This is a genomic window from Streptomyces sp. NPDC030840 (genome assembly GCF_055572015.1).
Genome location: NZ_JBVIEE010000012.1, coordinates 221,456 through 273,099 on the forward strand (window position 1 = coordinate 221,456; position 51,644 = coordinate 273,099).

The following is a 51,644-nucleotide window of genomic DNA, read 5'->3' on the forward strand; positions in this document are numbered from 1 at the left end:
AGCGCAAGCCGCTGCCGCGACCAGGGCCAACAGCGCCAACGGCCCCAGCCCGGCACGGCGCAGACGACCAGGACCGCAGGAAGGCAGCTCTCAGAGGGCGGTAAGTGACGTGCTGCCCGTTGCGCGCTTGCAGTTGGGGCTGTCGGGTTGGTGGTGGCCTCTTCGGGTGGCTATGGCGGTGGCTGGGTGAAAAACCCCTGCTTGGGCTCGGTCAGGATTCCGCGTTCGACCAGCCGCTTGAGCTTCAGCCGGACGTTGTTGACGTTGCTGGGCGCGATCTCCAGATCCATCGCCTCGCAGACCGCCCGTGCCCGCAGCGGGGCATCGGCCGCGGCGAACACTGCCATGATCTGCCGGTAGGCCGGATGGTCCGGCAGCTTCGCGGCCGACGGCGTCGGCGGCGACGGATCAGGCAGCACCAGCAGGGTCTTGCGGGTGATGCGGACCTCCTCGGCTACCGGTCGAACTCCTCCAATTGCGCGGTGAGTTCCGCGATGCGTCCCCGGGTGGCCTCGGCCTGCGCGGCGATCTCGCGCTCTTGCTCCTCCAGGTGCGCCAGCACCGCTCCCGAGGTCAGCTCGCTGCCGCTCATGCGCCGCGCCAGATGGGGGTGGAGGTCGCGGTCAGCATCCGGGCCATCCGGTCGCTTATGGCCCAGTACACCCTCGACTCGGCGGAGGCAGGCCGGTGCTCGTAGTCCCGTACCAGCCTGCGGTGCAGCATCATGATGCCGTTCACCTGCTCCACCACCCACCTCTTGGGGCGACGCCACCCCCCGGATTCTCCCACGGCCCGCACTACTCAGACTCGTACTAACGAACTGATCGAGGATGCTGTGACAGAACCTCAGCACCGTCCCGACGAACTCGGCGACCGCTACGACCTGCGCATCAAGGGCGACATCCAAGGCCAGTTGGTCCTTGGGCGGAACAACGAAGTGGTGATGGGCGGCCCCGCCAACGTAGTCGACCTCCCCCGCCTGACGAGGTTCGCCGAGGCCATCGCCGAAGCGCTGCCTGTGCTTGACCTGGACGCTGGCCAACAGCGCGTGGTCCGTCAACTGGCTGCCGCGGTCCTCAGGGAAGCGGGGGAGGACCAACCTGATCACTCACGGCTGCGTGAAATGGGCCGCACCCTGCGCACCGTGTTGGAAGGCGCTGCGGCCGGCGCGCTTACCTCGGGGATCCTCACCATGTGGAGCCCGTAAGGGTGAGCAAGCCTCACCGGCTCAGTCCATTGGAAGGCCCAGTTGGAAAACTTCATGCGCGTGGCCGTCTCTTTCAAACCTTGCCGGTCAAGCCCGCGTCGTCCGGTGCCGAGCGTCGCAAGGCGGAGAGGCTTCCGCGTACCGGATGTACTCGGGAGCCTCGACAACGCTGGGGGCACCTCCCGTGCCCGGGCGGCGCGGGTCAGGCGAGATCCGGAAGAGACGGCCTAACCGCCGGGACGCGCCACCCGCCCCGGCTCCGCCTCCACGGCCCGCACGGCCGCCCGCTCCGGGGGTGCGGCGGCCCCCCTGCGATCACCCTTCATGACACCGAGCAGGCCGAAGTACAGCGCCGTCGAGGCAGCGACCGCCCCGGCGAGGTGCGGCGATAACCAGAAGAAGAATCCCTGAGCTGCCGCGATTACCGCGATTCCGATCCCGACCATCCTGCGGACGTTCCGACCGCTCCGAAGTCGCCGGGTCCGCACGGACCAACGCATCCGACCGTCTCTCCTTTTCAACCAACACCCAGCGGTGGAGAGGGAGGGAGCGGACTCCGGATTCCGCTCTTTCCCTCTTCCACAGGGTGGAGCCGCGAAGAGCCGCCCGACAAGCAGCCCTGTGTACACAGCCGAGCGCACCGCCCTCTTGACCGCGCGGGCGCGGAGCGCCAGAGGGCGTGAGAAATGTCCGCACACGACGCACCCTGGGATGTGCCTTGAGCGAAGACCTGGAACCCGGGCTCGGAATCCGCGAAGCACGCCGGCTCCTGCCGACGCTGGTGAGCGAGGTGGAGTCGGACGGCAGACCGGTACGCCTCACCCGGCACGGCCGTCACGTTGCGTCCCTCGTCGGCGCCGAGGACGCCGCCCGGCTGGCGCTGGCCGCGGTCCCTCCGCTGGAGGTGCCCGGCGATGTGGTCACGGCTACCAGGATCATCGAAGCGCTGCTGCCCGGCGGGGACGCCCCTGCTCGCACTGGAGGCATGGGCCCGCTCCTATGGCACAGCCTTCGCCGCGCACCCCGGGGCGGTGCCCCTGCTCGCGACGGCCCCGCTGGCCGAGCCCTTCATGCACGCGATGTACGAGAAGGTCGCCGAGCTCCTGCTGGCCGCCGGATTCACCACCAGTCAGGTCATATCCATGATCACCGCACTGGAGAGTTTCATCGTCGGCTCGGCCCTCGACCTCGTCGCGCCGCCCGTGATGGTTTCCGACGTGCCCCGGGAGACCGCCCCCTACCTCAGCGCCGTACTCGACGACATCCCCACCGACCACCGCCGGGCCGAGCTCGCGTTCGACACCGGCCTCCGCGCCCTGCTCATCGGCTTCCGGGAGCTCCTGCCCCGGTGACCGGAGCGAACCGACACACCTGCCACCGACACAAGGAGTCCGTCTTGACCGCGTCGTTTCACGTCCTGACCACCGGTTATGCCGACGAGCGGGTGGCCGGCACCGTCACCCTGCTCGTCGACGGCGAGACCGCCGCGATAGTCGACCCCGGGATGGTCGCGGACCGCCGGCTCATCCTGGACCCGCTCGCGCATCGCGGGCTCGCTCCCGAAGACGTCACCGATGTGATCTTCAGTCACCACCACCCGGACCACACGCTGAACGCGGCACTGTTCTCCGAGGCTCGCTTCCACGACCACATGGCCATCTACCGGGACGACGTCTGGGAGGACCGCGACGCCGACGGATACCGGCTCTCCCCGTCGATCACCCTCATGACGACCCCCGGCCACACGACGGAGGACGTCAGCACCCTGGTCAGCGCCGACGAGGGCCTGGTGGTCCTGACCCATCTGTGGTGGACCGCCGAGGGACCGGCCGACGACCCCTTCGCCCCCGACCGCGAGCAGTTGCGGGCAGCCAGGGAGAAGGTCCTGGCCCTCGGCCCGGCCCTGATCGTGCCGGGTCACGGGGCGCCCTTCGTACCGTCGTCGTCCACGCCCGTCTGACGAGGTGCCCGCGTCGTCCCTGCCCGTCTGGGAGGTCGTTTTCTCCCGATGTTTTATCCCTGAATTGCTGTTTGATCCCGGGGTGTCGGGTCGTGCCAGGAGATGGTGGCTTCGCCGGTGAGGCGGCGGGCCATCCGGTCGGTCATGGCGAGGTGGATCATGGCTTCGGAGCGGGCGGGGAGGGTTGCGTAGTCGCGTGAGGCGGCGGTGGAACATCAGCCAGCCGTAGGTCCGCTCTACCGTCCAACGCTTCGGCAGCGGAGTGAATCCTCTGGTCCTGGGCGTGCGTTGGACGATTTCCATGTCGATACTGAGCCGGGCGGCGTGCTCGACGAGGTGCTGGCGGTAGCCGCCGTCCACCCAGACTTTGCGGATGGTGGGGTGAGCGGCGGCGACCTGGTCGGCAAGGTGGGTGCCGGCGACGGAGTCCTGCACGCTCGCGGCCGTGACCAGTACGGCGAGCAGCAGCCCGAGGGTGTCGGTGACGATGCTCCGCTTGCGGCCCACGATCTTCTTCGCCGCATCGGCGCCCTGCCCGGCGGCCGGGACGCTGGTGGAGGTCTTGACGCTCTGCGCGTCGATCACGCATGCCGACGGCTCCGCTCCCTTGCCCTCCTGCTGCCGTAACAGCCTGCGCAGCACGCCGGTGAGCTGGGCGAACACGCCGTCCTGCTGCCACTTGGCGAAGGTAGCCGTATACGGTCTCCCAGGGCGGAAAGTCATGTGGCAGGTAGCGCGGCTGAACGCCGGTGCGGTCCACGTAGAGGATCGCGTTCATGATCTCGCGCAGATCGTGCTCGGGCGGGCGTCCGATGTTCAGCGCATGCCCGCGCCGCTCGGCCCGCCAAGCGCTCAGCACCGGCTCCATCAACTCCCAGCGGGCATCGGACAGATCACTCGGATACGGATGACGTTCGGCCATGACCTGGACGTACCGCCGGGCAGGGGCGTGCGCCCAGGCGCGCAGTGCGACCAGCAGAAGCACGCTCTACCGACGTCTTGGGATGAGACAGGCGCAAGCTGCATTCCGCCTCAGCGGTCCCCCCGGCCGCGACCAGCAAAGCGGCGTTGGAGTGGGTGCGGCGGAGGGCCGCGCACTTTTGGACGTAGACGGAAGTCATGCGCTCGTGGACGAAAGACGAATGCCCGGCGGTCGGCGGTCTCTCTAGTGTCGACCGGACCGATGACGACCCGGACCGCTGAACCACCAACGGAGAGGATTCTCATGCCCGCACTGTCCGCCCCTGCCGCACTGCCGCGGTTTCGGCACCGCTGGGCCGCCGTGGCGGGCCTGCTGGTGCTGTCCCCGATCAGCGCGGAGTACCTCATCGGCTACGGCGAAAGCACTGGTCGGCCGCTGGAACTGCTGGCGGGCCTGCTCATCCTCGCACCGCTCTACGGAACCGTCGCGGTGCTCATCCGCGAGATCACTCGGCGCACCGGCCACGGCTGGCCGACGATCCTGCTGTTGAGCGCGGCCTTCGGGGTGCTCCAGGCCGGCTTGATCGACCAGACCCTGTTCGACAATGAGGTCGACGCCGATGGTCCCGACTGGGCGACCCAGGCGCTGGTCACCCTCATCCCGGGCCTGGGGGTCGATGCGGCGAGCCTGCTGAACTACGTCGGGGGGCATATGATCTGGAGTTTCGCCGCTCCGATCGCGGTGGTCGAATCCTGTGCCCCGCCATCGCGAACCTGCGGTGGCTGGGCCCGGTCGGAGTCGGCGTCATGGTGGTGCTGTGGGCGCTGAGCGCCGCACTGATCTACAACGACACGGCAACGGACTCCACCGCGGGTCCGGCGCAGCTGATCGGCGCCGCAGTGGTCGCCATCGCCCTGATCGCCGCCGCGTTCACCGTCCGGCCTGCGAGGACCCAGTCGTCTGCGAAGGCGCCATCGTGGTGGCTGGTCGGCGGTGTCACAGGGGTCGCATGGTGTGCCAGTCAGCTGTTGCCGGCGACCTGGACGGGGGTGACGGTGAACGTCGTCGCGATGGTCGCACTCGGCTGGCTGCTGCTGCGCTGGTCGCGCCGCCGGGGCTGGGGCCGTCGACACGTACTGGCCGCCGCGGGCAGTGCTCTTGTCGTCCGTGCCGGGTTGTCCTTCCTGGTCGAACCGCTCGGCGACAACGTGGATTACACGGTGAAGTACGCGGTCAACGCCGCGATGCTCGGTGGAGTCGCCGCCCTTCTCCTCATGGCCGCCCACCGTCTGCGTCGACAGGAGCCGAGCGCATGCTGACCGTCCGCGGCATCTCCTACCTGGTCGGCGAGGCAAGCACTGATGACGTGCGGCGGGACATGGAGGTCATCGCCCGGGACCTGCACTGCACCACGGTGATGCTCATCGGGGACGGGAAGCGGTTGATCGATACCGCCCGCACCGCCCTCCAGTCCGGTCTCGGCGTGTACATCCGGCCCCACGTTCCCGAGCTGCCTCAGCCGAAGCTGTTGGAACACCTGGACGCCGTCGCCGAGGTGGCCGAGGAACTTCGCCGGGAACACCCGGACCGGGTGACGCTCCTGGTGGGCAGCGAGTTCTCCCACACCGCGCCGGGCATCGTTCCCGGACCTCGGTCGTTCTTGCGCCTGAAGCTCATCCTGCGTTTCCGCCGCCTGCTGCGGCGCAGGATCGACCGGCGGCTCCACAGGCTGCTCACCATCGCCGTAACCACCGCGCGGCGCCGCTTCAGCGGGCCCGTCACCTACTCCGCGGGCGGGTGGGAACACGTCGACTGGTCGCTGTTCGACCTGGTCGGCGTCAGTCTCTACCGCTCCCGCCGCAACCACACCACCTACACAGACCGCCTGCGCAGCCTGGTTCGCGACCACGACAAGCCCGTGGTCATCACCGAGTTCGGGTGCGGTGCCTTCACCGGAGCCGACCAGCGGGGAGCCGGCTCCTTCTGGATCGTCAACTGGTTCGCCGTGCCCCCGCGCATCCGCGGCGACCATCCCCGCGACGAGGCCGTCCAGGCCCGCTACCTCGGCAAACTCATCGACCAGTACGACGCGGAGGGCGTGCACGGCTGTTTCGTGTTCACCTTCGCCATGCCCGACTTCCCGCGTCACGACGATCCTCTTCTCGATCTGGACAAGGCCGGCTTCGGGGTCGTGGCGGTGACCGGCGACGGTGTACGCAGCCGCAAGGAGGCGTTCCACGAGGTCGCGCGGCGCTACGGCGACATGGCCGCGGAGGCATGACCGAATGAGATGAGCGGCCAGGCATCCAACACGCCGACTCGGCCTTCCAGAGCACAACTTGTCCGGAGTGGCTAGGCCTGGTCGCGGGCACCACCGGTGTGGGCGAGAGCACTGGGGGTCCGGCAGCCGACGATCGCCGGGGCCTCCCGGACGAGCTCTTCGTTGGTGAGCGCTTCCACCATGAACAGCGCGAAGTCCACACGGCGCGTCAGGTTGCTGGCCAGTACCGGGTCGCCCACGTGCCGGCTCCACACAGGCAGCCCCTGGCTTTCGCCCTCCTCCAGGGAGCTGCCGCGGACCACGGTCCACCGGGTGTCGCTGGCGAACACCCGGCGGCACGCCTCCACCTGGTCGTCGATCTCGACGGCGCGGACGAGCTTGCCCAGCGCGGCGGCGATCCGGACGCCGATGGTGAAGGTCCGCGAGTACGTGTCCTTGCCGTCGCGCGTGATGTGCCAGCCGCAGGAGAAGACCAGGCGCGCGCCCGGCTGTGCGTGGTCGAGTACCGCCTGTGCCGTGCCCGAGGCGTACTGCTGCACGCCCCAGGGGACCAGCACCGTCAGCACCCCGTCGCAGCCGTCGACCGCCCGCCGGATCACCCCCGGGTCGTTCGTGGGTCCGGGAACGACGGTCATCCGGCCTTCGAATGCGGCCAGCTTCGGCACGCTGCGCTCCCGGCAGACGCCGACCACCTCGTAGCCGCGTGCCAGCGCGTGCCGGACCATATACTGCCCGAGCTTTCCCGAAGCCCCGACGATGCAGATCTTCTTCAATCCATCCGTGCCCATGGTGCAGCTCCTTCGTCGGAATGCTGACCTTATGTTGTAAGGCAAGCTAGCCTTATGCTGTAAGGCAGTCAAGGGAAGCGAAAGGGAGGGGCGGATGCGCGAGGCAGGCAAGGGCCGGCGCGGGGGCTCGGCGCGTGCCCCGCTCAGTCGGGAGCGCGTGATCCGCACGGCGGTGACGGTGGCGGACGAGAAGGGGGCGGGCGCGCTCACCATGCGGGCCATCGCCGAACCGCTGGGCGTCGAGGCGATGTCGCTCTACCACCACGTCGCAGGCAGGGAGGACATTCTCGACGGCATGGTTGACGCGGTGTTCAACGAGATCGAGCTTCCGCCGCGCGATACCGACTGGAAGAGCGCGATGCGCCATCGCGCGACCTCCGCCCGTGCCGTCCTGCGGCGCCATCCGTGGGCCGTTGGCCTGATGGACTCCCGCTCCCGGCCCGGCCCGGCGACCCTGCGCCACCACGACGCCGTCATCGGAGCGTTGCGCGCCGGAGGATTCTCCGTCCCGATGGCCGCGCACGCCGTCTCGCTGATCGACAGCTACCTGTACGGCTTCGTGCTCCAGGAGCTGAGCCTGCCGTTCCGAGGTCCGGCGGAGTTGGACGAGGTCGCAGGCGCCATCCTGCACGACATGCCCGACGACACCTACCCCCATCTCACCGAACTGGCCACCGAGCACGTACTCAAGCCCGGCTATGACTACGCCGACGAGTTCACCTTCGGCCTCACCCTCATCCTCGATGCCCTCCACCCGGACGAGACCGCGAGTGCCCAGGGGCGGCCTTCGCCCACCTGACGTCGGTCGCCGCGGAGGAGATCTCGGTGAGTAACGACACCGTGGTCGTCGCGGCTAGGGCGGTCAGCCGGGAGTTGGAGCCGCTTGCCACGGCCGCCGTCACCAACTCCCACCCATCAGCGGCACAGCAGCGTTGACCGGCTCTCATTACTCACAGCGAAGATGTGACACAGCTTCTCACCCTTTTCTTTATGGTCTGAGTCGATTTCGTTCGGTGATGCTCTCTGGTCGTTTCACGGTCTTGCCCACGTCGTAGTGGGTGGCGGGCCGCCGGTTCTTCGAGCCAAGTGGCTTACCAGGGCCGGGGGGTGAGGGTTTCGGTGCACGGGCCGGGCAGTGCAGGTGCGGGCAGAGGTTCCGAAACCCCTGGCGGACTCGGGCCGGGGTGAGCCGGCCGGGCTCGGCGGGCTTCTCCCACGGCCGCCGCAAGTCGGCGGCGGCCTCGCGCAGGAGGCGGATCTGGGTGTGGGCGGCGATGATCAGCCAGGTGGGCAAGATCGTTCTCACGGTCGTTTAGGAACGAGCCGTTCCCCGACGCCTCCGGCGCCCGTCCGTGGGGCACCGGCTGCCATCGAGACGCCGACGCGGAGAGCTTGGGGCGCCTCTGGCGACCAAGGCGGTCGCGATGCTCGCCGCAGGAGATCCGCGCCGACCCGTGCGGTCGGCGCGGTCCGCCGCAGGAGATCGCCGAGACGGTCGCCCTTGCCGATGCCGGGGGGAAGGGCGACATCACCGGCCGGCACATCACCGTCTCCGGCGGTCCGGCGTCCTGACGGTGGAGCGGTCGGTCGCAAGGCGGCGCGCCGCTCATGTCACGCCCCCCGCCCTCCCGGCGCACGCCAGGTCGCCGCTGTCGCTGTGCGCGCCCGATCCTTCACCCGACCACCAAGCACGAGCGAGGTTCGATATGACGACAACTGCGACTTTCGGCTGGGGAAGCAGCCACCTCAACAAAACACCGGCGGGAGAGGTGAATCTCGACCCTTCCGAACAACTCGCCGTCCAGCAGACACTGGCACGCTACGCCTTCGCCCTCGACCACGGAGATCTGGTGACGTTGGCGGGCGTCCTGACCGAGGACGCCACCTGGACGGTCGCCGTCGCCGGCGAGGTCGAGCAGGGCCCCTTCGTCGGACGCGCGGCGATTCTCAACCTGGTGCGAGAGGCAACGGAAGCCCAAACCGAGCAGCGAAGGCACCTGATCAACATGGTCTTCCACCGTGCGGACGCCGACACGGCAGTGGTGTGGGCCTACCTGATGCTGACGTCGAACACAGGCGGGGCCTCGAAGGTGATCACTTCCGGCTTCTACACGTTCACGCTGCAGCACGCCGAAAGCGAGTGGCGCATCGCGAAGCTGTTCGTCGGTATGGACAACGCTGCGTGAAGCCCGGCGCCCGCGATCGCACGCGTGACGTCGGTCATCTCCACCCTCGAATCTTGGCATGGATGAGGTGACAGCTATCGCGCCTCGTCTCAGCGGACCGGATTCGCCAACAGTGTCTTGCAGCTGCCGGGGTCGAGCCGTTTCGCGTCGTAGTCACGGCCGTACCCGCTCATCGCTGGACCAGCCCTCCGGGCCCTCCGAAGCAGCGCCGCTCCGCCGACCTGATCGGCTACAGCGTCATGGGTTTTCTCGTTACTCCACAGCGTGGCCGATGAGTTTGTGGCTCCCGGCCGGTCCAAGCTCGTGACACCCTAGGAAAGGACACCGCCATGTCGGAGCTTCTCGTCGACTTCATCACCTCCCTCGACGGCCACGCATCGGGAGAGGGATGGCCCGGGTTCTGGGGCCTCGAGGGCCCGGAGTACCTCGCATGGCTCGGCGAGCAGCCCGAGGCCACCTACTTGATGGGAGCGAACACCTACCGCCTGATGTCGGGCTTCGCCGCAGGCGAGGTCCCGAGTGGCCAAGACGAGTTCAGGCCCGAGGAAGAGGCGTCCGTCGACGAGCTCACGCGAGCGTCCAAGGTGGTGTTCTCCTCTTCACTCCAGGAGCCACTGACGTGGGCCAACTCCACGCTCGTCCGCGACGACGCCGTCGAGGCGGTCCGCGCCATGAAGTCGAGTGGCTCGGGGCTCCTCAGCACGATCGGCAGCCTCAGCCTGTGCCGGTCCCTGCTACGAGCCGGGCTCGTCGACCGCTTCCGGGTCGTGATGTTCCCGGTGATCACCGGGGCCACGGGCGAAGAACGCATCTACGACGGCTATCCGGACGTTGCCCTCGAGATGATCGAGCACCGCACCTTCGACGGCCGCATCCAGCTGGTCGAGTACAAGCCCCGCGTGCTCGAGCACCCGCCGCTCGGCCTCCCTGCGTGACATAGCCCCGTCCGCGGCACCAAGCCCCGGCCTCTTCCCGCAGACTCCCGCCACTGCCAGATCCGTAGCAACCAGTGGCCGGAGCTCTGCCTACAGTGAATTCAAAGGAGCAATGCTCAAGACCTGTGGATCGGGCTCGGGAGGGGTGCCTCGCGGAACGCAGAGGGCGTACCTTCCCGAGTGATCGACTTCTGGTCATCGAATAGGCCCGCGTTGCAGCGCGGCCGCCTCGTCGCGGGAGCGGAGCGCCACCGTCGGCAGGTCCAGCTCGCCGGCTGCGCGGATCACCCGTACCGCGATCAATTGAATGCGGTACGAATGAATCGTTAATTGACACCTCCGGGGCAGATGCAAGTCAAACGGCGGGCATGCCCCAGGTGATCCCATTCCCGTCCAGGGCGACGATCCACGCGCGGAGACCCTTGTGTTCGGCAATGGCGCAAATTCGGCTTCAGCACGGCTTCACATCCCGACATGCTCTGGGTGCCCAGGCGCCAGCGCCGATCACCGGTCGAGCAGGCGTCGGTCATGGCGGTATGGGAGGAGTCTGCGCGGACTGAGGACTGTTGAATGAGCAAGGACATTCGGGTGTCGGGCCGGGGTGGGCCGCACCGAAGGTTCGGTGCTTGCAGCCACACCCTTTCCCCCGGTACTCCGCCGGAGCCGGTTATCAGGTCCCGGCCGCGGTCGGCAGACCGCAAAAGGTAGCGCTCCTTCGAGCGAACACCGGCAATTTCGGCCGGGAAGCACTGCGCACAGTTGCGAGATCGACATTCAACGCCCTATTTCAGGAGCAGGTCATGAAGAGAACGCACCATCGCACCGGGGCACTTCTGGCCACGGTGTGCGGTTTCACTCTGTGCCTCCCTGGCGTGGCCCGCGCGGCCGACGCACCGACGCCACATCTTTTCGCCACGACGCTGGTGAACAAGACCGGCACCACGATCACGGTCACCGCCGGAGTCGGCCGGGGCAACACGATCAGCGTCTGGCAGTCGGGCAGCAACATCAGAATCAGAGACACCGGAGACACGGTCGCACCGTCCGGCGACTGCACCGCCATCAGCACGACCGAAGTCGCCTGCAGGGCCGCCGACACGACCGAACTCGTGGTCAACGCCGGCGACCATGACGACACCGTCACCTCTTCGCTGGTGGCCCTCGGCGTCACCCTCATCGGCGGTGCCGGCAACGACAACCTCTACGGCGGATCCGCCAACGACACCCTCGAAGGCGACGAGGGATCCGACTTCCTTTCCGGCGGCGCAGGAAACGACACGCTGACCGGTGGAGCCGAGGCGGACAGGATCTTCGGCGGCTCCGGCAACGACTCCATCGAGGGGCGCGGCGGCTCGGACATCGTGGACGGCGGTGCCGACAACGACGTGATCTACGGCGGCAGCGGCAACGAGCAGATCGTCGCCGGCGCCGGCAACGACTACGCCGAGGGCGGCAATGGCCGGGACACCATCGACACCGTGGACAACGTCAGCGGCAACGACTACGTCGAAGGCGGCGCTGACGTGGACGACTGCCGCGCCGACTTGGGCGACAACGTAAGCGGATGCCCGTGACCAGCGTGAGTGAGCAGCACGCCAGTACCCGTACACGGCGAGACGACCCGAAAGGCGGGCACCGATGAGAACACGAGGTATCTGGACCACAGTGGTGGCGATCGGCGCACTCACCTGCGCCCCGCTGACCGCCGCTTCCGCCGCGCCCGGTGCGGCCCCCGGCGGAAACCTGGCCGACACCACGGTCGTGCAGGAGGTGGGCGACACCCTCAGCGTCACGGCCGCCCAGGGTGTGGCGAACGACATCACCATCCGGCGTCAGGGCAACGTTGTCGTGGTGACGGACGCGGGGGACACCGTGTCCGCCGTCGCCCCGTGTCAGTCGACGGGGACGCACACGGCGGAGTGTCCGCTGCCCGTCACGTCGATACGAGTCAACGCCAACGACTCCGATGACAGCGTCAGCATCTCCCCGAACCTGGAAGCCGCCGGAACGGTGATCGGCGGTGCGGGTGACGACCGCCTCAACGGCGGTCCCCGGGCGGACCGGCTCGTAGGCGACGACCCGGATGCCACTGGCCTGCGGGCGACGCCGGGCAACGACACCATCAACGGCGGCCCCGGCAACGACACGATCTCCGGGCTGGCCGGCAACGACACCATCGACGGCAATGCCGGCAACGACACTCTCAACGGCGACGACGGAAACGACACACTCGAGGGTGACCAGGGCAACGACACTCTCACCGGAGGCAGCGGCAACGACACGCACATCGGCGGCGAGGGCAGCGACACCCTCAACGCCGTGGACAACGTGATCGCCAACGACAGCCTCGACGGCGGCCTCGGCTTCGACACCTGCAACCGGGACACCGGCGACACGGCCGTCAACTGCCCCTGATCGACCACTCGTTTCCTCGGTACTGCGCTGCCCGATCGGGTGGAGGCGTCGCCGGACAGCCGTAGCGGCTGTCCGGCGACAGTGATGCTGCGGATCTCTCGCAGGGTCGGGACGCCGGCGCACGCCGCTGTGTGGCGCAGCGCGTGCAACGTCGCCGACGTCCCCGCGAGCTGGTTCACGCGCTCGAACATGCGGTGCACCGCGTGATAGGTCAGCGGCCGGACCGGGCGCCGCAGCGTCCACCACAGCGGCAGCCGACGGCCCTTGGGAACCACCTCGCCCATCTGGACCTGGTAGAGCCGCAACCAGACGAACGCGTCGGTCGACGCCGGAAGCTCTTTAACAGCGCCGGTGCCCTTTCGGACCACCGATATCAGCTGCCGCCCCGGCTCGACGCCGCCTTGCAGCGTCGACAACAACTCCGAGGCCCCGGGCCACGGTGGACACGTAGAACGCGACCAGCGCCCGGTCTCGGTGCGAGGGAAGCCGGGCGAAGATCTCGTTGAACTCCTCGTCCGGAATGCTGCGCGGGACCCGCGTGGGTACCCGGGGCCGGTAGAGGCCGGTCCGCTCCCTGCGGTGCGGCTCCATCGGAGTGTGGTGAGCGCTCGCCCGGCCACTGCGGCGTGAGCGGTCCAGCGGGAACGGGTTGACCAGAACCGGCCCCGTGGCGATGTCCAGATGGAAGGTGTAGAAGCAGCGCACCACCGTCTCGTTGTGCGCCCGCACCGAGGCCGCGTACGGCCTCCCGGGGTTCGGCGACGGCTCCGACAGATGGCCAGACCGCCCGTGTGGACGCACCGGTCTTCCGGTGATCAACAGCCAACGGCAGAAGTCCCGCGCCTCCAGTCGTGTGGCCCGGTCTCACGGCGCGTCGATCGCCCACAAGACGCGGAACCAGCGCAGGAGGTCCATCCCGTAGGAGCGGACCGTCGACTCGGTGCGGCCGGCCGCCTGCAGATCACGAAAGTAGTCGGTCGCCGCCTGGACGCCAACGCCGGCCGGATCGATCAGACGATACGGCTCCCATCGGCTTCCGGTAGCCAGCAGGGATCCGAGGGCGGTAACCCCAGCGCCGCCAGATCCCGATGCTCTTTCTCGTCTCCGGTCACGACCCGGAAACGTAGAGCACGAAGACGGCATCCGTCCTCTGAACTGCCAGGTCTCTGCTCGTAGTTCAGTCAACAGAAGGATGTCCGGGCCGACCGTCGTCTTCGACCACCTGGCCAGCACGAACGGCTCGGCCGGCAGCGGAAGCAGGGTCTCGGCCTCCACCGCCTCGAACACCGACAGCGGCTTCGCGCCGCCCAGCGGGCGGCACTGGCGCTGACCTGCAACGCTCGTGGCCCAGAGCAAGGCCTCGGCTTGCATGTGTTCCAGTGCGGTGAACGGTTCGCCCGCTCCAGAACGAGTCACGGACATAGGGCATGGGCCGCTCGACCCGCGGCTTGTCTTTCGGCTTCGAAGCGCGGCCCGGATCCACCAACGTGCCGTAGCAAACGGCGAGTTCGGCACACGACTTGTTGATCTGAGGGTCGTAGAGGTCGGGCTTGTCGACCCCGGTCTTCAGGTTGTCCGGCACCAAGCGCCGTGGGACGCCGGCGATGCTGGCCCGCGAACTCAACATTTCCGTACAGACACTGCACCGGGCGTTCGCCGCGAGTGAGGAGTCGGTGGCGGGGTACATCCGCCGCAGCCGGCTCCAGCAGGCCCGGGCCGCACTGGCCGTACCCCATGGCCGACCGAGTATTTCGGAACTCGCCGCCCGCTGGCAGTTCGCGGACAGCAGTCACTTCATCCGCGCCTTCAAGAAGCAGTACGGCCAAACACCCGCCCAGTTCGCCCGCTCCAGCAACCGCACCCTCTGATTGCCGTAGAGGCAAGCCCAGACGTCTCCCGCCCACTGAGCCTTATGCCGAGGCACCGGCTCCTCATCGAGACGAAGCCCCTGCCTGGTCCTCCGGGTCGCGGCGGACAACCTCGACGGTGATGTCCAGCAGCGCGCCGTGGATCATGACCTCGACCTTGAACCCTGGTCCACACCTTCGGAGCCTTCGCCGACTACGTCGTCGTGCCCGAGCAGCGAATCGCCAGGGCGCCGAAGAACCTGGGCCTTCTCCAAGCCGCCGCCCTTCCGGTGTCGGGCACCACCGACATGACACGCTGACGACAAGGGGCCAACCTCGTCGTGTTGAGCGGAACCCGGCAAGATTGCCGGGTTCCGCTCAACCACGAGACTGGCCTCTCTCCCGGGGCTCCTGCCGCCTGTCGCCAATGGACGACAGGCCCGGGTCAGGACAGAGCAGTCGGCTTGCTGCGGGGGCGGGACCGCCCCCGCAGCAGCTCCCACAACGATCGCGAGGCCGCCGCCCACTCCCCGAGCAGGCGCCGGTCCACCAGGTGCAGCCGCTGCTGCTCGGCGAACGTCTGCCCTGGCGCGCTGGTACGGCCGTTGGTCACCATGACCACCACGTCGGCCTCGTGCACCGGCCTCCCGGTCCCGTTGAGGACCTGCAGATCGGGGGTGCCCACCGCCGAGCCGCGGTCCCCGTTGCGGCGGTGCTTGCACTGGATCACCCAGCGCCGCCCGTACGGGTCGGTGGCCCTCACGTCCGCGCCGAGGGCACCGCGGCCGCCGACCCGCACCGCGTCCCGGCACCCGCGGCCTGGCCACCGAGTGGGGCACCTACGGCTTCGCCCCGATCGTCTGGTCGGTCGGCGGCTCCCTGCTCAAGGACGGCAAGGCCGAAGGCGCCCTCGACACCCCGGCCGCGGTCTCGGCTCTGAAGACCTTCCAGTCCTGGTCAACGACCAGCGCAACACCCTCTTTATCAAGGCGCTCCCCTTCATCGCCAACGCCTTCTCCGTCTACCAGTTCCACGCGTTCTTCCGCTCGATCCCAACCAGCATCGAGGAAGCCGCCCGCCTCGACGGCGCAGGCCCCTGGCGCACCTTCGTCGCCATCATCGTCCCCATGTCGAAGCCGGCCTTCGCCTCCGTCGCGATCCTCACCGTCCTCACCCAGTGGGGCTCCTTCCTCTGGCCGGCCCCAATGGTCTCCGACCCCTCGGTACGCACGCCCCCTGTCCCTGGAGATGAGCGTCTTCTCCGCCCAACTGCCCCCGGACTACGGCCAAACCCTTCCCTTCGGCGCACTCCTCGTCCTCCCCGTACTGATCGTCTTCCTCTTCTGCCGCGAGCCGGCCATTTGGGCTCAACGCTGGACTTCCCAGACCCACCTCGAAGCGACGCTGCATCATGACAGCGGCCCAGGAACTGGCCAACTGTCCCGCAACACACTGGCCACCTACGGCGCAACGACAGTTCGGGACCTGCGGTCATCAACGGTGTCCTGACCAACTTCCGCTCACTGTCACAGACAGACGGCCCCGAGGTCGCTCGCGATCCGCCGACTGTCGAGCGCTTGAGTCGGCGCGCGGCCTAGTCTCAGGACTCCCGGCGGGAGGTCGCGGCCAGCGAGCCGAGGAGCGCGAGCGCCTCGCTGCTGGGCGAGGCCGGCTCCGCGTGGTAAACGACGAGCTCCTGGCCCGGGGCCGAACGAACATCGAAGGTCTGCATGGTCAGCGTCAGTGGCCCGACGTCGCGGTGTTCGAAGCGCTTGCGCTCCAGCGACTTGCCCCGTGCGTCGTGGCGGGCCCACAACTCGGCGAATTCCCGGCTGCTGTCCAACAGTTCGGTGAGCACTTGCCGCACCCGCGGATCGCCCGGAGCTGCACCGTGCCCGAGCCGGAAGCCGGCCACGGAGTTGCGCGCGACTTCGTGCCAGTCCCGGTAGAAGGCGCGGGCGGCCGGGTCGGTGAACACGACGTGCATGAGGTTGTGCGAGTGCGTCCAGCCGTGGAAGAGCGCGTCGGCGATCGCGTTGGACGCGAGGACGTCGTACGCGCGGTTGTAGACGATGGCCGGGTTGTGCGGCCAGGCGTCCATGAGCGCCAGCAGGCTCGGCTCGACCCGCTCTGGCACGGCGGCGGCCTTCGCGCGCGGGCCGAGTCCGGCGAGCCGGAACAGGTGCAGGCGGCCGTCCTCGTCCAGCCGCAGCGCTGCGGCCAGGGCGTCGAGCACATGCGCGGAGGGCGTACGCTCCCGCCCCTGCTCAAGGCATACGTAGTAGTCGGCGCTGACCCCGGCGAGCAGGGCCACCTCCTCGCGCCGCAGCCCCGGCACCCGACGGTGCCCCGTGGCGGGAAGGTTCACCTCGGCCGGGGTGACGCGGGCGCGTTGGGCGGTGAGATAGGCGCCGAGTGCAGAGCGTGCCATGCCACCATGCTAGGTCCGGGCCCGGCCGCCCTGCCTGGGTGCGCTGCTCCCAGGAGGATGCCGGCTCTCCCGCGGGCGCTCCGGCCGGGCCAGTCTCGAGGCCATGACCACACAGCAACCGGAACGCGCCGTGCCGGACGGCCGCAAGGTCGTCCTCGTCACCGGCGCCAGCAGCGGCATCGGCGAGGCCATCGCCCTACGACTCGTGGCAGAGGGACATCATGTGGTGGCCGGTGCACGCCGCACCGACCGCCTGCGGGCGCTGGCGGAGCGCACGGGTGAGACAGCCGCCCACTCCGGCGGCAGCCTGCAGCCAGTACATCTTGACGTGACGGACCGCCAGGACGCCGCGGCCTTCATCCAGGCCGCACGCGACCGCCACGGCCGCGTCGACGTCCTCGTCAACAACGCCGGAGTCATGCCCCTGTCGCGGCTGGACTCGCTGCTCGTCGACGAGTGGGACCGGATGATCGACGTGAATGTCCGCGGCCTGCTGCACGGTATCGCCGCGGCGCTGCCCGTGTTCGCCGCGCAGGGCTCTGGGCACTTCGTCACCGTCGCCAGCGTCGGCGCCCACGAGGTCGTGCCCACCGGCGCCGTCTACTGCGGCACCAAGTACGCGGCCCGGGCGATCACCGAGGGCCTGCGCCAGGAGTCCGCCCCCTTCATCCGCGTCACCACCATCTCGCCCGGCGTCGTCACCTCCGAGCTCGCCGACACCATCACCGAGCGCGGTGCCGCTGAGGCCATGCGCGCCTACCGCGCCCACGCCATCGGGCCCGACGCCATCGCCGGCGCGGTCTCCTACGCCCTCGCGCAGCCGTCCGACGTCGACGTCAACGAGATCGTCGTACGGCCCACCCGCCAGCGCTGAACCCACAGGAGGACACTAGGACCGCATCCCTGCACGTCTCGCCGCCCCCGCGGCGTGGGACCTCACCGGGCGGGTGGCCGTCGTGACAGGAGCCGCCCGCGGCATCGGCCACGCCACCAGCTGCGTGCCCGCGGCGCCTGATGGTCGTCACCGACCGGTCCGAGGCCGTCGAGAGGCTCGCCCAAGGGGGCAGCAGCACGCTCACAACCCGGCGGACCACCGCTGACGCTCAGCAAGGCCAACTCAAGCGCTCAGGAGCCAACCGGTCCGCTGACCGATCCGCGTCTTCATGGCCGGACGGGCTGATTCCGCGCCCGCGTGGGGCCAACTGCCGACCTTCGATCAGGCCAACCACGAATCCTCGAAACGCGCCAACCAGCGGCAAGGCGCGGAGGCCGGGCCGCCTATCGATCCTCGTCACAACTGGTGCTGCACGGGTTGAAGCGGGCCCCCTTGCCGGATCTGGTCGGCCCGACCGTGATCCCTTGTCCGATCGTGGTCGGGCCGACCACGGACCCCTTGTCCGATTCGGCGCGGGCCGCCAGGAGCACTCTACGGAGCCGACCACGACCACCCGGGCCCGAAGCCGGGACGGCGCTACGCCGAGCTGGTGGGTGGACCGCTGGACGGATTGCTGCTCGACATCACCGGCCGGAGGCCGGCGGAGAGCGACGACGGTGTCTCCCTCCTCACGGAACTCGGGCAGTTCACCCTCTCTGCCAGCTGGGCGTGGTGCCGTACACGGACCCGATCAACGAGACGCACGTGAGCGAGCCGGGCCTGGTAGTCGTCGACGTCGCGGCCGCCGACGACGCCACCGCGCTCGCCTTCCAGCAGCTGCTCGCCAAGCGGTGGGCGACGGCTACAGCAGGGCACACGACGCGGGAAGCCGGTCAGCCCGGCGTACGGCTGCGCTGTAGGCGGAACAGCGGTACTTCCTGGACGTCGACGCCCGCGCGGATGCGGTGGGGGCGGGAGGGGTGCCGCCACCGTCCGGCGCTGTCGCGGGCCGACTTCCATCACGACATCCGGCTGCGCCAGGAGGCGGCCGCTGGGGAGCAGGTGGTCATTGTGCGGTGAACCCTGTGCAGATGATGAAGCGCTGTGAGCCGTCGCCGACGGACCAGACGACGGTGTATGTGCCTGGTGGGTAGTAAGCGGCGGTTCCCGAAAAGTCTCCGGGCCAGACCACGGTGGCCACGGTGTCGGAGTGCACGGTTGTTCGTGCCAGGCGTGAAGTGCCGTCGGGCAGGTAGATGCGGGCCAGGACGGGCATCTCGGCCTGTACGGGGTCGTCGATGTTCCCGTACTTGTTGCGCAGGCTGAGTTCCACTGCGTCTCCGGCCCTGACATCACCGGGGTCGAAGTACTGCCAAGCCCCGTCGACCTCTGCTTCTTTCCTGGGTATGCAATACAGCTGGTCTGGCAGGTAAGTGCCTGTTTCGTATCCCCGGATTCGAGTAGCTTTGGGTCCTAGGCTGGTCGGGTGTCCGAGGGCGCCGGGCAGGCCGGGGAGAGGGTGTGCGGGGGCTGCGGTGAACGGCTGAGGCCGGACGCACGGCCCAATGCCGTGTACTGCTCGCCGCCATGTCGTTCCAGGCAGTGGCGTCGTGGCCGCCGGTTGCGGAAGCGAGTGGCCGCGGAGTTGAAGGGTGAGGGTCTGGCCGAGTGCCCCGAGTGCGGGGCGACTTGGGTGGCCGGGGTGGATCGCCGTTCGAACGCGGTCTACTGCTCGCGGCGGTGCGTCACGAGGGCTTGGAGGGCCCGGAAGGAAACGTTCGGCGAACGGTCGCAGTGACCGCATCGCGAACGCATTGAAATCGCAACTCCGCTCAGAATCAGGTCAATTGCGATCGCCCGTTGTGATTGTCGCATTTCTGGTCTGACTCTCGGTCGGGAAGCGAGCCGGGTCTCGCCGCGGTCGCTTGGCCGTGCCCCGGCCCGCGGTGGGTGGTGAATGCCATGCCCGAAGAGATCGAGACGACCGGCAAGGTCGGCAGCGTCAGCGCGAACCGCTATGCTCAGATCGTCGCTGAGCTGCGGAAACTGGTCGAGACTTCCAGCCGCATCCAGTTCAGGATCGGCGATTACGCACTCGAAGTGGAGCCGATGCGCGAGCACGGCGGCTCGGCACCGGCTGACGAGCTGTTCACGGTCAAGGACTCGCTGTTCCGTCTGGCCGAGGACATCGGACTGTCGTACTCGACGGTGAAAACGGCCAGGTGGACCGCGTCCAGGTGGCCAGAGGACCGCCGAGTGTCGGGGGTGTCCTTCACGGTCCACAGCATCCTGGCGGGCATCGTCGACGACGAGGAACGGTGGGCCACCATCCTCACCCCGCCCAAGGGCAAGGCCCGGTGGACACCGGACGAGGCAAAACGCCGCACGGGCCGTCAGGTCGTCAAGCCCGTCACCCCGCAGGAGAAGATCAGCGCGATCCACACCCTGGCCCGCGATGAGGACGTCGCCGCGGCGGTGACCACGGACTTGCTCAAGCGGCCAACGGTCGCGGCAAAAGTGCCCGAGCAGGAGAAGGTCCGGGTCGTGGAGGAGTTCACCCGGGATGAGTCGGTGGCGACCACGGCCGCGACCAGCCTGCTCAGGCGGCCGGACGTCGCCTTCAAGGCGATGGGCGACGACACCGCCCGCCACCAGGTCAACCACGCGCAGGTCGAGCGGGGCCGGCAGGCCCGCGAGCACTTCGAGGAGACCAGTCCCGTTGCCCCGGCGATCCGCAACATCGACCGGTCGGTGGAGTTCCTGGACCTGGTCACCGCCTGCCACGCGTTCGTCGCGGCGGCCGGCCGCGTCGTCCCGGGCATGCGTGACCGGCAGCTCGGCGAGGACGAACGCACGATCGTTCACGAGAACGTCGCCCGCGTTCGGGCGACGCTGGACTGGATCGAGACCGCGGTGGACACCGGCAAGGTGGACGTCGACGGCGAACTGGCCAAACTTCTGCAAGGTGAGTAGGCGATGCCCCGCGCTTCCGAGCACAGATCACCCGCCGCCCAGCGACACGCCGACACCGTCCGGTTCGTACTCTTCGAGGCCCGGCCGGCCGGTCTGACCTCCGCAACCTCGCCATCGGCACCCTGAAGATCCTCGGAGCCGCGGGAAGTATTTTCGATTCCCCAATGCCCGCGAATGGCGGCGGCGAGGTCGATGGGGCGGGTTTGATGGGCGGCGAGGCTGGTGACCGCGTAGACGTTCTCGCGGGTTTCGGGCCGGCCGGTGGGCTTGCGGCGGCGGTGGACCCGGATGGCTGTGCTCGTTCGGGTTCGTGGCGAATGGCGCGGGTGGTCTTGGCGATGTTGGAAGACCGCCCCTGACCTGGTGCGGCGCAAGTTCGACGCCCTCGCGCCCGACGTGCTGTGGTGGGGCGACATGGCTTGCCGGGACGAGTCAGTGAACGGCGTCGACGATGCTGCTTGCGGCCCTGCAGCCCGAGTTCGGCCATGATGTCTGCGACGGTGTTCTCCGACACCTGCCAGCCCTCCTCCCACAAATCCAGCTCCTCGGCGAGCCGTAGGTCCGGCCGAGCGGTCGGAGAAGCAACGGATCCGCGCTCGGCCAGCTCTGCGCGTCTGATCTCGCGTTTCGTCGGCTTCAACGGCCTGCCGGGCGCCACTTGTAGAACCACGCCTCCGACACGCCCAGGGCCCGGCAGGAAGCGCGGTACGGAATGCTGTGCACGGTCTTCTGGTCGCTGGGGCGGTCGCCGCTCTGAGGTCGGCGACCATGGCCGCCTCGAAGCGGGCCTCCTGCTCGGGGGAGTGGTCGACGCGGCTCGGCAGACCGGCGAAATGACGCCAGGCGATGTTGAGCTCGCGTCCGCGCAGCGGGGACGCGTCCCCGAGCACGGCGGCCCACAACGGGTTCCACAGGATCAGGTTCCAGGCCGCGTCGTACACGCTCAGCGGTGCGCCGTCCACCTGGTCGAGCAGCCTTCGGACCCCCGGCGGGATGTGAGCCGACACCTGCCCGGGGCCCGGCGCCGACTGGTCCGCGAGGAGATACAGGTGTTCACGTTCGGCCGCCGACAGCCGCAGGGCGCGGGCCAGCGCGGACAGCACCTGCGGTGACGGGGAGGTCACCCGGCCCTGTTTAGGGCGGACGATGTAGTCCACCGACAGGCTGGCGAGCTGCGCCAGTTCCTCGCGTCTCAGCCCGGCGGCCCGCCGTACTCCGCCGGCGGGCACTCCCACCGCTGCGGGGGCCACGGTGACATCGACCGCGTGGCCGGTGCGCCAGCCGTCCTGCTGCTCCGGCGCGTTCAGCACCTGCCGGCCGTCCAGATGGAGGGTGAAGTCGTCGTCGGCGGTGGCGACCGCGGTGGCCCGCCGCACCCGCGTGCCGTCCGGCAGACGCAGCACCGCCCGGAACCAGCGCGGCCCTACGGGGGCGTCGGAGGACGTGGCGTCCGGCGACCAGATCCACGAGGCACCGGAGAGGGAGGGCGGCTGAGGGGGCGGTCGGCGCCGATCCATCGGGCACCTGCGGCCTGCCCGTCGGCTGCCAACAACGTTGTCTCCCACCAGCGGACCTCGCTCCAGCGTGACGGCCGCCCGGCGCCGTCCCAGACCCGTACCCGCCAGTGGTAGCGGGTACGGGGGCGCTGCGCAGGCCCTTCGTAGGGGACGCCCACGCTGCGGTCGGACGCCACCTTCCCCGAGTCCCAGACCAGCCTGGCCGCCGCCCCGGTGCGGTCCGTCAGCTCCCTGGGGTCGAGGGCCACCTGAACCTCGCACGCGCTCTGCTGGGCGCCGTGCCCCGGAGCGGACAACTCCCAGCTGAGATGGGGGTGTTCGACGTCGGTACCGAGGAGCCGCTCGGCGTACTCGACGGTGGTGCGCTCGACGCGGAGCGCTCCGGTGCGGTCGTCCTCCGGACTCCGCGCCGGTGTGCCGGCGGCCGCCGCCGGGCCGGGGGAGAACGCGGTGAACCCGCCGCCCACGCCCGCCGTCGTGCCTTTCAGGAAGAGTCTCCGGTTCCAGAACTGGCCCATGCGCGTTCCTCGCTCGCTGTGTCGCCGCGGACAACGACGCTGTGCTTGCTTGAAACGATTCAAAACTCCCTTGCCGGGAAAAATGCTATGTACGCGAGTGGCGCCCAACAAGGTGTGTGACAGCGGAGGTTGGGCGAGCGGCGGGGTTCAGGGTGGGGTTATCCCCACCAAGATCGTGCGGAGAGCTGCAGTGATTGTGTACCGCTCAACTTCTAGCATCGATTGCGTAAGACGGTGACCGGGCCGATGGATCTCCAGCCGACGGCCCTGGACGCCTCGTTCTCGCGCCTGAAGCGCGCCCCACCCCGAGGAACAGCGCCATGATCACAATACGTGCGGCGGCATACCGTACCGCAGCAGCGGCTCTGGTTTTGGCGGGCCTCACGGCCTGCACCGCCGCCGGCCCAGAAGCCACCGGCACCAGCCCAGAAGCCACCGTTGCAGAACGCGAGGCTTCTACGGGCAAGAGCGCAGCCAGTGCCGTACCCGGGCTCGGCCGTTTCTATGATCAGCACCTTGCTTGGGGGAAGTGCGCACACGACCCCGACGACACCACCGGCCAGGACTTGGACAAAGCCGGCGCAGAGTGCGCGAGCCTGACCGTGCCGCTTGACTACGCAGTCCCTCAAGGCCGAACGATCACCGTGGCGATGTCGCGCCTTCAGGCCACCGACACCCGTCGTCGTATCGGCTCGATTCTGATCAACAACGGTGGCCCTGGAGTTCCTGCCCTGGCGTCCCCGCCGGACGTCCGAGCGGCGATGGGAGAAGTCGGGGCCCGCTACGACATCATCGGATTCGATCCGCGCTTTGTCGGACGCAGCACCCCGCTGGACTGTGGCTGGCCGATCGGCAACGCTCTTTTCTCGGCCGGCCTCAGCCGGGCCAGTTTCGATCGTCAAGTTGAGCTGCAAAAGAGCCTGGCCGACAAGTGCCGGGCCACCAACGCATCGGTGCTGCCGCACATCAACACACGTAACACGGCTCGCGACATGGACGTCATCCGGGGCGCGCTCGATGAACGGAGGATCTCCTACCTGGGCTACTCGTACGGCACCTACCTGGGCACGGTCTACACCCAGATGTTCCCCGGCCGCTACGACCGCATGGTGCTCGACGGGTCCGTCGCCCCCAGCAGCTACACCCCTCAACTGCTGAAGGGTCTGGAACCGGAGAACGAGCAGGCCCTGTCCGCCTGGGCGACCTGGGCCGCGCAACGCCACGGCACCTACTCCCTCGGCCGCACCCGCGTCGAAGTGCTGGCCACCATCGACCGTGTCATGTCGGCGGCCGCACGCAAGCCGCTGACCGTCGGGACCGCTCCCGACCTCTTCCGAATCGACGACACCCAGGTGCCGCTGCTGCTCTTCATGGGACTCTCGGACGACACGGACTCGGCCCGTGACGCCCTCGCCGGGCAGCTCTCCGTCCTCGCGAAAGCCGCGGACGGGCAACCGGCCCCGTTGACACCAGAGTTCGCTGCGGTTCTCCGGGTCTTCCTGACCGACGAGGACACCAACCTCGGCACCGTACAGACCGCTCTCGCCTGCGCGGACGGCACGGCTTCGCGCAATATCGAGCAGTACTGGGGGGACATCGAAGCCAGCCGCCGCACGCATCCCTTGTTCGGGCCCCTCGCCAACAACATCGTCCCGTGCGCCTTCTGGAAAACCCCGCCGGAGAAACCCATCCGAGTGCGTGACGACGCCGCCATGCTGATCGTGGCCGCAACCGGCGATCCGCGGACCACTTACAAGAGCAGCTCTGAACTCCACCGGCTGCTGCCGAGTTCCAAGCTACTCACCCTGAAAGGTGCCAACCGGCACGGCCTCTACGGGCAGTACGGCAATGCGTGCATCGACCACGAGGTCAACCAGTACTTGACCAGCGGGAAACTCCCGGCACGCGATGAGACATGCGAAACGCAGGGCACTTGAGGGTGAACCGCCCCGGACCGCCCGGCCAGGGCGGTTTTGCGGAAGATCCGCCACCAGCCTTCCCACCTTCCCACGGCCGGGATCGAGGAGGCGGTCCCAACGAAGTCCGTCCGGGGAGGGGTGAAGGGTGACCGCTCACTGGCTACCCCGATCCGGCGAAACGAGCTCGTCGAACCGTCGGAGTGCTCCGGCGACCGCGGTGCGGTACGACTCGACGTTGCGTTCCTTGATCGACTCGTAGCCACGGACCATGGCGGGCAGGGCGGCGATCTCCACGGCCACGCCGAGCGACGTAGCGTCGACGCGGTTCGAGAGGTCCAGGACCAGTTCGACGTACTCGTCGACGAGGCGACGCTCGAGACGCCTCAGCGCCGTGTATCCGAACAGGTCGAAGCGGGTCCCGCGTAGCCTTCGCATCCGGTGCAGCAGCCAGAAGGCGGGCGTGAACCACGGGCCGAGGCTGAGTTTTCGGCTCATGCCTATGGCGCGAAGGATGGGCGGGTGGAGTTGCCACCGGACTGTGGCATCGGGTCCGAACCGCTCCTCGATGTCTCGCTTCACCTGCGGGTCGAGGCTCAGACGCGCCACCTCGTACTCGTCCTTGAACGCCATCAGCTTGAACAGCCCGTGGACGGTTGCCTCGGTGAACGCCGTGGATCCGGGCGACGCCTGCGTCTCGGCATCCGCGACATGTGTCACGACGTCGACGAAGCGGCGGGCGTAATGACGACTTTGATACCTCACGAGCTCGGCCGCTCGGGCCTCGGCCAGTTCGCGTACACGCGGATCGTGGTCAAGTGCCGGAATCAGGATCGCGGCGACCGCGTTCGCCGAGTCGGCGAACAGTGTCTCACCGGAGAGCCGTGGGACGAGCGCCGCTCGATCGCACACCCACAAGCGCCCTGCCCGGAACGCGTCGATGTTCGCCTGGACGGCGACACCGTTGAGGGCGATCGCCCGCTCGAGGGAGGCGGCCGAGACAGGCAGGGCGGCGAGTTGGAAGGCCGCACCGACCATGAAGAGGTTGAGGACGGATACGCTGCCGAAGAGGTCACGCACGACCTGCTCCGCGTCGACCCAGTGCACGCGCCCACGGCCCAGGCGCTCTTCGAGGCCTCTCTCGAAGGAGGCGGTCTCCGGCCAGGAGGCAGAGACGTCCGAGACCATGCGGCCGGTCGGCGTCCTCGTCGCCGACACGACGGCGACTGAGCGGCCGGGCGCGGTCGACGCGAGCGTCATCTCGGTCCCGGAGCCGAGAATGTCGAGACCAAGCAGGAGGTCCACGGTGCCGGCCGCAGCCTTGTTGGACGCGATGCGCGGAGCGTCGGAGATGGTGAGGTCGGAGACCACCGGACCGGCCTTCTGGCTCAGTCCCGTCTGGTCGAGCCCGAAGGTGTGACGGCCGTCGAGAAGCGCGGCGGTGCTGATGATCTGGCTCGTGGTGACCACCCCGGTACCGCCGATCCCGGGTATCCGGATCACGAATCCGTCCGCGGTGCTCGGGAGCTCCGGCTCGGGAATCGACTGCGACAGAACCGCGGAGAGGCCGTCGTCCGGCCCCTGACGGCGAGTGGTCGATCGTTTTGGCAGCGTCACCGTCATGAATGACGGACAGTCGCCCTGGAGACACGAGAAGTCGAGGTTGCACGAGTCCTGGTTGATGCGGGTCTTGCGCCCGAACTCCGTCTCGACAGGTTCGACCGACAGGCAATTGGACTGGACGCCGCAGTCACCGCACCCTTCGCAGACGCGTTCATTGATGACGATGCGCTGTCTCGGCGTGGCGATTTTCCCGCGCTTTCGGTCACGCCGATTCTCCGCGGCGCACCGCTGGTCGTGGATGAGGACCGTGACTCCCTCGGTCGCGGCAAGGGCTTCCTGTGCCTCGATGAGTCGGTCACGGTCCCAGACGTCGACATTTCGCGGCAGTCTCACCCCGCGGTAGCGGTGTGTGTCGTCGGTCGTCACGATGATGCGTCGCACACCTTGAGCGAGCAGGCTCTCGCAGACGCGAGGGACGCTCAGCGCGTTGCTCTCGGCCGGATCCTGACCGCCGGTCATCGCGATGGCGTCGTTGAACAGCAGCTTGTAGGTGATGTGGGACCCGGCCGCGACAGAGGCCTGGAGCGCCAGCTGCCCGGAGTGGAAGTAGGTGCCATCGCCGATGTTCTGGAACATGTGGTCGGTTTCGACGAACGGGGCGATGCCGATCCACTGGGCGCCCTCGGACCCCATATGGGTCGTCGACGCGACTCCGCCGGTGATCTCTGGCTCCATGAACTGCGACATCCCGTGGCATCCGATGCCGCCGCCGACGAGGGCGCCGTCGGGGACGCGGGTGCTCCTGTTGTGGGGGCAGCCGGAGCAGAAGTACGGGGCCCGTCGCGCATCGATGACCTGAAGCATCGGCCGAGGGCGCGAGAGGGGTCGCATACGGCTCTCGGTGATGCGCTGTGCCAATCGGGAGCGCAGGGACGGGAGCAGCTTGTCGGCATCGATGGCGCCAGCCGTGGGCAGGAGATGCTGCCCGCGCTCGTCTGCCTTGCCGACCACACGAGGTTGATCAGCGGTTCCGTAGAGCGACTCCTTGACCATGCGCTCGACGAAGGGACGCTTGTCCTCGACGACGAGGATCTCGTCGAGGCCGGAGGCGAACTCTCGCACCGTCCTGACGTCGAGCGGGAACGGCTGGCGGACGTTCAGCAGGCGGATGCCGAGGTCGCTGAGATTCTCGGGCTCGATGCCGATCCGGGCAAGGGCGGTGAGGGTCTCGCCGTGCTGGTGTCCCACGGTCACGATCCCGATCCAGTCCGACGCGGAGCGCGCGACGGTCGGGTTGAGGTGGTTGAGATAGCCGTACTCTCGGGCGAGCTCGAGTCGGGGGCCCATGATTTCGGCCTCGACCTCAAGCGACCACGGGGGGCCGGGGATCGCCTTCAGGGTCGGGACGAACGGCTTGCCTCGCCACTCGATCCCGGGGACGACGGGGGCCTCGTCGGCCATGAGGCCGACCGACATCGTGCCGTCCGCTACCGACGTCACGACGCGCAGGGCGGTCCACAGGCCGCTGATGCGGGACAGAGTCACGCCGTGACGCCCCAAGGCGAGGATGTCCGCGACGTCACGAGGGATCAGCGTGGGCACGCCGAGATCGTGCAGCGTCTGCTCGGACGTGTTCGGGATGCTGGATGACTTGCTGGCCGGGTCATCGCCAACGAAGGCCATGACGCCGCCGTTACGGGACGTACCGATGAACTGGGCGTGGCGAATCGCGTCGCTCGCACGGTCCAGCCCGGGGCCCTTGCCGTACCAATAGCCGGTGACCCCGTCGTAGAGCGCGTCGTCGAAGGTCTGGGCGACCTGCGATCCCCAGACGGCGGTCGCGGCGAGTTCCTCGTTGTGTCCGGGGACGAAGCGGATGCCGGCGGCATCGGCGAGTTTCTTCTGCCGCGTCAGCTCCAGGTCCAGGCCGCCGAGAGGGCTGCCGGGGTACCCGGAGACGAACGCCGACGTGTTCAGGCCCGCCGCTGCGTCGCGGCGCAACTGGTCGAGGATCAGCCGAACCATGGCCTGCGTGCCGGTCATCAAAACCGGGCCGTCGGCGTCCTCGTACTTGGACCGCATCGAGTAGTCAGGAAGCAGCCGCTCGCCCGCTCCCGGGGAATGCGTGGTCACCCCCCGCTCCTCCCCGCCATGCTCACCGGTCGGCAGCCGCAGAGGATCCCGGAAATCCGCCGCTCCGCCACGGGACTCCTGAAGAGCTCTGAAGCCGACGCCGTGAGGCGATCACCGGGGGCGTCGATACGCTGCGGCGGGTCCGGGAAAGTCCCGGCCGTCAGGAACGCCGACGAGGCGGCACGCGGGGTCAGCACGGGCAGGACCGTCGTGGACAGCGTTGCCTGCGCCGGGCCAAGGCGTGCTTCGGTGAACGCGAAGGTGTCGGGGCTCGCAGCGATGACGGTGGCACTCGGTTCGTCTCGCGCCTCGGGGAGCGCCTGCAGCGGCTTGTCGGGCAGCTGCGCGCCGAGCGCGTTGCGATGGTGGGGCGAGCCGAGCGTGATCACCTGGATCCCGTCGGGGGAGGGCGGCCACTTTACGTCGATCAGGTCAGTCATGGGGGACCTCCGAATCGTGGGTGAGGGGTGCCTCAGTGTTCATGGGGTACCTCGACCGAGCAGCTGGTGAGCCAGGAAGGAGTGGAAGTCCACGGAGAGCGTGAGGTCGTCGACGTGCACGCGTTCGTCGACGTTGTGGACCGCCGTCGTCAGCACGGACGACGGGGTGTGCAGGTAGGGGTTGATGCCGTAGGCGACCGTGCCGGCCGACGCGCGCAGATGCACGGAGTCGGTGAAGCCGGAGTCCAGCAGCGGCAGGACCGCGAGGTCCGGATCCTGCCGGCGGGCGAAGGCGGTCACGGCCGCCATGAGGTCGGAGCCGGGCGCGGAACTGCTGCCCGCGACGATGGGCTCCGGCCAACTGAGCTCGTAGGGCACGTCGTCGCCGAGACGTGCCCGCAGCGTCGCCTCCACATCGCTCCCTGTGGTGCCTGGGAGCAGCCGGCAGTCGAGTTCAACCCAGGCGTGGTCCGGGATCACGTTGCGGACCTCGGACGCGCCGAGCATGGTCGGCGTCATGGTCGTGCCCGACATCGGCGGCAGTGCGGTGGCCAGGCTCGGGTGTAGTGCGGCCGCCTGCACCAGCGCGGTCTCCAGATCGGCCGGGGCCTCGGTGAGGATCACCCGCAGCGCCTCCTCGAGCCAGGGCGACGAGGCCGGCGTCGGCATCCCTCGTCCGAGCCGCTCCAGGAGTCGTGCCAGCGCGGGGACGGCGTTCACACCGAGGTTCGGTCGCGATGCGTGCCCCGCCACGCCGAGCGCCGTCACGCGCGCGGGCAGGGTGCCCTTCTCTCCGACGCTCACGGTCAGCAGGGAGCGTCCGTCGGCGAGCCGAAGCAGCTCGCCACCGCCCTCGTTGACGGCGATGTCCGGGCGGATGTCCGGTCGGTTCTCCAGCAGCCACCGCATCCCCACGTCGGCCGTGCCATCCTCCTCGTCCGCGACGGCGAGGAACCACAGGTCGCCTCGGGGCCTGAACCCCTCGCGGGCGAGCGCAGCGACGGCGACGGCCCGAGCGGCGAGTTCCCCCTTCATGTCGAGGGCCCCGCGTCCGTGGAGGTAGCCGGCATCGTCGACGACCGCTTCGAACGGCGGATGCGTCCATCCAGGACCCTGCGCCGGGACTACGTCGGTGTGCCCGACGAAGGCGAGCGACGGGCCCCCAGCCTCGCCGCGGATGCGTGCGACGAGGTTGGCACGGTGCGACTGGCGGGCGACGAGCTCGCACTCGACGCCCACGTCCGAGAGGAAGCCGGCGAGGTGCTCCGCCACAGCGGTCTCATGCCCCGTGAGCTCGCCGTTCGTCTGGTTGGGGGCGTTGCTCGTGTCGAACCGGATCAGATCCCGAGCAAGTCCGAGGACCTCATCGGCATGGTTCATGCGCCCGTGCCCCGGCCGCGGACGGACCGACGGATCGCGGTCACCAGGGCGTCGGCGTCGTCGCGACCGAACGGCATCGGAGGCTTGATCTTGAGCACGTTGTTGTCCGGGCCGTCGGTCGAAATCAGGATTCCGGCGTGGCGGAGTTCGAGGGTGATGCGTCCCGCCAACGCCGGCTGGGGCGTGCGGGAGTCCGTGTCTGTGACGATCTCGACCCCGAGGAAGAGCCCGCGACCGCGTACGAGATACTGCCGGACGGCGGTGTCGTAGAGGTACTGACCATGCCCGGTGGCCACATGGATCGGGTCGTCGGGGTACAGGATCGACAGCGTCGATGACACGTGGGCCGCACGTCGGCTGAGGAGGCCCTTCACCTGGTCATCCATGGGTGCGCTCCGTGATCCGCTCGAGGAGGCGCCAGGCGGGCGCCTCCGAGACTCCGAGGTACGGGTTGTTGGGGTTCTGGCGCTGCTGGTCCGCCGCGATGCTGACGCTGATGGCCAGCCGCGTCCGGATGAGGTGCGGGAGGGCGTCGCGTTCGTCCACCGACAGCGGACGGAACTCCTCGAAGCCGTGCCTCAGGGACCGTGCTACGGCCCAGGGGTCTTCCTTGTCGAGCATGGCGTAGGCGCTGGCGACGGCCAACTCGCCGACGGTGGCGGAGTGGACCGCGTCGCCGAAGTCGATCAGCCCAATGACGGCATCCGCGTCGACCAGCACATTGTGATCGTTTGGCGTCGTTGGGCTGATCGACTTCGGCGCGGCGGCGAGGAACGCCGCGAGCTCGGAGTCGAACTGCCGCAGGCAGAGGGCGAGGATCTCCCGATGCCGCTTGCCGGTGACGAAGTCCCCGGATGTCCGAAGGACGGTGCCGGCCGTCGCGAGATCCCACTGCAGCGAGCGATGCGCGGCCGGGTGATCGAAACCGGCCAGGGACCGGGTGGCTCGCCCGAGCACCCTGCCGAGGTCGGTGAAGAGCCCCGGCGAAGGCCGTGTGATTCTCGACGAGCGGTGTTCCCGGGCAGAACCGGATCATCCAAGCCACATGCTGAGCGTGCTCGGTCCACGGCTCGCCGGTGATGGTGGGGACGTGAGACGGAACGGGAAGTCCAGCGCCGGCCAGCCGACGCATCATGGCCAACTGCAGTTCGATGAGCTGGCGCGGCTCGGACGTGTTGGCCACCTTGAGCACGGCCGTGCGCCGACCGTCGACGGTCACAGCCCAGTTCTGGTCTCGCTCGGAGTTCAGTGCTGAGACCTCGCCATCGATTCCCCACGCTCGGGTCAGCATGTCTCGCGCCGTGTCAGCGTCGAGCCGAGGCTGTCCGAGAAGACAACTCGCGGCGCTGTCCGCGTTCGCCTCGGCGGGCTCGTCGTGAATCGTCATCGTCCGTCGCGGCTGCAACTGGTGGCGGCTGCCGCCCTCAGCCTGGCCGATACCAGGTTGTACGCCGCTGATCCAGGGGTGATCCCATCCTTGGAGGCGAGGCCGAGGATCGTCCCGGCGGTCTCGAAGATGTTCTCGACGCGACGGCCTGCCTCGTCAGCGGCACCGCCCTCCCGCTCCACGACGCCCTGGATCAGGCCGCCGCCGCTGGCGACGTAGTCCGGGATCCAGGTGATGCCCTGTGCCGCCAGCACGTCCCCCACGTCCGGGGTCGCGAGCTGGTTGTTCGCCGCTCCGCAGACGACCCTCGCACGGATCGTCGCGGCGGACGACGTGGTGATGGTGCCACCGAGCGCGCAGGGTGCGTAGACCTCGACATCGGCGTCGAGGACACGCTCGACGATTGTCACGTCCGGCAGGGTCGTCCGGACCCGTTCGCGAGCCTTATCTGATATGTCCGAAGCGAGGACCTCGGCACCGTCCGCGAGGAGCCGTGATGCCAGGTGGTAGCCGACCTTCCCCAGGCCTTCCACGCCGACACGGCGTCCCGCGAGAGTGGGCTCACCCCACGCGTGAAGCGCGGCGGCCCGCATCGCGTGGAAGACACCGAGGGCGGTCAGCGGACCCGAGTCCCCGGATCCACCGGACCCGCGAGTGCGGGTGAGCACGTGATGAGTCGTCCGCCCGATCACATCGACGTCCTCCGACGTCGTCCCGACGTCGCCACCGGTGATGAACATCCCGCCGAGGCTCTCGACGAGGCGACCGTAGGCCTCGAGCAGCTTTGGCGTCTTGATCGCGTCGGGGTCGCCCAGGATGACCGCCTTTCCGCCGCCGACCTCAAGGCCGGCGGCCGCGGCCTTGAACGTCATGCCGCGCGACAGGCGAAGCACATCAGCCAGCGCCGCGGCCTCGTTCGCGTAGGGGTAGAACCGGGTGCCGCCGAGCGCAGGGCCGAGCAGTGTGCTGTGGATGGCCACGATCGCCTTGAGTCCGGAGGCTCGATCGTGCGCGTGGATCACGCGCTCGTAGGAGCCGGTCGGGCCATCGGACCTGCCGAAGATGGACTCGGCGGCAGGCTCTTCGGTCACGTGCAAGGACGCCTGGCTCATATCGGATCACCTGAAATACTCATGCCGGATCACCTGAGCTCTCATGCGTGGATTGCATTTTGACACGCTTATTTTGAGATCTAGCTACGGTATAGTCAACGAAACTCGAAGCAACTGAGCATTTGGACCATGAAGGGTGCGGGTATGGGTGATGTACTGAACGAGACGTTCAAGATCGACCGACTCGATGCCGAGTTGCTCGCCACCCTGGCGCGGGACGCGCGCATCGGCGTCGTTGAACTCGCCGCCTCGCTGGGCGTCGCCCGGAACACCGTGCAAGCGCGGATGAACCGACTCGAGGCGGCAGGAGTCTTCGAGGGCTTCGTGCCCCGACTCAGCCTGGCCGACCTCGGGGTGGGCATCGAGGCATTCGTGACCCTGACTCTGGAGCAGGCGAAGTTCAACGACGTAATCGATCAACTCGCGGCGATCCCGCACGTCCTGGAGATCCACGTGACGACCGGTCACGGCGACCTGCTGGTCCGACTCGCCGTGAGCGCGTTGCCCGAACTGCAGGACCTGATCCACCGGATCGTGGACCTGCCCGGTGTGGCCCACTCCGACACCGCGGTGTCGATGACCACACCGCTCCCGTACCGCGTTCAACCGTTGCTGGACGAGCTGACCCGAGAGGCGGGCTGGGGTCGCTCGACACCGGCGGCCAGCGCGGAACGGCGGCGCGCCGATCAACAGCGCCGCACACAGTCAGGTCAGCAAGACCTGTCTCAGCGTGCCCAACCCGATGCTGCCGACCGCTAGGGCGGAACGGTGGAACGCCCTCAGATCGCCACGTCCCTGGGCCGACCAGTCGTCGCGCAACTCCTCCCACAGCCGCTGACCCACCTTGTACGACGAAGCCTGGCCCGGCCAGCCGAGGTACCGGTCGATCTCGAACCGTGCCATACCGGGGTCGATGCTCGCGTGCTGGAGCAGAAAGTCGAGCGCGCAGTCAGCCGTCCATCGACCCTGACCGTCAGGCCGGGGCTGCCCGGTATGCACACCGATGTCGATGACGACGCGCGCGGCACGCATGCGTTGCATGGAGAGCATCCCCAGCCGGTCGGCAGGGTCGTCGAGGAACCCGAGATCGGCCATCAGCCGTTCGGCGTACAGCGCCCAGCCTTCGCCGTGGCCCGCGTTCCAGTTGTTGCGCCGCCACATGTTCAGCTCGGCACGATTGTGGATCGCCGCACCGCACTGCAGGTGGTGCCCCGGGACACCCTCGTGGTAAACGGTGGTGAGTTCGCGCCACGTCGCGAACCGCTCCACACCCTCGGCGGGGCTCCACCACATGCGTCCGGGCCGTGAGAAATCGTCACTCGGCTCGACGTAGTAGATACCACCGCCCCGCGTCGGCGCGATCCTGCACTCAAGCGCCCGCAACGGCTCGGGGATGTCGAAGTGCGACCCGGCGAGGCTCGCGACGGCTCGGTCACTGACCTCCTGCATCCAAGACCTGAGAGCGGCCGTGCCGTCAAGGTGGTAGCGAGGGTCGTCCTCGAGTGCCCGGACGGCGTCGTCGACGCTGCCACCCGGTGTGATGCGTCCGGCCACCTCGGTCTGTTCGGCGACGAGCCGGTCCAACTCCGCGAGTCCCCACGCATAGGTCTCATCCAGGTCGATCCCGTCGCCGACGAAGCCCCGGGAGGCCAGCGCGTAGTGGTCGCGTCCGACGGCGTCGTGCGGCGTCGCCACGGGGAGCAGCTCGTCGTCGAGAAACCGACGCAGGTCGTCGAAGGCGGCGGCGGCCGCCGCCGCGCCGGCGCGGAGTTCGGACGCGAGAGCCGCGGGGGCGTCGACGTGCGAGGCGAGCTCGTCGAAGAAACCACCGCGGGAAGCGAGGCGAGCGGCCTGGCCGGATACCGCCCGCACCTGGCGCGCGGCGGGCGCGACCGCGGTTCGGGCTCCGAAGCGCAGCGTGCTCAGATATCCGCGCATCGCCTCGGGCAGCCGCTGCATGCGGCGCGCGACAGCAAACCAGTCCTCGTGCGTGGACGTCGGCATGGAATCGAAGATCTCGCGCATCTGCTGTGCCGGTGACTCGATCACGTTGAGGTCGCGACGCCACAACCCTGACTCGTAATGCTCCACCTCAAGCTCCAGCACGCGGACGAGTTCGGCCTTCGTCGCGACGTCGACGGCGTCACGTGGCTCCACGGCGCGCGCTCGGGACAGCGTTCTTCGTGCGGCGTCCCTGCGCGCCTCGGCACCGTCGGGTGACCAATCGGTGAACGACGACCGGTCGCCTCCGACGCCGAGCCGCACTCGCAGCTCGGGCCGCAGGGCCAGTTGAGTGCTCAGCCAGCCTTTAGCCAAGTCGTCGAGAGCCGTAGTGGTGCGCGGCGGGGAATCAGTCATGCGGGTGTCCCTATTCCCGCAATCGCGCGGCAGGTACGACGGACAAGGTCGACTGTCTGGTCGGGGGTGAAGCTCTCGCGGAGCGTGAACCCGCTCAGGACTGCCTGGATCGCGAGCGCGATGTCGCGGGCTTGTTCCGGGGTGCATCGGTGATCCGTTCCGGGCAGGACGCGGTCCACGAATAGCCGGGCGACGGCGGAGACCTCGGCCGTCGTGGCGCTGGTCAGCTTGCGCGTCAGACCCTCGTCCTCGGCCGCAGCGAGGACAACCTGCAAAGCGAACGTGTTCTGCGCCACAGTGTCTGCGTAGTAGCTGGCCAGCCACGCGTCCAGGTAGGCGTCGATGGCCTGTTCCACTGTGAGGGTCGGGTCGTCGATCGGCGTGAGGAACTCGTCGATGCGCGCCATGTTCTCGGTGATCAGTGCGACCAGTAGATCGTTCTTGCTGCCGAAGATCGAGTAGATCGCGCCCGACGTCAGGTCGGCGGCTTCTGCGATGGCGTCCACCGAGACCGATCCCCCGTCTTGGGTGACGAGGATGCGGGCGGCATCCAGCAAGGCCCTCCGGTTGGCGGCCTTGGCCTCGGAACGTGTCAGGCGCATCCGTGCCTCCAAATCCTGGACAGAAGAGAACGGCGCTCTTACAGTAACGTAATCATAGCAATAACGACGCTATCAAAGTGAGGGTCTGATGGCCTCAATCACTGGTGCCGCGCTCGTTGGGCAACGCAGCTGGCCACCGCGGCTGCTCTTCGTCCTTCGACGGATGCGCCGTTTCGTGCTGTCTGCCGCCGCGCTGGTCGTGCTGTGCTTCGCGATGCTGCAGTTCGTCCCCGGCGATCCTGTCCGCGCGGCGCTGGGGGCTGGCGCGGACGAGAACCTGGTCGTCGACACTCGTGCGAAGCTCGGGCTCGACCAACCCGTGACGGCCCAGTTCGTCACTTACCTGGGCAACATGGCCAGCGGTGACTTCGGTACCTCGATCACGACGCGCCAGCCCGTGAGCGAGATCCTCGCGCAGCGTCTGCCCAGTACGCTCGGTCTCACGGCCGCGGCCTTCGTCGCGACGCTCGTCCTGGCGATCCCGATCGGACTTCTTGTGGGTATCGCCTGTCGTCACGGCCGCCGGCCTGCCCTCGGGCTGTCGTTCACGGGCATCGCCGGGTTCCTCAGCGTGGTGCCGGAGTTCCTGCTCGCGGTCGGCATGGTCTTCTTCTTCGCAGTCACCCTGGGGTGGTTCCCCGTTGCTGGAAGGAGCGGCGCGGAGTCCTTCGTGCTGCCGGTCGCCGCCTTGGCCGCGGCGCCGGCCGCCGTGCTCGCGCGACTTGTCCGTGTCGAGACCGAGGCAGCCTTCCAAGAGGGTTATGTCCAGACCGCTCGCGCCAAGCGTCTGCGGTCCCACACGATCTACTTCAAGCATGTGCTCCCCAACTCCTTGACCTCGGCGCTGACGGTCGGCGGTCTGATGTTCGGGGGACTCATCGCGGGAACGGTACTCGTGGAGAACGTCTTCTCCTGGCCTGGTCTCGGCCGCACGATGGTCGACGCGATCGTCGGCAAGGACTATCCGGTCGTCCAGGCGATCGTCCTCGTCTACGGCACAGGTGTGCTGCTGGTCAACCTGGTTGTCGACCTGCTCCTGGCCTGGGTCGATCCTCGCTCCGCGGTGCTGGAGCAGTGATGGGCAGCGTGTTGCCGTGGCTGCGGCGCCGTTCAGCCCTCGAAATTCTCGCCGTGGCGATGCTGTGTCTCCTCGTCATCGTCGCCTTCGTCGCGCCCCTGGCGTTGCACGGTGCCGCGACGACGACGGATGTCGCGAACGCGCTGAAGGGGCCATCGTCCGAGCACTGGCTCGGGACCGACGATCTCGGCCGGGACGTCGCGGCCCGCGTGCTGGTCGCCACGAGACTCTCCCTCGCCCTCGCGCTGGGAGCCACTGCAATCGGCATCACCACGGGGCTAGTTCTCGGCGCCGCCTCGTCGGCCCCGCGCGTCGGGGGGCTCGTCGCTGCGGCGATCAACGTCGCCGTCGCCTTCCCTGGTCTGTTGTTGGCTCTCTTCTTCGCCGCCATCTTCGGCGCGGGCAGCCTGGGTGCCATGGCGTCGATCGGGCTGGCCATGACCCCCAGCTTCGCGCGCCTCATGCAAACCCTCGGCGCGAAGGTGCGCGACCTCGACTACGTGAAGGCCGCGTACCAGCTAGGGCTGACGCGTCGCCGGGTTTTCTGCCGATACGTGTTGCCCAACATCGCCGGTCCCCTGGTCATCAACGCGACGATCGCCGCAGGTTCGGCGCTTGTCGTGCTGGCGGCGCTGTCCTTCCTCGGGCTCGGGGTCCAGCCTCCCTCCTACGATTGGGGCCTGCTCCTCGACGTCAGCCTCAACCGGATCTACACCGCGCCCGCCAGTGCCTTCGGTCCGGCGGCAGCGATCTGCTTCGCGGGAATCGCCTTCACCCTCGCGGGTGAACGCGCCGCGTCGGCGACCGGAGTCACGCACAGGTTCTCCGAAAGTCGCTCGGTGCGGCGCGGCCGTCCGGGCTCGGGCGGCGCCGACGTTGCCGCATCGGTCAAGAACCTGCGTGTTTCCTTCGTCGACCGGACGGGGAGCGAGCGCGAGGTGGTCCATGGGATCTCCTTCACCGTGCAAAAGGGAGAGCGGGTCGGGCTCGTCGGCGAGTCGGGCTCCGGGAAGTCCGCTACGGCGCTCGCGCTGGCTGGGCTGCACGACGACCGTGCCCTGGTGCTCGCCGACGAGCTCGTCGTCGTCGACGTCGATGTCGACGGTCCGACGGGGCGCGTACACCAGCGTCTGCTGAAGGAACGGGTCGGTGTGGCTTTCCAGGACGCCGCCAGGGCCTTCAACCCCGCACTGCGCGTGGGTGGACAGGTGGCGGAGGCAGAGCTGGCGGGATCACGCCGCGACCGGCTCGCGCAGGCCACCGAACGGCTCGCGTCGTTGAAGGTCTCGGCGCCCGAACTGCGTGCGCGGCAGTATCCCCACCAGTTGTCCGGTGGAACGCTGCAGCGGGCGATGACCGCGATGGCGTTGGCGGCCGAGCCCCGCCTGCTCATCGCCGACGAGCCGACGACGGCACTCGACGTGACGGTGCAGGCCGTGGCGCTGCGCACCCTCGACGAAGCGCTCACGCGGACCGGTGCGGCGCTGCTGTTCATCTCCCACGACATCGCCGTGGTAGCCGGGCTCTGCGACCGCGTACTCGTGATGAAAGACGGCCACATCGTGGAGGATCTGCCGACCTCGGCGCTGAGAAACGATGCCGAGCATCCGTACACGCGGTTCCTGGTCAAGACGGCTCGTCAACTCGACTCCGCGAGGAGCAGCGAACTGCCGACTGCGGACTCCGGCGCCGCCAAACGGGCGGAGGGATCAGCATGACGCGAGTGCTCATCGAGGGCGTAGGCGTTCAGTACGGATCGGGGAGCCGGGCCGTATCGGCCCTGCGCGATGTGAACCTTGACGTGCCGGCCCAGAGTGTCTTGGGAATCGTCGGCGAGTCTGGATCGGGCAAGTCGACGTTGGCGCGCGCGATCGCGGGTCTCGTTCCGCTGCGGCACGGTTCGGTAACCGTAGGCGATCATCCGGCCTTCGGCCGCCGTCGTTCCCGGCAGGAGCGTCGGCGGGTGCAGATGGCGTTTCAAGACCCCAGCACGTCACTGAATCCGCGCCTCACGGTGGAGCAGACCCTGGGTGACGCCTGCCTGGGCCCGCGGGGACGGCGAGCCGCCCGTGTGAGTGAGCTTCTCGCGGACGTGGGACTCGGCGACGAGTACTCACGTGCTCTCCCACGTGATCTTTCAGGCGGTCAGCGGCAGCGTGTGTCGCTCGCCCGCGCGATCGCCGCGGACCCCGAGGTCCTGATCTGCGACGAGGTCACGTCCGCGCTGGACGCGGCGACACGTGGCGCGATCTTGAGTCTGCTCATGAGACTGCAAGAGCGACACGGCTTCACCCTGCTGTTCATATCCCACGACGTCGGCGCGGTCCGGCAGATCTGCGACCAGGTCGCGGTCATGTACGCAGGGCAGGTCGTCGAGGTCGCCGACGTGGCTGCACTGGACGGTGTCCCGGCTCATCCGTACACCCGTGTGCTGCTGGACGCCGTCCCGTCGCTCGACCGCGCTCACGCGGTGAACGTCCTCGACTTCGAGCCGGTCGACCCCCGTGACCCGCCGTCGGGGTGCCGATTCCACCCTCGTTGTCCCATCGGGCCGTTCCACCAGGAAGACCGTGACATCTGCGTCACGACCGATCCAGCGTCCCAGGCGTCCACGCGGGTCAACCACAGCGCGTGCCACTTCGCACCCAAGGCATTCGATCAAGTACCGCCGCCGGAGCATCAACTGACCCCGGCTCGGAACCGCTTCGCTTCGGTCCCTCCGAGCGGTGGCACACAGCCCCCGGCCTAGAAAGAGCAAGGAGCATCTCATGCCACCTCGTAAGAGCCTGCCCAGACCCCTCGTCAGCGGAGCATGCGCAGCAACGCTCCTCACCGCCGCCGCGTGCGGCGGTACGCCGGGTGGCCAGAACAAAGGCGAACTCGCGTCCGACGCCACGTTCAGGCTGGCCATCTCGGCCGACCCGGGAAGTCTGAACCCGCTGGGCAGCGACCTCGCGCCGGTCCAGCAGATCGCCGCGTTCCTCTACGACCCGCTCGTCCACGATCAGGACGGTGATGTGACGGCGGGCCTTGCCACGAAGTGGGTGACAACGGGGAGCAGGACGACCTTCGACCTGCGTGCCGGAGTCACGTGTGCCGACGGCTCGCCACTAACGGCCGACGATGTGGCCGGCACGCTCAACTACGTCGCCGATCCAAAGAACGCCTCGCCTCTCGCCGGTACCACGGTGCCGGCGGGCAGCACCGCGAAGGCCAGCTCCGACGGCAAGCAGGTCACGCTCACCACGCCCAAGCCCAGCGGCTTCCTCCTGAATGGACTCGCGAGGCTGCCGATCCTCTGTGACGCGGGCCTGAAGGATCCGAAGAAGCTCTCGCGAACTAGCAGCGGCACGGGCTCGTACACACTTCAATCCGCCAAGCCCGGCTCGACCTACCAACTGGTGCGTCGCGACGACTACGCGTGGGGCCCGGGCGGTGCCACCGCCAAGACCAAGGGGCTTCCGGCGCGGGTGACCATCACGGTCGTGACGAACGAGACCACTGCGACCAACCTTCTTCTCGGTGACGACCTCGACGCGGGCACGGTTGCGGGTTCCGATCGAGACCGTCTGAAGGCCGCCGGGCTCAAAGCCGGCGCCGCCGAGTTTGTGTTCGGCGAGTTCGAGTACAACCAGCAAAGCGGTCGGCCCACAGCCGACCCCAAGGTGCGGCTGGCTTTGACGCAGGCGCTCAATCTCAAGGAGTTGCTCCAGGTAGCGACGTCGGGAACGGGAACTCAGCCCACCCGGCTCACCGGCGTGAGCCCGTGCGGCAAGGGGGACATCGTCGCCGCGCTGCCGCAGCACGATGTCGCGGCGGCCAAGACGGAACTCGCGTCGCTGTCGGGGAAGAAGTTGACACTCGTGTACCTCAGCAGGCTCGGCCCGGCCGCCGCTTCTGCCGCCGACCTGGCCGTCGAGCAGTGGAAGAAGGCGGGTGTCACCGTCGTCGCCCGTGGCCTGAGCGATGCACAACTGCTGCAAGTCGCCTACGAAACCGGCGACTTCGACATCGCCTGGATCCCCATCGACGGCCAGAACCCCGCCCAGGTGGTTGCGAGCTACTCAGGTCCGCCCCCAGCAAAGGGCGGCGGCAACTTCGCCCGGATCGCGAATGACACCTACACCGAACTCGCCGCGAAGGCGATGCGCCAAAACGGCGCCGAGGCATGCGCCACGTGGAAGAAGGCCGAGGCAAGCTTGGTGTCCGCGGCCGACGTGACGCCCTTCGCGAACAGCGACTACCCGATCTGGGCCACCAAGAACGCGTCGTTCGACGTGGACTTCGTCGGCGTCGTCCCGATGAGCGTGCGGATGTACCGGTGAGCGGTGAGCGCACCGCGCCCACGGTGCACAGGCTCGAGCTGGCCGACGGACGTGGGCTCACGTGGTACGAATTCGGCGACACTGAGGGCGTGCCGTGCTTCTATGTGCCCGGTACGCCGGAGTCCGGACTGGCCGGGTCGTGCTACGACGCCGCCGCGAGGCGCGCCGGCGTCCGCTGGATCTCGGTCGACAAACCGGGATACGGCCACTCCGAGCCGCTGTGGAACCGTTCGTTGCTCGGCTTCGCGGCGGACCTGGGAGAACTCGCGGACCACCTGGGACTGGCGTCCTTCGTTGTCGCCGGGGAGTCCGGAGGGGGGCCGCACGCGCTCGCGGCCGGTGTCGGGCTCAAGGAGAGGACGGAAGCCGTCCTTCTCCTCGGCTCGGCCGGCGCCGGGGGGCACGGTGGCGTGCCGAGCGGTATGACACCCATGAACACGCTGCTGTTCCGGTGCCTGCGATTCGGTGCCCGCGGGGTACGGATGCCCATGGCACTGATGGCATGGGTCCTTCGGCACGAGACCGCGCTGGCTCCTGTTGCCCGATTCCTCGATCGGGGAGTGCCCGACGCTGATCGCGCGGCGGCGTCCGACGCCGAATACGCCCTGCGTCTCCACGCAGTTCCGGATGCGTTCCGCCAAGGGTCGAGGCCAGCTGCCGAGGAACTCGCGTTGATCCACGGGAAATGGGACTTCGAGCTCCAGGACGTCGCGGTCCCCGTCCACATGTGGCACGGCCGAGGTGATGCCAATGTGCCCATCGCCCTGGCCGAGGACCTGAGCCGTCGACTGCCCGACGTGACGACCAAGTTCTACGCCGAGTCTGCCCATGCCGTCGGCTTCGACCATCGTGCCGAGGTGATGCGGGTCGCGTCCTCCTGCGCGCGGTCACCGGGGCAGCACGCCTGAGGAACGGGCCGCTGGGAGAGCATCGGGCGCGATTCGGGCCCCGATGACGTCCATGCCGACACCGCCCAGCGGCGGGAACTGCGCGCTTTGGTGTGTACGTGTGGAACACCGACTTCCCGTATACGCCGGTGGCTACCATACCGGGCACGGTCATGCCCTCGGCAGGCAACCGGTCCCGCATCGCCAGCACTTGCGAGGTCACAAAAGAGAAGGTCCGCACCCCGCTGCGCCGCCGCTTCCCGCTCCGTCGGCACCCCCGCCGGTCGTCGGCCACGAGCACGCGACCGTCAGGCGGGGGGCCGGCAGGCGGCAGAGTCTGACCCACTCGGAGTAATACAGCCGGTTGCCTGATCCGAGGTCGAGGGTCACTGCTGTGACGCGTCTGTTCTCGCGATCGGTAATGGTGCCGGGGAGGCTGGCCGAGGTCGGCGCGAAACGGCTCGGACTCAGGTCCTGACGAACGGGGTCTTGCTGCGCGGTGTACTCAACCGGAGTACCCAAGAGGTAGCCGGATTGGGCAACATGCTCAGTTGTCTCCGATCATATTGACACAAATGTATCGCTAGATACTCTAATGCGAATCCAAATGACAGCAGATCTGCTGACAGCTGAAGTCGTTGTCCAGCCGGCCCGGTGTCGGACGACCCTCCGGATGAGTGGTGATCTCGATGACCTCGACCCTGATGCACGACACCCGTGACTCCTTCGGTGTGTTCCATCGCCATGACGAGCTGGACACCGCCCATCACGAGGCGGTGATCTTCTTCCGTGACGAGCGTACGGGGCTTCGTGCCATCGTGGGTGTGCATGACACGACGCTCGGGCCAGCTCTCGGAGGGACCCGGTTCTTCCCCTATCCGTCGGAGTCGGCGGCACTCACGGACGTCCTGCGGTTGTCCCAGGGAATGACGTTCAAGGCCGCGGCCGCCGGGATGCCGCTCGGCGGCGGCAAGGCGGTCATCATCGGTGACCCGAGCACCGCCAAGACACCGGAGCTCCTGCGAGCCTACGGCCGGTTCCTCAACCGTCTGGGCGGCAGCTACATCACCGCCGCCGATGTGGGTACGACGTCGGAGGACCTCGACCTGGTCGGCGAGGCCACCCCTTATGTCGTCGGTCGTGGACGCGAAGCCGGAGGGAGTGGCGACAGTGGTTTCGCCACGGCGTACGGCGTGCACCGTGCCATGGTCGCCGCGGCCACGCTCGTCTGGGGTCGCGAGGGCTTGAACGGCCGTACCGTCGGCGTTGAGGGCGTAGGCAAGGTCGGATTCCATCTTGTCGGCCTCCTCCTTGAGGAGGGGGCTCGTGTCGTGGTCTCCGACCCAAGCGGGCTCGCCCTCTCGCGGGTGAGGAGTACCTATGACAGCGTCACCGTCGCCGGTAGCGTCATCGACGGTGATCTGGACGTGTACGCGCCCTGCGCCCTCGGCGCGACCCTCACGCTGGCCTCGGTCGCCGGGCTGCAGGCGCGGCTCGTGTGCGGCGCCGCCAACAACCAGTTGTCGACGAGTGACGTGGATTCGATGCTGTTTGAGCGCCAGATCCTGTGGGTGCCTGACTACGTCGCGAACGCCGGTGGGCTCATCCAAGTCGGCAGTGAGCTCGTGGACGCGGATGAGGACGCGGTCCGCGAGAAGATCCGCCGGATCGGCGACACGGTTACACAGGTCCTGACCACGTCGCGGAGCGAGCAGGTCACGACCGGCGTTGCGGCGCACCGCCTGGTCCGAGAACGCGTGAGCGCCCGCAGCGGCGCGACCTCTCGCTGATGAGTGGCGTCCGGATGTACGTGGTCACTGTCGTGCTGGCGGCCGACGGGCGGCGATCTGATCTGCTCGCGATGGCCGCAACGCTGAGTCGACGCCGGGTCGCGGTACTGGAGGCGAAGCTCGCCCGTCCCCTGGATGGTCGCCGCGTGTTCACCGCGACCTTCCAGGCATCCCCCGCGCGGGCTCGGATCGTGCTCAGGACATTCCAGAACCACGTCGACACGCTGGACACGTCCCTGGCCGCGACGGCTGAGCACGCGGGAGCCACCGCGCCTGTGCCCGCTGTCGACGCCAGCACGAGCCGGTGACCGTCCCACGCCGGCCTCATCCACCACGTCACCGGAGAAGGAAAGCCTCACTATGACGTTGAGTACTCACGATGCTCTGGACATGCTCCTCACGGCAGAGCACGACCTGGCCGACCGACCCCCCTTCCGCATGATCGAGCAGGACGGTTCTCCTACCGCCGCCGGCGAGCAACTCGGGATCGACATCGAGCTTGCGAAGGTCCTCTATCGCGACATGGCGATGGCGCGACGGTTCGACCACGAGGCTCTGGCGCTGCAGCGCAAGGGGGATCTCAATCTGTGGCTGATGAGCTGGGGACAGGAAGCGGCCCAGGTCGGTTCTGTCAGGGCGCTGCGGTCCGACGACATGGTCTTTCCCAGTTATCGTGAGCACGCGGCGGCCCTGGCCCGCGGGCTGTCGCCGGCCGAGATCATGAGCCAGTGGCGCGGTGTGTCGCACGCAGGGTGGGAGCCCGATAAGCACCGGTTCCACATCTACTCGCTGGTGCTCGGTACCCAGACGTTGCACGCCGCCGGATACGCCGCCGGAGCACTGATCGAGGGCTCCGACGAGGTCGTGGCCGTGTACTTCGGTGACGGGGCCGCCAGCCAGGGCGATGTGAACGAGGCTCTCAACTGGGCTGCTGTGGGGGGCCTTCCGGTGCTGTTCATCTGCCAGAACAACCAGTGGGCCATCTCCACCCCGACGCAGCGACAGATGAAGGCACCGTTGTACAAGCGTGCCCATGGCTTCGGTCTGTCCTCCTTCCACGTCGATGGCAACGACGCATTGGCCATGCACGCGGTCACGCAGTACGCCTGCGAACGGATCCGCCAGGGTGGGGGACCGGCGCTCATCGAGGCAATGACCTACCGGTTCGGTGGACACAGCAGCTCGGACGATCCCAAGCGGTACCGGTCCGATGCGGAGCTTGACGTCTGGCGTGCGCGTGACCCGTTGCCTCGCCTGGAGACCTACCTCCGACACGCCGACGTGGCGGCGACGTGGTTCGACTCGTTGGCGTCCGCGTTGGAGGAATTCGCGATAGATGTCCGCACGGTCTGCTCGGGGTTGAATCCCCCGGAACTCACGGACCTGTTCGACCGCGTCTACGCGGAGACCCACCCGGTGGTCACGGCGGAGCGAGCCGCGCACCGTGAGATCGTCGCCGCGAACGGGACGGAGCGATGAGCGTGCCGACCATGGCGCTAGGCCAAGCGATCAACGCGGGGCTACGACGGGCCATGGAGGCCGATGAACGCGTCGTGGTGATGGGGGAGGACGTCGCGGCCCTCGGTGGAGTGTTCCGCGTGACCGATGGACTCCTGAAGGAGTTCGGCGAGAACAGGGTCTTCGACACGCCGCTGGCCGAATCGGGAATCGTCGGCACCGCGATCGGACTGGCCCTGCGCGGTTACCGACCAGTGTGCGAGATCCAGTTCGACGGCTTCGTCTACCCGGCCTTCGACCAGATCGTTAGTCAGCTCGCGAAGATGCGTGCTCGGTCCGGAGGCACGATCTCGCTGCCCGTCGTCATCAGGATCCCCGTCGGCGGCGGCATCGGGGCCGTCGAACACCACAGCGAGTCGAACGAGGCCTATTTCGCCCACACAGCCGGACTGCGGGTCGTCTCGTGCGCGTCACCGGACGACGCGTTCCACATGATCCAGCAAGCGATCGCATCCGACGACCCAGTGATCTTCTACGAGCCGAAGCGACGGTACTGGGACCGAGGCGCCGTCACCGACCAGCCGCAGTCGAGCCTCCACGAGGCGGCGATTCTGCAGGACGGCGACGACTGCACCATCGTCGCGCACGGGCCGACGGTGAAGACGGCGCTTGCCGCCGCCGAGGCCGCTCGCGAGGACGGCTACTCGGTCGGAGTCCTCGACCTGAGGTCGATCTCACCGCTGGATGTCGACTCACTCAAGGCTGTGGCTCGGCGCACGGGCCGCCTCGTCGTCGTGCACGAGGCGTCGACGATCGGGGGTATCGGCTCCGAGATCGCCGCTGCGGTCACCGAGACATGCTTCTACGACCTCCAGGCGCCAGTCCTGCGGGTTGGCGCCTACAACCTGCCCTATCCCCCGGCGGCCGTGGAAGAGCTCTTCCTGCCCGACGTGGACCGAGTCCTCGATGCCATTGACCGATCGCTGCAGTACTAGGAGTGACAACCGATGATCCGCTTGGTGCTCCCGGACGTGGGAGAAGGCCTGAGAGAGGCCGAGATCCTCGCGTGGAACGTGGCTGTCGGTGAACGCGTTGAGGTCAACCAGATCCTCCTCGAGATCGAGACAGCCAAGTCCGTCGTCGAGCTCCCCTCGCCGGCGTCCGGGACAATCGAATCGCTTTACGTCGAGGAAGGGGCAATCGTAGCGGTCGGCACACTGCTCGTCTCGATCGACGACGCATCCGACGATACCGACACCGGCCCCGAAGTCGTCGTCGTCCCCGACGACGACGCGGACGCGGACGCGGACGTCCTGGACCCTCCCATGGTCCTTGTCGGTACGGGGCCCGCGCCGGCGGCGGCCAGGTCGCGGCGGCTCCGGCCCCGCGGCGCCGACGTCTCTGCGCCCCCGCGGGTCGAAACGGCACCGTCCGGACATGCCGGCAGTCGCGCTCGTGCCAAACCGCCGGTACGTCACCTGGCCAAGACACTCGACGTCGATCTCAACAGCCTGGTGCCCAGTAACGGGACGGTGATCAGCCGTCACGACGTGGAGGCCGCCGCTGCAAAGCGCCCGGAGACCTCAGATGTACGCGAGACGCGGGTGCCGATCCGGGGCGTCCGGAAGGCCATCGCCGAGGCTGTGACCCGGTCGGCCTTCACGGCACCACACGTGACGGAGTTCCTCACGGTCGACGTCACGGCGACCATGGAGATGCTGAGCCGACTGAAGGCTGACCGCCGGTGGGAGGGCGTTCGGCTCACCCCGCTGCTCTTCGTCGCCAAGGCGCTGCTGGTCGCGGTGAGACGGTACCCGGAGATCAATGCACGCTGGGACGAGACGGCCCGCGAGATCGCCCGCCTTCACGACGTGAACCTGGGGATCGCGGCAGCGACACCGCGCGGACTGCTGGTGCCCAACATCAAGGGAGCTGACGGCCTGCACCTGCGTGAGCTCGCCACAGCCCTCGGTGACCTGATCGACACAGCACGCCGTGGCAAGGCGACACTTCACGACGTGTCCGGCGGCACGATTACGATCACCAATATCGGTTCGCTGGGCGTCGACGCAGCCACCCCGATCCTTAACCCGGGCGAGGCGGCGATCCTGGCCTTCGGCGCGGTGCGTGAGATGCCATGGGTCGTCGAGGGACAACTCGCCGTGCGGCAGATCACTCAGCTGGCACTCTCCTTCGATCATCGACTCGTGGACGGGGAACTCGGGTCCCAGGTCCTGGTCGAGGTCGGACGCTTGCTGCACGACCCGGCGGAGGCGTTCCTGTATGTCTGAGTCGTCTCCGCACACACACGCCACCGGTGTGGTCACCGGTCTCGTCGCCGACCTCACCGCCGAGCACGAGGCGCTCGTCGAGATCTTGCGCGATCTCCCCGAGGAGTCCTGGGAGTCGTCGACGCCCGCACCCGGCTGGACGGTGCGCGACCAGGTTGCGCATCTGGCCCACTTCGACACCGTCGCGCGCATCAGCCTGGAGACGCCCGAGGCATTCGAGACCATGCGTGATGGCATCGACGACCTCCAGCGCTACATCGACGGTGTCGGCGAACGGACGGTCGGCATGTCCGGTGCGCGGATGCTGGACCGGTGGGCTGAGGAGAACGCGCGGATGCGCGAGTCTGCTGTCCGTGCCGACCATCGAGGGCGCCACCCCTGGTTCGGTCCGCCGATGTCCCTGGCATCGATGCTGACGGCGCGGCTCATGGAGACCTGGGCTCACGGTCAGGACATCGTCGACACCTTCGGCCTGGTCCGGCCGGCCACGCCGCGTCTGCGCCAGGTGGCCCGCATCGGACTCTTGGCGTTGCCCCACAGCTTCCGTACGCACGGTCTGGACGTCCCGGCCGCCGACGTCGCCGTCGTCCTCGACCCCCCGGGCGGCGGTGAACCGTGGACCTGGGGTGATCCCCTGAGCCCGAACCGCGTCAGCGGTCCGGCCGAGGACTTCTGCCTGGTCGTCACCCGGCGCCGCCACGTGGATGACACCGAACTCCAGCTCAACGGACCGGTCGCGACCCAGTGGATGACGATCGCGCAGGCCTTCGCCGGTCCCCCCGGCGGAGGGCGCGCGTCTGGGCAGTTCGAACGGCGCGTTACGCCCATCCCGGAACCACACGAGGTGGCTCATGACTGAATCTCCCATCGGTCCCGTCGACGCGACGAAGGTTCCGAGGTTCGCCGGCCGTGGAACGTTCGCCCGCATCCCGGAGATCGGCGACGTCGGCGATTACGACATCGCCGTGCTGGGCGTGCCCTTCGACGGCGGAACCTCCTACCGGCCTGGAGCGCGGTTCGGTCCCATGGGGATCCGTCAGGCATCGCGCGATCTGCGGCCCGGGTTCCACGTCGAGCTGGACACCGCACCGCTGGAGCGGGTCCAAGTGGTAGACGCCGGCGATGTGTCGTGCACGCCCTACAACATCGACGACGCACTCAAGCAGGTCGAACGACACGCCCGCGAGCTACGGGGCGACGGCCTGAAGCGCATTATCGCCCTGGGCGGCGATCACACGGTCGCGCTACCGATGCTGCGCGCAGCCAAGGAGACCTACGGGCCGGTCGCACTCGTTCACTTCGATGCCCACCTCGACACGTGGGACACCTACTTCAATGCCCCGATCACGCACGGGACCGTGTTCCGGCGAGCGGTCGAGGAGGGGCTGCTCGCGGAGGAGAAGTCGATCCACGTGGGCATTCGTGGACCTGTCTACGACGAGCTCGACCTCGTGGACGATGCCCGCCTCGGATTCCGGGTCATCCGCGCCGGGGATCTCGACGTCATCGGCATCGACGGCGCGGTCGATGCCGTCCGACGTCGAGTGGGCGATGCGCCCGTCTACGTCTCGGTCGACATCGACGTGCTTGATCCGGCCTTCGCCCCGGGCACCGGCACCCCGGAGATGGGCGGGCTCAACAGCCGCGAGCTGCTTCACGTACTCAGAAGCCTCGCCGGCCTCAACATCATCGGCGGCGACATCGTCGAGGTCGCGCCAGCGTACGACCACGCGGAGATCACGTGCCTGGCAGCCGCGACCGTCGCCTTCGACCTCGTCACGCTGATGTCGAAGAACGAACCAGGCGGCCGCTGATGCCGCACAGTGCCCGACCAGAGAAGCGGCGTCCTCCTTGTCAGCCGTCGGCATCGCGTAGCTGGCCGACGTCGGCTGCACCGGATCCCGGTCCAGGAGCGACGCATTCGCAAGGTTCACCCCGCAGGGGTGCATGGCGTAGCCGCGCGGACCAGCTGCTGCCAACTCCTTCACGTTCCGAACAGCAAGGCTGAATTGGTGGGCAGTTGGCGGTCGGGATCGGGGTGCATCCGCGCTCTGGTCCGGGGTGACGCCGGGGTGACGCCTCTTCCCTGCCGGTATCGCTGTAGGTCGCCGCAGGTCGGCGGACGGAAACGGAATGATCTTTGGGATCGGAGCGGGAAGCTGCGTGGAAGGTGTTTATCGATCCCGGTGGAACGGGGATAACCACAGTAGAGTTGGTTGCCAACTTGGTTAAGTTGGTTCAACTTGGTTCTCGATTCTCCTGTCAGCCCAGGTGAGACGAGACCGGCAGCCTGCTGCGGCAGGCATGCGGGGTCTGTAGCAGCAGGCCCCGAAGACGCGTGCGGCCCCACCGGCCTCTGCATCCGGCGGGGCCGCCGTCGTAGATGGAGCACGGAAGATGACGGAGCCCGGGCTCCTGCAAAAGCGTGCCTTGCCCCGGAGTTGTGTTCCGGCGCATCAGCGGCAGGGCATTTCCCGGACACGCATATGCGGCTGCTACCGCATAGCTCACCGCTCCACCTTTCTCACCTGGGCTGACATGAGAGGACACGCAAATGAGGACCCGTCCACCCGAAGTGCACGGTCCTGGAAAGCAACCGGGGCCGGAGCAACATGCCGTTTCTGTACTGCGGTTGCCCGTGGCCAATGCCGTGGCCGCCGTGGTCATCGCCATTGCCCCACTGCTGGGAGCCATCGCCGTGCTCCTGGTTATGCGCGGCGGGCTTGAAGCACTCGGCACTGCCGTGACGATCGCCGGCTCGGGATTCACTCGACGTCGTCGCTGAAAAGGATGGCATCCTGCACCTTTTCGACGACAAGAACGGTCCACGTGCGGACTTCCAGAAGAACCAGGGGCGAAGAGGGGGCTATGCTTCAGTTGAAGCCGGCGGTGGGACCTGGTACGGCCGCAACGCCGAAAATGCCGGTCTGCGTGGAAGCTTCGGCGCGAGCGACGTCAAGATCGCCGGGTACGGCGGCTACCCATTCACCGGTCGCTGCCGCTAAGGACAAACAGAGGAGACCCAGGTGGCTTCGTTGAAGCAAGAGGCGCTTGCCGCTTGCCGCTCCGCTTTGGCGCCTCTCGGTTTCATTCATCGCGGCGGGAGCCTTCTGCAGGACCGAGGAGAGGGAGCATGCGGATGGATAGGCCTCAACTTGGCCACCCATGGCCTTCCCCGCTCCCTGAAAGTCAACCCCGTAGTTGGTGTGCACTTCGCTCGGCTTGATGAAATAATGCTCGCCTTGCGGGATGACATCCCAAAAAAGCCGATGCCGGTAATCTCCAAGCCGCTCGGATATTTGATGCCTGAGAAATCATTCCGCGTTTGTGAATTTCCTCAAGGGGGCGACAGCGGTCAAGTCGCCGCTTCCCTGGCGAAAGCTGTGCGGAAATTCGGCGAACCTTATATCGCAACGTATAGCGACTGGGGTACCTTCTCGCGTGATGTCGATGCAGCAGGCCTGCTCATGGCACATGAAAGAGCAAAAGTGCTGCCGATTGTGCGTGCGATGAACGGGATGCGTGAAGAGGCTACGGGTATGGTCGAGGTCGAGCTTCGAAGGGTCTCGGATTCGGACGACATGTATGCTCACTCGTATCGGAAATTCGCAGAAAAATTCATTGCGAGATTTGGATAGTCGCTCAGTTCTGCAGAGTTTCGAGATGCTACCACAGCGTAATTGATGAAGCATCGGAAAGGACCCTTCAGGGTTCTTTCCGATGCTTCTGTTTCGGTCTCCTTTCGCTTTAAGGATTGCAGTCTACTGACTCTGAAAGCGTGATGTCGTCATGGTGAGGCGGCCACCAGTCCGGTTCCGGTGAGACAGCCATCGAGAACGTCGTGGCGGTACTGGAGCTGACGTAAACCCCGCCGGACGGCGGTGATGAGGTCCTCGGGGTCAGCGAAAGCGCGGTTGGCTGTGGTGGTTCGCCGAAGCACCGACCAAATGCCCTCGACCGGGTTGAGGTCCGGTGTAGGGCGGGAGTTGGTAGACGGTGAGCCAGTCCATTTCGGCGATGTAGCGGCGCATCCCGGCCGTCAGGTGGGTGTTCAAGTTGTCCCAGACCAG

At 68.0% G+C, this 51,644-nt stretch carries 49 protein-coding genes and 10 pseudogenes; 35 read left to right on the forward strand and 24 right to left on the reverse strand.

Annotated features, from left to right (window positions below):
- Window positions 1-170: 170 nt before the first annotated feature.
- The 3 genes from ACZ49J_RS25895 to ACZ49J_RS25905 are packed head-to-tail and all read right to left on the reverse strand — an operon-like array spanning window position 171 to window position 750.
- Entirely contained in the window at window positions 171-419 is a 249-nt protein-coding gene (locus ACZ49J_RS25895; protein WP_467451627.1) for a hypothetical protein, read from the reverse strand.
- Between the two features lie 35 nt (window positions 420-454).
- Window positions 455-592, reverse strand: a complete 138-nt coding sequence (locus ACZ49J_RS25900; protein ID WP_467451626.1) for a hypothetical protein — start codon at window positions 590-592, stop codon at window positions 455-457.
- Window positions 589-750 (reverse strand): hypothetical protein, encoded by a 162-nt coding sequence (locus ACZ49J_RS25905; protein ID WP_468350367.1) that lies wholly within the window; start codon window positions 748-750, stop codon window positions 589-591. The genes ACZ49J_RS25900 and ACZ49J_RS25905 overlap by 4 nt, the downstream gene beginning before the upstream one ends.
- 85 nt (window positions 751-835) lie before the next feature.
- Here ACZ49J_RS25905 and ACZ49J_RS25910 point away from each other — a divergent pair, with 85 nt between their 5' ends.
- Window positions 836-1,207 (forward strand): hypothetical protein, encoded by a 372-nt coding sequence (locus ACZ49J_RS25910; RefSeq protein ID WP_467451624.1) that lies wholly within the window; start codon window positions 836-838, stop codon window positions 1,205-1,207.
- A 227-nt stretch (window positions 1,208-1,434) separates the two neighbouring features.
- On the opposite strand, the gene ACZ49J_RS25915 is transcribed toward ACZ49J_RS25910, so the two are convergent.
- Window positions 1,435-1,653, reverse strand: coding sequence for a hypothetical protein (locus tag ACZ49J_RS25915; RefSeq protein WP_467451623.1), 219 nt, complete (start codon window positions 1,651-1,653; stop codon window positions 1,435-1,437).
- Window positions 1,654-1,886: 233 nt separating this feature from the next.
- Here ACZ49J_RS25915 and ACZ49J_RS25920 point away from each other — a divergent pair.
- From ACZ49J_RS25920 to ACZ49J_RS25930, 3 genes and pseudogenes are all read left to right on the forward strand, one after another.
- Window positions 1,887-2,072: pseudogene (locus tag ACZ49J_RS25920) on the forward strand (type II toxin-antitoxin system prevent-host-death family antitoxin); the annotation flags it as partial.
- A gap of 49 nt (window positions 2,073-2,121) precedes the next feature.
- Window positions 2,122-2,559, forward strand: a complete 438-nt coding sequence (locus tag ACZ49J_RS25925; RefSeq protein ID WP_467451622.1) for a TetR/AcrR family transcriptional regulator C-terminal domain-containing protein — start codon at window positions 2,122-2,124, stop codon at window positions 2,557-2,559.
- A gap of 44 nt (window positions 2,560-2,603) precedes the next feature.
- Window positions 2,604-3,167, forward strand: coding sequence for an MBL fold metallo-hydrolase (locus ACZ49J_RS25930; protein WP_467451829.1), 564 nt, complete (start codon window positions 2,604-2,606; stop codon window positions 3,165-3,167).
- Window positions 3,168-3,220: 53 nt separating this feature from the next.
- Here ACZ49J_RS25930 and ACZ49J_RS25935 read toward each other — a convergent pair.
- Window positions 3,221-4,089: pseudogene (locus tag ACZ49J_RS25935) on the reverse strand (IS5 family transposase).
- A 303-nt stretch (window positions 4,090-4,392) separates the two neighbouring features.
- Here ACZ49J_RS25935 and ACZ49J_RS25940 point away from each other — a divergent pair.
- From ACZ49J_RS25940 to ACZ49J_RS25950, 3 genes are read left to right on the forward strand one after another with little or no spacing between them, the layout of a single operon-like run.
- Window positions 4,393-4,917, forward strand: a complete 525-nt coding sequence (locus ACZ49J_RS25940; protein ID WP_467451621.1) for a hypothetical protein — start codon at window positions 4,393-4,395, stop codon at window positions 4,915-4,917.
- Window positions 4,896-5,408, forward strand: a complete 513-nt coding sequence (locus ACZ49J_RS25945; RefSeq protein ID WP_467451620.1) for a hypothetical protein — start codon at window positions 4,896-4,898, stop codon at window positions 5,406-5,408. The genes ACZ49J_RS25940 and ACZ49J_RS25945 overlap by 22 nt, the downstream gene beginning before the upstream one ends.
- The gene (locus ACZ49J_RS25950; protein ID WP_467451619.1) at window positions 5,402-6,370 is read left to right on the forward strand and encodes a glycoside hydrolase family 113; all 969 of its coding nucleotides are present in this window, start codon (window positions 5,402-5,404) and stop codon (window positions 6,368-6,370) included. The genes ACZ49J_RS25945 and ACZ49J_RS25950 overlap by 7 nt, the downstream gene beginning before the upstream one ends.
- Window positions 6,371-6,441: 71 nt before the next feature.
- On the opposite strand, the gene ACZ49J_RS25955 is transcribed toward ACZ49J_RS25950, so the two are convergent.
- Window positions 6,442-7,158 (reverse strand): NAD(P)-dependent oxidoreductase, encoded by a 717-nt coding sequence (locus tag ACZ49J_RS25955; protein WP_467451618.1) that lies wholly within the window; start codon window positions 7,156-7,158, stop codon window positions 6,442-6,444.
- Window positions 7,159-7,252: 94 nt separating this feature from the next.
- Here ACZ49J_RS25955 and ACZ49J_RS25960 point away from each other — a divergent pair, with 94 nt between their 5' ends.
- On the forward strand, window positions 7,253-7,957 hold the full coding sequence (locus ACZ49J_RS25960; protein WP_467451617.1) for a TetR/AcrR family transcriptional regulator: 705 nt from the start codon (window positions 7,253-7,255) through the stop codon (window positions 7,955-7,957).
- Window positions 7,958-8,146: 189 nt separating this feature from the next.
- Here the strand turns inward: ACZ49J_RS25960 and ACZ49J_RS25965 are convergent.
- Window positions 8,147-8,446 (reverse strand): annotated as a pseudogene (locus tag ACZ49J_RS25965) (NF041680 family putative transposase); the annotation flags it as partial.
- 286 nt (window positions 8,447-8,732) lie between these two features.
- On the opposite strand from ACZ49J_RS25965, the gene ACZ49J_RS25970 reads away from it, so the two are divergent.
- From ACZ49J_RS25970 to ACZ49J_RS25985, 4 genes are all read left to right on the forward strand, one after another.
- Window positions 8,733-9,344, forward strand: a complete 612-nt coding sequence (locus ACZ49J_RS25970) for a nuclear transport factor 2 family protein (RefSeq protein ID WP_467451616.1) — start codon at window positions 8,733-8,735, stop codon at window positions 9,342-9,344.
- Window positions 9,345-9,673: 329 nt separating this feature from the next.
- Window positions 9,674-10,279, forward strand: a complete 606-nt coding sequence (locus ACZ49J_RS25975) for a dihydrofolate reductase family protein (protein WP_467451615.1) — start codon at window positions 9,674-9,676, stop codon at window positions 10,277-10,279.
- 800 nt (window positions 10,280-11,079) lie between these two features.
- On the forward strand, window positions 11,080-11,853 hold the full coding sequence (locus tag ACZ49J_RS25980; RefSeq protein ID WP_467451614.1) for a calcium-binding protein: 774 nt from the start codon (window positions 11,080-11,082) through the stop codon (window positions 11,851-11,853).
- Window positions 11,854-11,917: 64 nt separating this feature from the next.
- Window positions 11,918-12,694, forward strand: coding sequence for a calcium-binding protein (locus tag ACZ49J_RS25985; RefSeq protein ID WP_467451613.1), 777 nt, complete (start codon window positions 11,918-11,920; stop codon window positions 12,692-12,694).
- A 339-nt stretch (window positions 12,695-13,033) separates the two neighbouring features.
- Here the strand turns inward: ACZ49J_RS25985 and ACZ49J_RS25990 are convergent, their stop codons facing one another.
- Window positions 13,034-13,423: a hypothetical protein gene (locus ACZ49J_RS25990; protein WP_467451612.1), complete on the reverse strand. Its 390-nt coding sequence runs from the start codon at window positions 13,421-13,423 to the stop codon at window positions 13,034-13,036.
- A gap of 465 nt (window positions 13,424-13,888) precedes the next feature.
- A pseudogene (locus ACZ49J_RS25995) lies at window positions 13,889-14,294 on the reverse strand (IS21 family transposase); the annotation flags it as partial.
- A 4-nt stretch (window positions 14,295-14,298) separates the two neighbouring features.
- Between ACZ49J_RS25995 and ACZ49J_RS26000 the strand changes: the two are divergent.
- The gene (locus ACZ49J_RS26000) at window positions 14,299-14,562 is read left to right on the forward strand and encodes a helix-turn-helix domain-containing protein (RefSeq protein ID WP_467451611.1); all 264 of its coding nucleotides are present in this window, start codon (window positions 14,299-14,301) and stop codon (window positions 14,560-14,562) included.
- A gap of 424 nt (window positions 14,563-14,986) precedes the next feature.
- Here ACZ49J_RS26000 and ACZ49J_RS26005 read toward each other — a convergent pair.
- A pseudogene (locus tag ACZ49J_RS26005) lies at window positions 14,987-15,355 on the reverse strand (restriction endonuclease); the annotation flags it as partial.
- Window positions 15,356-15,371: 16 nt separating this feature from the next.
- Between ACZ49J_RS26005 and ACZ49J_RS26010 the strand changes: the two are divergent.
- Window positions 15,372-15,956, forward strand: coding sequence for an ABC transporter permease subunit (locus tag ACZ49J_RS26010; RefSeq protein WP_468350374.1), 585 nt, complete (start codon window positions 15,372-15,374; stop codon window positions 15,954-15,956).
- A 185-nt stretch (window positions 15,957-16,141) separates the two neighbouring features.
- Here ACZ49J_RS26010 and ACZ49J_RS26015 read toward each other — a convergent pair whose 3' ends face one another.
- Window positions 16,142-16,972, reverse strand: coding sequence for an MmyB family transcriptional regulator (locus ACZ49J_RS26015; RefSeq protein WP_467451609.1), 831 nt, complete (start codon window positions 16,970-16,972; stop codon window positions 16,142-16,144).
- A 103-nt stretch (window positions 16,973-17,075) separates the two neighbouring features.
- On the opposite strand from ACZ49J_RS26015, the gene ACZ49J_RS26020 reads away from it, so the two are divergent.
- The 3 genes and pseudogenes from ACZ49J_RS26020 to ACZ49J_RS26030 all read left to right on the forward strand — a co-directional run bounded on the left by ACZ49J_RS26020 (window position 17,076) and on the right by ACZ49J_RS26030 (window position 18,926).
- Window positions 17,076-17,846 (forward strand): SDR family oxidoreductase, encoded by a 771-nt coding sequence (locus ACZ49J_RS26020; protein WP_467451608.1) that lies wholly within the window; start codon window positions 17,076-17,078, stop codon window positions 17,844-17,846.
- 526 nt (window positions 17,847-18,372) lie between these two features.
- Window positions 18,373-18,555, forward strand: a pseudogene (locus tag ACZ49J_RS26025) (hypothetical protein); the annotation flags it as partial.
- Window positions 18,556-18,611: 56 nt separating this feature from the next.
- Window positions 18,612-18,926, forward strand: a complete 315-nt coding sequence (locus ACZ49J_RS26030) for a DUF6207 family protein (protein ID WP_468350377.1) — start codon at window positions 18,612-18,614, stop codon at window positions 18,924-18,926.
- Here ACZ49J_RS26030 and ACZ49J_RS26035 read toward each other — a convergent pair.
- Window positions 18,913-19,179, reverse strand: a complete 267-nt coding sequence (locus ACZ49J_RS26035) for a hypothetical protein (protein ID WP_467451606.1) — start codon at window positions 19,177-19,179, stop codon at window positions 18,913-18,915. The genes ACZ49J_RS26030 and ACZ49J_RS26035 overlap by 14 nt on opposite strands.
- Window positions 19,180-19,808: 629 nt before the next feature.
- On the opposite strand from ACZ49J_RS26035, the gene ACZ49J_RS26040 reads away from it, so the two are divergent.
- Both ACZ49J_RS26040 and ACZ49J_RS26045 read left to right on the forward strand, forming a co-directional pair.
- On the forward strand, window positions 19,809-20,819 hold the full coding sequence (locus tag ACZ49J_RS26040) for a DUF6192 family protein (RefSeq protein WP_467451605.1): 1,011 nt from the start codon (window positions 19,809-19,811) through the stop codon (window positions 20,817-20,819).
- 3 nt (window positions 20,820-20,822) lie between these two features.
- A pseudogene (locus tag ACZ49J_RS26045) lies at window positions 20,823-20,915 on the forward strand (RacP protein); the annotation flags it as partial.
- A 647-nt stretch (window positions 20,916-21,562) separates the two neighbouring features.
- On the opposite strand, the pseudogene ACZ49J_RS26050 reads toward ACZ49J_RS26045, so the two are convergent.
- Window positions 21,563-22,336: pseudogene (locus ACZ49J_RS26050) on the reverse strand (MmyB family transcriptional regulator); the annotation flags it as partial.
- Window positions 22,243-22,854 (reverse strand): glycoside hydrolase family 78 protein, encoded by a 612-nt coding sequence (locus ACZ49J_RS26055; RefSeq protein WP_467451604.1) that lies wholly within the window; start codon window positions 22,852-22,854, stop codon window positions 22,243-22,245. The gene ACZ49J_RS26055 and the pseudogene ACZ49J_RS26050, both read right to left, overlap by 94 nt.
- Before the next feature lie 320 nt (window positions 22,855-23,174).
- Between ACZ49J_RS26055 and ACZ49J_RS26060 the strand changes: the two genes are divergently transcribed.
- Window positions 23,175-24,791, forward strand: coding sequence for an alpha/beta hydrolase (locus ACZ49J_RS26060; RefSeq protein ID WP_467451603.1), 1,617 nt, complete (start codon window positions 23,175-23,177; stop codon window positions 24,789-24,791).
- A gap of 135 nt (window positions 24,792-24,926) precedes the next feature.
- Here ACZ49J_RS26060 and ACZ49J_RS26065 read toward each other — a convergent pair whose 3' ends face one another.
- From ACZ49J_RS26065 to ACZ49J_RS26095, 7 genes and pseudogenes are all read right to left on the reverse strand, one after another.
- Window positions 24,927-28,466: an indolepyruvate ferredoxin oxidoreductase family protein gene (locus ACZ49J_RS26065; protein WP_467451602.1), complete on the reverse strand. Its 3,540-nt coding sequence runs from the start codon at window positions 28,464-28,466 to the stop codon at window positions 24,927-24,929.
- Complete coding sequence (locus ACZ49J_RS26070) at window positions 28,463-28,906, reverse strand: hypothetical protein (RefSeq protein WP_467451601.1); 444 nt, start codon at window positions 28,904-28,906, stop codon at window positions 28,463-28,465. Before ACZ49J_RS26070 ends, ACZ49J_RS26065 begins: the two co-directional genes overlap by 4 nt.
- Before the next feature lie 39 nt (window positions 28,907-28,945).
- On the reverse strand, window positions 28,946-30,286 hold the full coding sequence (locus ACZ49J_RS26075) for a M20/M25/M40 family metallo-hydrolase (protein WP_467451600.1): 1,341 nt from the start codon (window positions 30,284-30,286) through the stop codon (window positions 28,946-28,948).
- Window positions 30,283-30,672: a hypothetical protein gene (locus tag ACZ49J_RS26080; protein WP_467451599.1), complete on the reverse strand. Its 390-nt coding sequence runs from the start codon at window positions 30,670-30,672 to the stop codon at window positions 30,283-30,285. Before ACZ49J_RS26080 ends, ACZ49J_RS26075 begins: the two co-directional genes overlap by 4 nt.
- Entirely contained in the window at window positions 30,665-31,243 is a 579-nt protein-coding gene (locus tag ACZ49J_RS26085; protein WP_467451598.1) for a phosphotransferase, read from the reverse strand. The genes ACZ49J_RS26080 and ACZ49J_RS26085 overlap by 8 nt, the downstream gene beginning before the upstream one ends.
- Window positions 31,244-31,292: 49 nt before the next feature.
- Window positions 31,293-31,673 (reverse strand): annotated as a pseudogene (locus ACZ49J_RS26090) (phosphotransferase); the annotation flags it as partial.
- Window positions 31,670-32,764 carry a Glu/Leu/Phe/Val family dehydrogenase gene (locus tag ACZ49J_RS26095; RefSeq protein WP_467451597.1) on the reverse strand — a complete coding sequence of 365 codons (1,095 nt, stop codon included), beginning with the start codon at window positions 32,762-32,764 and terminating at the stop codon, window positions 31,670-31,672. The pseudogene ACZ49J_RS26090 and the gene ACZ49J_RS26095, both read right to left, overlap by 4 nt.
- Window positions 32,765-32,929: 165 nt before the next feature.
- On the opposite strand from ACZ49J_RS26095, the gene ACZ49J_RS26100 reads away from it, so the two are divergent.
- Window positions 32,930-33,544: an Lrp/AsnC family transcriptional regulator gene (locus tag ACZ49J_RS26100; protein WP_467451596.1), complete on the forward strand. Its 615-nt coding sequence runs from the start codon at window positions 32,930-32,932 to the stop codon at window positions 33,542-33,544.
- Here ACZ49J_RS26100 and ACZ49J_RS26105 read toward each other — a convergent pair.
- Window positions 33,491-35,143 carry a DUF885 domain-containing protein gene (locus ACZ49J_RS26105; RefSeq protein ID WP_467451595.1) on the reverse strand — a complete coding sequence of 551 codons (1,653 nt, stop codon included), beginning with the start codon at window positions 35,141-35,143 and terminating at the stop codon, window positions 33,491-33,493. The genes ACZ49J_RS26100 and ACZ49J_RS26105 overlap by 54 nt on opposite strands.
- Window positions 35,140-35,745, reverse strand: coding sequence for a TetR/AcrR family transcriptional regulator (locus tag ACZ49J_RS26110; RefSeq protein WP_467451594.1), 606 nt, complete (start codon window positions 35,743-35,745; stop codon window positions 35,140-35,142). Before ACZ49J_RS26110 ends, ACZ49J_RS26105 begins: the two co-directional genes overlap by 4 nt.
- An 88-nt stretch (window positions 35,746-35,833) precedes the next feature.
- Here ACZ49J_RS26110 and ACZ49J_RS26115 point away from each other — a divergent pair, with 88 nt between their 5' ends.
- The 14 genes from ACZ49J_RS26115 to ACZ49J_RS26180 all read left to right on the forward strand — a co-directional run bounded on the left by ACZ49J_RS26115 (window position 35,834) and on the right by ACZ49J_RS26180 (window position 51,212).
- Window positions 35,834-36,823: an ABC transporter permease gene (locus ACZ49J_RS26115; protein ID WP_467451593.1), complete on the forward strand. Its 990-nt coding sequence runs from the start codon at window positions 35,834-35,836 to the stop codon at window positions 36,821-36,823.
- Window positions 36,823-38,541, forward strand: a complete 1,719-nt coding sequence (locus tag ACZ49J_RS26120; RefSeq protein WP_467451592.1) for an ATP-binding cassette domain-containing protein — start codon at window positions 36,823-36,825, stop codon at window positions 38,539-38,541. Before ACZ49J_RS26115 ends, ACZ49J_RS26120 begins: the two co-directional genes overlap by 1 nt.
- Window positions 38,538-39,572, forward strand: coding sequence for an ABC transporter ATP-binding protein (locus tag ACZ49J_RS26125; protein ID WP_467451591.1), 1,035 nt, complete (start codon window positions 38,538-38,540; stop codon window positions 39,570-39,572). Before ACZ49J_RS26120 ends, ACZ49J_RS26125 begins: the two co-directional genes overlap by 4 nt.
- 19 nt (window positions 39,573-39,591) lie before the next feature.
- The gene (locus ACZ49J_RS26130; RefSeq protein ID WP_467451590.1) at window positions 39,592-41,148 is read left to right on the forward strand and encodes an ABC transporter substrate-binding protein; all 1,557 of its coding nucleotides are present in this window, start codon (window positions 39,592-39,594) and stop codon (window positions 41,146-41,148) included.
- An 89-nt stretch (window positions 41,149-41,237) separates the two neighbouring features.
- Window positions 41,238-42,056: an alpha/beta fold hydrolase gene (locus ACZ49J_RS26135; RefSeq protein ID WP_467451589.1), complete on the forward strand. Its 819-nt coding sequence runs from the start codon at window positions 41,238-41,240 to the stop codon at window positions 42,054-42,056.
- A 668-nt stretch (window positions 42,057-42,724) separates the two neighbouring features.
- A complete protein-coding gene (locus ACZ49J_RS26140; protein ID WP_467451588.1) occupies window positions 42,725-43,825 on the forward strand; it encodes a Glu/Leu/Phe/Val family dehydrogenase in 1,101 nt (366 codons plus the stop codon).
- Entirely contained in the window at window positions 43,825-44,133 is a 309-nt protein-coding gene (locus tag ACZ49J_RS26145) for a hypothetical protein (RefSeq protein ID WP_467451587.1), read from the forward strand. The genes ACZ49J_RS26140 and ACZ49J_RS26145 overlap by 1 nt, the downstream gene beginning before the upstream one ends.
- 82 nt (window positions 44,134-44,215) lie before the next feature.
- Window positions 44,216-45,304 carry a thiamine pyrophosphate-dependent enzyme gene (locus ACZ49J_RS26150; RefSeq protein ID WP_467451586.1) on the forward strand — a complete coding sequence of 363 codons (1,089 nt, stop codon included), beginning with the start codon at window positions 44,216-44,218 and terminating at the stop codon, window positions 45,302-45,304.
- Window positions 45,301-46,278, forward strand: a complete 978-nt coding sequence (locus tag ACZ49J_RS26155; protein WP_326661226.1) for an alpha-ketoacid dehydrogenase subunit beta — start codon at window positions 45,301-45,303, stop codon at window positions 46,276-46,278. Before ACZ49J_RS26150 ends, ACZ49J_RS26155 begins: the two co-directional genes overlap by 4 nt.
- A gap of 12 nt (window positions 46,279-46,290) precedes the next feature.
- Window positions 46,291-47,574 (forward strand): dihydrolipoamide acetyltransferase family protein, encoded by a 1,284-nt coding sequence (locus ACZ49J_RS26160; RefSeq protein WP_467451585.1) that lies wholly within the window; start codon window positions 46,291-46,293, stop codon window positions 47,572-47,574.
- A complete protein-coding gene (locus ACZ49J_RS26165; RefSeq protein ID WP_467451584.1) occupies window positions 47,567-48,433 on the forward strand; it encodes a TIGR03084 family metal-binding protein in 867 nt (288 codons plus the stop codon). The genes ACZ49J_RS26160 and ACZ49J_RS26165 overlap by 8 nt, the downstream gene beginning before the upstream one ends.
- A complete protein-coding gene (gene speB / locus ACZ49J_RS26170) occupies window positions 48,426-49,388 on the forward strand; it encodes an agmatinase (RefSeq protein ID WP_467451583.1) in 963 nt (320 codons plus the stop codon). The genes ACZ49J_RS26165 and speB overlap by 8 nt, the downstream gene beginning before the upstream one ends.
- An 824-nt stretch (window positions 49,389-50,212) precedes the next feature.
- Window positions 50,213-50,359 (forward strand): hypothetical protein, encoded by a 147-nt coding sequence (locus ACZ49J_RS26175; protein ID WP_467451582.1) that lies wholly within the window; start codon window positions 50,213-50,215, stop codon window positions 50,357-50,359.
- Between the two features lie 241 nt (window positions 50,360-50,600).
- Window positions 50,601-51,212, forward strand: coding sequence for a hypothetical protein (locus tag ACZ49J_RS26180; RefSeq protein WP_467451581.1), 612 nt, complete (start codon window positions 50,601-50,603; stop codon window positions 51,210-51,212).
- A gap of 149 nt (window positions 51,213-51,361) precedes the next feature.
- Here ACZ49J_RS26180 and ACZ49J_RS26185 read toward each other — a convergent pair.
- A pseudogene (locus ACZ49J_RS26185) lies at window positions 51,362-51,644 on the reverse strand (transposase); the annotation flags it as partial.

Coding starts and splice junctions, on each gene's coding strand:
- ACZ49J_RS25925 (WP_467451622.1), top strand. CDS start 2,122: ATGTGGTCACGGCTACCAGGATCATCGAAGCGCTGCTGCCCGGCGGGG.
- ACZ49J_RS25940 (WP_467451621.1), top strand. CDS start 4,393: ATGCCCGCACTGTCCGCCCCTGCCGCACTGCCGCGGTTTCGGCACCGC.
- ACZ49J_RS26100 (WP_467451596.1), top strand. CDS start 32,930: ATGGGTGATGTACTGAACGAGACGTTCAAGATCGACCGACTCGATGCC.
- ACZ49J_RS26055 (WP_467451604.1), bottom strand. CDS start 22,854: ATGGGCCAGTTCTGGAACCGGAGACTCTTCCTGAAAGGCACGACGGCG.
- ACZ49J_RS26105 (WP_467451595.1), bottom strand. CDS start 35,143: ATGACTGATTCCCCGCCGCGCACCACTACGGCTCTCGACGACTTGGCT.
- ACZ49J_RS26115 (WP_467451593.1), top strand. CDS start 35,834: ATGGCCTCAATCACTGGTGCCGCGCTCGTTGGGCAACGCAGCTGGCCA.
- ACZ49J_RS26120 (WP_467451592.1), top strand. CDS start 36,823: ATGGGCAGCGTGTTGCCGTGGCTGCGGCGCCGTTCAGCCCTCGAAATT.
- ACZ49J_RS26125 (WP_467451591.1), top strand. CDS start 38,538: ATGACGCGAGTGCTCATCGAGGGCGTAGGCGTTCAGTACGGATCGGGG.
- ACZ49J_RS26060 (WP_467451603.1), top strand. CDS start 23,175: ATGATCACAATACGTGCGGCGGCATACCGTACCGCAGCAGCGGCTCTG.
- ACZ49J_RS26150 (WP_467451586.1), top strand. CDS start 44,216: ATGCTCCTCACGGCAGAGCACGACCTGGCCGACCGACCCCCCTTCCGC.
- ACZ49J_RS25945 (WP_467451620.1), top strand. CDS start 4,896: ATGGTGGTGCTGTGGGCGCTGAGCGCCGCACTGATCTACAACGACACG.
- ACZ49J_RS26160 (WP_467451585.1), top strand. CDS start 46,291: ATGATCCGCTTGGTGCTCCCGGACGTGGGAGAAGGCCTGAGAGAGGCC.
- speB (WP_467451583.1), top strand. CDS start 48,426: ATGACTGAATCTCCCATCGGTCCCGTCGACGCGACGAAGGTTCCGAGG.
- ACZ49J_RS26110 (WP_467451594.1), bottom strand. CDS start 35,745: ATGCGCCTGACACGTTCCGAGGCCAAGGCCGCCAACCGGAGGGCCTTG.
- ACZ49J_RS25950 (WP_467451619.1), top strand. CDS start 5,402: ATGCTGACCGTCCGCGGCATCTCCTACCTGGTCGGCGAGGCAAGCACT.
- ACZ49J_RS26040 (WP_467451605.1), top strand. CDS start 19,809: ATGCCCGAAGAGATCGAGACGACCGGCAAGGTCGGCAGCGTCAGCGCG.
- ACZ49J_RS25985 (WP_467451613.1), top strand. CDS start 11,918: ATGAGAACACGAGGTATCTGGACCACAGTGGTGGCGATCGGCGCACTC.
- ACZ49J_RS25980 (WP_467451614.1), top strand. CDS start 11,080: ATGAAGAGAACGCACCATCGCACCGGGGCACTTCTGGCCACGGTGTGC.
- ACZ49J_RS26075 (WP_467451600.1), bottom strand. CDS start 30,286: ATGAACCATGCCGATGAGGTCCTCGGACTTGCTCGGGATCTGATCCGG.
- ACZ49J_RS26130 (WP_467451590.1), top strand. CDS start 39,592: ATGCCACCTCGTAAGAGCCTGCCCAGACCCCTCGTCAGCGGAGCATGC.
- ACZ49J_RS26145 (WP_467451587.1), top strand. CDS start 43,825: ATGAGTGGCGTCCGGATGTACGTGGTCACTGTCGTGCTGGCGGCCGAC.
- ACZ49J_RS25915 (WP_467451623.1), bottom strand. CDS start 1,653: ATGGTCGGGATCGGAATCGCGGTAATCGCGGCAGCTCAGGGATTCTTC.
- ACZ49J_RS26000 (WP_467451611.1), top strand. CDS start 14,299: ATGCTGGCCCGCGAACTCAACATTTCCGTACAGACACTGCACCGGGCG.
- ACZ49J_RS25975 (WP_467451615.1), top strand. CDS start 9,674: ATGTCGGAGCTTCTCGTCGACTTCATCACCTCCCTCGACGGCCACGCA.
- ACZ49J_RS26015 (WP_467451609.1), bottom strand. CDS start 16,972: ATGGCACGCTCTGCACTCGGCGCCTATCTCACCGCCCAACGCGCCCGC.
- ACZ49J_RS26080 (WP_467451599.1), bottom strand. CDS start 30,672: ATGGATGACCAGGTGAAGGGCCTCCTCAGCCGACGTGCGGCCCACGTG.
- ACZ49J_RS25900 (WP_467451626.1), bottom strand. CDS start 592: ATGAGCGGCAGCGAGCTGACCTCGGGAGCGGTGCTGGCGCACCTGGAG.
- ACZ49J_RS26070 (WP_467451601.1), bottom strand. CDS start 28,906: ATGACTGACCTGATCGACGTAAAGTGGCCGCCCTCCCCCGACGGGATC.
- ACZ49J_RS26165 (WP_467451584.1), top strand. CDS start 47,567: ATGTCTGAGTCGTCTCCGCACACACACGCCACCGGTGTGGTCACCGGT.
- ACZ49J_RS26020 (WP_467451608.1), top strand. CDS start 17,076: ATGACCACACAGCAACCGGAACGCGCCGTGCCGGACGGCCGCAAGGTC.
- ACZ49J_RS25955 (WP_467451618.1), bottom strand. CDS start 7,158: ATGGGCACGGATGGATTGAAGAAGATCTGCATCGTCGGGGCTTCGGGA.
- ACZ49J_RS25960 (WP_467451617.1), top strand. CDS start 7,253: ATGCGCGAGGCAGGCAAGGGCCGGCGCGGGGGCTCGGCGCGTGCCCCG.
- ACZ49J_RS26140 (WP_467451588.1), top strand. CDS start 42,725: ATGACCTCGACCCTGATGCACGACACCCGTGACTCCTTCGGTGTGTTC.
- ACZ49J_RS26155 (WP_326661226.1), top strand. CDS start 45,301: ATGAGCGTGCCGACCATGGCGCTAGGCCAAGCGATCAACGCGGGGCTA.